Here is a 57671-nt window from a genome sequence, read left to right as displayed (position 1 = left end):
GACCGGGACCGGTTGTGTTCGCAGCGTGACCGCCGGGACAATGGAGGCGATGAACGCCGACCTCGCGTCCCTGAACGCTCGCATCGATCGCACCAACGAGCTGCTGCTGCGCATGCTCGCCGAGGTGGCCAAGACACCCTCGACCCACGCGATCTTCGTCGACGCCGGGTACCTGTACGCGGCCGCGGGGCGGCTGGTGACCGGCACCGAGGACCGCCGGGCCTTCGACCTGGATGCCGAGGGGCTGATCGAGGCGCTCATCGACAAGGCGCGCACGATCTTCGCCGACAGCCGCCTGCTCCGCGTCTACTGGTACGACGGTGCCCGCCGCCGCATCCACACCGCCGAGCAGCAGTCGATCGCCGAGCTGCCGGACGTCAAGGTGCGCCTGGGCAACCTCAACGCCAACAACCAGCAGAAGGGCGTCGACTCACTCATCCGCTCCGACCTGGAGTCCCTCGCCCGGTACCGCGCCATCAGCGACGCGGCGCTGCTCGGCGGCGACGAGGACCTGGTCTCCGCGGTCGAGGCCGCCCAGGGGTACGGGGCCCGCGTCCACCTGTGGGGCATCGAGGCCCCCGAGGGCCGCAACCAGGCCGATCCGCTGCTCTGGGAGGTCGACAGCGAGCGCACCTTCGACCTGGACTTCTTCAAGCCGTACGTCTCGCGGCGCGCGGCGCAGGCCTTCGACGCGGCGGGTACCCGACCGGCCCGCGAGGACGTCCGCTTCGTGGGCGCGCAGATCGCGGCGAAGTGGCTGGCGGCCCGCGGCCGCGACGCCCTGCTGGAACTCCTCCCCGGCCACCCCTACCTCCCCGGCTCGGTCGACCAGGACCTGCTGGTGGAGGCGGAGGGCCTGCTCCAGTACTCACTGCGCGGCCAGGCCGACCTGAGACGGGCCCTGCGGGACGGCTTCTGGGAGCATCTGCGGGCGCAGTACTAGAACCCGGGCAGCCGGAGCCTCAGCGGAGGCCGTCCCAGAAGTCCGCGAGGGCGCGCGCGGTCGGCAGCGGCCGGTCGGTGTTAGGCGAGTGCTCGGCGCCCTCGATCACGGTCCGGCGCGCGCCGAGGCGCTCGGCCATCTCGTCCAGCAGGGGTACGGGCCAGGTGTCGTCGTAGGCGCCGGACAGCACGTGGTACGGCAGCGCCAGTGCGGCCAGCTCGGCGACCCGGTCCGGTTCGGTGCACAACTGGCGTCCCGTCGCGAGCAGTTGGGCCGGCCGGGTGCCCAGCCAGCGTTCGCGCAGCCGCTCCGGTTCCTCCCGGCCGTGGGCGGGGGCCGGCGCACCCGCCTCCTCGGGCGGTCCCATGGCCTGCATCACCTGCCAGACCTCCGCCATCGTCATCGTGTCGAGCGCGTCCCGCAGCAGCTTCACGCGCAGCCGCTGGGACTCGGAGATCCGCGCGGGCCCCGAGGAGACCAGCGTGAGGGAGACGAAGGGGGAGTGGTCCAGGAGTACCGCGGCCCGGGCGATCTGGCCACCCAGGGAGTGCCCGACGAGATGCACGCGCGTGCCGAGCGCGGCGACCTGCGCGAGCACGTCCCGGGCCAGCTCGGGCCGCGCGTAACCGGCCTCGTCGTGCTCGGGTCCGTCCGACTCGTACTGCCCCCGCCCGTCCACCGCGACCGTGCGGTAGCCACGCGCTCCCAGCGGGGCGTGCAGCAGCGTGAAGTCCTCCTTGCTCCCGGTGAACCCGGGCAGCATCAGCGCCGTCCCGCGTCGCGCCACCCCGTCGGCCACGGGTGAGTCGACGACGGCGAACTCACCGCGCGCGGTGGACAACCGGTACGCGAGGGCGTCCGGCGGTGGACTGAAGGCGGCGTTCCTGCTCACGGGCAGAGGCTATCGGGCGGTGGCGCGCGGGAACGCCGTCGGCCCGGCCCCGCCTGAGTGGCGGGACCGGGCCGACGTCCGGTGCGCGGTGCGGATCAGCTCTCGCCGGACTCCGCGGGCTGCGTGGCGGCCGCTGCCTTGCGGGTGCGGCGGGCCTTCGGCTTCGCCTCCTCCGGGGCGTCGACGGCGGCCGCGGCCTTGCGGGTCCGGCGCCGCGGGGCGGCCTCCGGCTCCTGCGAGGCCTGTGCCGGGATGCCGGCGGCGGTGTCGGTGGCCTCAGCGGTCAGGGCCTCGGGCTCCGCGGTCTTGCGGGTGCGACGCGCCTTCGGCTTGGCCTCTGTGCCTTCGGCGGTGTCGGTGGCGGCTTCCGCCTTGGCGGCGGCGGTCTTCCGGGTGCGCCGGGGCTTGGCCTCGGTGGTCTCCGGGGCCGGGGTGGCCTCGGCGGTCACGGTGGGCTCGGCGGCCTTCCGCGTGCGGCGGGTCTTCGGCTTGGCTTCCGTGCCTTCGACGGTGTCGGCAGCGGCCTCCGCCTTGGCGGCGGCGGTCTTCCGGGTGCGGCGCGGCTTGGCCTCGGCCGCCTCCGGAGCCGACTGCGCCGGGATGCCGGCGGCGGTGTCGGTGGCCTCCGCGGTCACGGTGGGCTCGGCGGCCTTCCGCGTGCGGCGCGCCTTCGGCTTGGCCTCGGTGGTCTCCGGGGCCGGGGTGGCCTCGGCGGTCAGGGCCTCGGGCTCCGCGGTCTTGCGGGTCCGACGCGCCTTCGGCTTGGCCTCGGTGCCTTCGGCGGTGTCGGCAGCGGCCTCCGCCTTGGCGGCGGCGGTCTTCCGGGTGCGGCGCGGCTTGGCCTCCGCGGGCGCCTCGGTGACCGGGGCCTCCACGACCGCCGTCGCCTCGGCGACGGGAGCCGCCTCGGCCGGTGCCTCGGCCGACTTGCGGGTGCGGCGGCGGCGCGGCTTGGCCGGCGTCTCCACGATCTCGGCGGCCTGCGTCACGTCGGTGGCCTCGGAGACCTCGACGGCGGTGGCCTCGGCGGCCTGCTCACCCGGCGCGTCGGCCGCGGTGGCCTGCACCGGACGGCGCGTCGGCTCGCCGCCGCGGGTACGCCGGCGGCGGCGCAGCGTGCGGGGGCCGGTGGCCTCGTCCGCGGCGCCGTCGGTCACCGTCTCGGGCGCGGTGCTCGCGGTGGTGTCCGCGTCCACCGGGGTCCCGCCGCGCATCCGGCGGCGGCGACGCGGCGTACGGTCGGCGCGCTCGCGCTCGGCGGGACGGGATTCCTCCCGGCCGCCACGGCCGCCGCGGGTACGGCCACCGCGGCCGCCCGGCTCGCCCAGGTCCTCCAGGACCTCCGCGTCGAGCCCGGCGCGGGTGCGCTCCGAGCGCGGCAGCACACCCTTGGTGCCCTCGGGGATGCCGAGGTCCGTGTACAGGTGCGGGGAGGTGGAGTACGTCTCCGGCGGGTCGTTGAAGCCCAGCTCCAGGGCCTTGTTGATCAGCTGCCAGCGGGGGATGTCGTCCCAGTCGACCAGCGTGATCGCCGTACCCTTGGCGCCCGCGCGGCCGGTGCGGCCGATGCGGTGCAGGTACGTCTTCTCCTCTTCCGGCGACTGGTAGTTGACGACGTGGGTCACGCCCTCGACGTCGATGCCGCGGGCGGCGACGTCGGTGCAGACGAGCACGTCCACCTTGCCGTTGCGGAAGGCGCGCAGGGCCTGCTCGCGGGCGCCCTGGCCGAGGTCGCCGTGGACCGCGCCGGAGGCGAAGCCGCGCTGCTTGAGCTGGTCGGCCAGGTCGGCGGCGGTGCGCTTGGTGCGGCAGAAGACCATGGCCAGTCCCCGGCCGTCGGCCTGCAGTATGCGCGCCACCATCTCGGGCTTGTCCATGTTGTGCGCGCGGTAGATGAACTGCTTCGTGTTCGCGACCGTCGCGCCCGCGTCGTCCGGCGAGGTGGCGCGGATGTGCGTGGGCTGCGACATGTAGCGGCGGGCGAGCCCGATGACCGCGCCCGGCATGGTCGCCGAGAACAGCATGGTCTGGCGCCGCGCCGGCAGCATGTTGATGATCTTCTCGACGTCGGGCAGGAAGCCCAGGTCGAGCATCTCGTCGGCCTCGTCGAGGACCAGGCACTTGACGTGCTTGAGGCTGAGCTTCTTCTGGCCCGCGAGGTCCAGCAGGCGGCCCGGGGTGCCGACGATGACGTCGACGCCCTTCTTCAGGGCCTCGACCTGCGGCTCGTAGGCGCGGCCGCCGTAGATCGCGGTGACGCGCACGTTGCGGACCTTGCCGGCGGTCAGGAGGTCGTTGGTGACCTGCTGGCACAGCTCGCGCGTCGGGACGACGACGAGGGCCTGCGGGGCGTCGGTCAGGGACTCGGGCGCGGCACGGCCGGCCTCGACGTCCGCGGGGACGGTGACGCGCTCCAGGAGCGGGAGGCCGAAGCCCAGCGTCTTGCCGGTGCCGGTCTTGGCCTGGCCGATCACGTCCGTGCCCGAGAGGGCCACGGGGAGCGTCAGCTCCTGGATGGGGAAGGGGTTGACGATGCCGACGGCTTCGAGGGCTTCGGCGGTCTCGGGGAGGATCCCGAGGGATCGGAACGTCGTAGTCAGGGTGCTGCCTCTTCTGTGTACGTGGTGCGAGGCGAGCGCGCGGGTCGTGCCGGATCGTGTCGGGGACGTCGGCTGCCCGTACGGGTGAGCCGTAGGACACGGGACCTCTGTCGACGCTCCAGCGCTCGTACCACTGAGGGTCCCCCTCCGGGTTGCCTACGCAGTGTGGCGTACGGCAGGGAGGGCTGTCGGGTCGGAGCCGATCGGGCCACCGACCGGGCATCCTCATGCGTGCGGCCCGACGACGATGTCACGTACCCGTACGTCACATACTCGGCAGGCGCATTACCACCATACCCCGGATTCCCGCACATGCGATGGCCGAATTGGTCACGTAGTCGTCGTCACACTCACTGACCAGGGCCTTCCCGCTGTCGAAGAGCGGGCTATTGTGCGCTGCATGACGAGCTCTGACAAGCCTGGCCACGCCGCAGACGCCCCCGCCGAAACCACCGGAGCAGCCGAGACCGGCGGAGCCACCGCGGTGGCCTCCCGGGACTGGGCGTCGGCCGCCGCCGACCCGCAGTACCGCGCCGCCGTCGTGGACCTGCTCGGCGCGCTCGCCTACGGGGAGCTGGCGGCGTTCGAGCGGCTGGCGGAGGACGCCAAGCTGGCGCCCACGCTGGCGGACAAGGCGGAGCTGGCGAAGATGGCGTCGGCGGAGTTCCACCACTTCGAGCGGCTGCGCGACCGCCTCGCGGAGATCGGTGAGGAACCGACCGGGGCGATGGAGCCGTTCGTGGCCGCCTACGACGCCTTCCACAAGCAGACCGCCCCCTCGGACTGGCTGGAGGGGCTCGTCAAGGCCTACGTCGGCGACTCCATCGCCAGTGACTTCTACCGCGAGGTCGCCGCCCGCCTCGACAAGGACACCCGTGAGCTGGTGCTCGCCGTCCTCGACGACACCGGGCACGCCGGCTTCGCCGTGGAGAAGGTCCGCGCGGCGATCGACGCCGACCCGCGGGTGGGCGGACGGCTCGCGCTGTGGGCGCGGCGGCTGATGGGGGAGGCCCTGTCGCAGTCCCAGCGGGTGGTGGCCGACCGGGACGCGCTGTCGACCATGCTGGTGGGCGGGGTCGCGGACGGCTTCGACCTGGCCGAGGTGGGCCGGATGTTCTCCCGGATCACCGAGGCGCACACCAAGCGGATGGCGGCGCTGGGCCTGGCGGCCTGACCGCCGGCCCGGCGTCCGGTCAGGCGGTCGCCGAGCTGCGGCGCAGCCGTCCGGCGGGGCGCAGCAGCAGCGAAAGCGAGGCGGCGGAGAGCGCGGCCGAGCCCAGGAGCACCAGCAGCAGACCGCCGGCGCCCAGCGCGGTGTGGGTGACGAAGGCTCCGAACAGCGCCCCGGCGACTCCCGTCGGGAGGACCAGGACCCGGGCGGGGAGGCGGTGCGGCAGACGATGAACGGCGGCCCACGCCAGGGCCAGTCCGAGGATGGCGGCGCTGAGCGCTTCCAAGAGCATGTCGGGGTCCCTCCCACATCGCCGGCCTGCCCGAAAAGGTCACAGCCTGCATACCCCTGACCTGCGGAATGCAACCCTCCCCCTGTGGGTGAACTGTGCTCCACCCGTGTGCGCGACGATGCCGCCCGGCGCCGCGGAGCCGGGCGGAAACGGGGGCGGGGAGCGGATACGGAAGGGGCCCGGCGGTGGCAGTCACCGCCGGGCCCCTTCCCGTGACGTCGTCCGTTGTCCCGCTTCCGGGCTAGAGCGCGCCGAAACCCACCTTGCGCGGGGACGGCTCGCCGATCTCGACGTACGCGAGCCGGTCGGCCGGCACCAGGACCTTGCGGCCGTGTTCGTCCACGAGGCTCAGCAGCCGCGACTTGCCGGCCAGTGCCTCGGCCACCACGCTCTCGACTTCCTCGGCACTCTGACCGCTCTCCAGAACGATCTCGCGGGGCGCGTGCTGCACGCCGATCTTGACCTCCACGGCTATGTCCCTCCGACGGTCAGTGAAGTGCGCGATCTTCCGCGCCGTACCCAGCACACATTAGCCCGGTGAGGGGACGTACACGGTGCGTCGGAGAACGCCAGGAGCGAACAGCGGGCGGGAACAGCCCCGCCGCGCGCCCCTCACGCGGTGCCGGTCAGTGCTGGTCGGTGCCGTGCAGCGGGAAGCCGGCGATGCCCCGCCAGGCCAGCGAGGTCAGCAGCTGCACCGCCTGGTCGCGCGGCACGCTGCGGTCGCTGTGCAGCCAGGAGCGCGCCACCACCTGGGCGAGGCCGCCCAGACCGGAGGCCAGCAGCATCGACTCGGCACGCGACAGTCCGGTGTCCTCGGCGATGACGTCGCAGATCGCCTCGGCGCACTCGTTGGTCACCTTGTCGACGCGCTCGCGCACGGCCGGCTCGTTGGTCAGGTCGGACTCGAAGACCAGCCGGAAGGCGCCGCCGTCGTCCTCGACGTACGCGAAGTAGGCGTCCATGGTCGCCCGCACGCGCTGCTTGTTGTCCGTGGTCGAGGCGAGCGCGCTGCGCACGGACTGGATCAGCGCCTCGCAGTGCTGGTCCAGCAGGGCCAGGTAGAGGTCGAGCTTGCCCGGGAAGTGCTGGTAGAGCACCGGCTTGCTGACGCCGGCCCGCTCGGCGATGTCGTCCATCGCGGCCGCGTGGTAGCCCTGGGCGACGAACACTTCCTGTGCGGCGCCCAGCAGCTGATTGCGTCGGGCTCGGCGGGGAAGGCGTGTGCCCCGCGGGCGTACCGCCTCTGTCTGCTCGATGGCTGTCACGCCGCCTCCCATAGTCGTCCTCGTGCGGTGTGCGCCGCGTCGTCATCGTACTTTTCGGTAACCGTGGTGTGTGTGCTGCGAGCGCAGAATTTCACGGACCGGACGGTGCCGAAAGCCGCACAACAGGTTTCAAAAGGGTCCAGGCCGGGCAGAGATTGGCTTCCCTCCGGGTCGAGGCTCAGCGGTAGTCGTCCTCGCCGTGCGAGACGACCCGGGCCTGCTCGGCCAGGTCCGCCTCGTTGGCGCGGTCGGTGTCGGCGCCGGTGAGCGCGTCGTCGTGCTCCGGCGCGAGGTCCGCCTGCTGCTCGGCCGCGTCGGCGTCGGGCGCCTCCACACCGATCTCCTCGGAGTCCGGTGCCTCGGCGTCGAAGGTCTCGGGGTCGGTCGGGTCGACGGTCATGATGGGCTCCCTTCGTACGAACGTCCCCCGCGGACGCGGGGGCCACAAGCGGGTGCCCACTCCACGAGCCTAGGAGACACCCGTTTCGGACGCCATGCGTCGCGCGGGTCCGGCAGCGGCCGTGGAGCGCGTCCGCCACGGCTTGTGATGGCCGACACACGGGGCTGGGCGTGATCGTCTCGTAACATTGCGGGCATGTCTTCGACCGAGCCGCCCACCGTGCCGCCCGCCACCGTGCTGCCGAAGGTCGCGGCCGTCAAGGTCGCCGACGGCGAGCGGCTCAGGTCCGTGCATCTGCCCGGCACGACCCTGACGGTGCGTTCCAGGCGGCCGCTGCGCGACGGCCTGCCGCCCGCCCTGTACGTCCACGGCCTCGGCGGCTCCTCCCAGAACTGGTCCGCCCTGATGCCGCTGCTGGACGGGGTGGTGGAGAGCGAGGCCCTCGACCTGCCCGGCTTCGGCGACTCGCCGCCCCCGGACGACGGTGACTACTCCATCACCGGCCACGCGCGCGCGGTCGTCCGGCACCTCGACGCGTCCGGGCGCGGTCCCGTGCACCTCTTCGGCAACTCGCTCGGCGGCGCCGTCGCCACCCGGGTCGCCGCCGCACGCCCCGACCTGGTGCGCACCCTGACCCTGGTCTCGCCCGCGCTGCCCGAGATCCGCGTGCAGCGCAGCGCCGTACCCACGGGGCTCCTCGCCCTGCCGGGGGTGGTGACGCTGTTCTCGCGGCTCACCCGGGAGTGGACGGCCGAGCAGCGCGTCCGCGGTGTAACGGCGCTCTGCTATGGGGATCCGGAGCTGGTCTCGCCGGAGGGTTTCAGCAACGCCGTCGAGGAGATGGAGCGGCGGCTGCGGCTGCCGTACTTCTGGGACGCGATGGCGCGTTCCGCGCGCGGGATCGTGAACGCCTACACGCTGGGTGGCCAGTACGGTCTGTGGCGACAGGCCGAACGGGTTCTCGCACCGACCCTGCTGGTCTACGGTGGACGCGACCAACTCGTCGGCTACCGCATGGCCCGGCGGGCGGTCCGCGCCTTCCGCGACTCCCGGCTGCTGACCCTGCCGGACGCGGGACACGTGGCGATGATGGAATACCCGCAGACCGTGGCCACGGCCTTCCGCGAGCTTCTCGCGGACACCGAGCGGCCCGCGGCCGGCGAGCGCACCGACGGGATCGTGGACGACGAACCCGCCAACCAGAGCACAGGAGGCTGAGGCGCGACGTGGGACGCCACAGCCGCCGTGGACCCGCCCCCAAGCCCGACGCCGCGGCGCGGGAGGGCCGATCCGGCCGTATGCCCGGCGGGGTGGCCCGTCCTGCCGAGGGCGGGCAGCGCAGTGCACCCCAGGGACCTCAGGGGCCCCAGGGGTACGCCGGTCCGCGGCGCGGTCTTGATCCGCGGTTCCCGGACGGCACACCCGCGCACGGATTTCCGACGCTGCCGGGCGGTGGGCCCGGATGCGCGGGCCCGCGCATTCCCGACGGCACGCCGGCGCACGGTTTCCCCGGGCTTCCCGACGGCACTCCCGCGCGCGGTGTCCCCGGGTTCTCCGACGGCACGCCCGCGCAGGGCGTGCCGCGCGTGCGGGGCGGTCACCCCGAGCAGCGTGAACCCGGGGGCGGCTGGGGCGAGTTGAACCGCGGGGCACCGGCTCCCGACCGGTTCGCCCGGCCGGGCGCGCCGTTCCCGCGGCAGCGCCGGGCGCCTCAGGGCGGCCCGCGCCAAGGCCCTCAGGGTGGGCCGCGCCAGGTGCCCCAGGGCGGCCCGCGCCAGGACTACCTCGACGCCTTCGCCGAGGACGACGACGTCTTCGCCGCCCGTCCGGGGCGTACGCCCGCCTCCGAGCGGCCCGCCGACCCGTACGCCTCCGTCACCGACTGGAGCGCGGGCGACGGCGGCCGCCCCGGCGCGCCCGTCGGCACGAACCTCGACGGCGGTGACGACGGCCCGCCCACGGGCGAGCCCGCGCCGGCCAAGGGTGGCAAGGGCAGGACCTTCACCGGCATCGCGGCGGCCGCCGTCACCACCGTGCTCGCGGTGGTCGTGGCCGGACAGGTCGCCGACGGGGCGGACACGGACGGCGGCGTCGCCTCGCGGTCGGCCTCCGGCCAGGCCCGCGACGCCCACGACTCCGCGTCCCGCGCGGACGGACGGCCGACGCCCACCGTGCCCGAGGCCGCCGCCCCGCTGACGTACGAGCAGAAGCTCGGCAAGCGGTACCCGCTCAGTCCCGAACTCAAGGCGTCCGGGAAGTTCGACGCGGTCCCCGGCATCGCCAAGGCCCCCGGCAAGGGCCAGAAGTACACCTATCGCGTGGACGTCGAGCAGGGGCTCGGCCTCGACGGCTCCCTCTTCGCCGAGGCCGTGCAGAAGACCCTGAACGACCGGCGGAGCTGGGCCCACGACGGCGCCCGCACCTTCGAGCGCATCCACTCCGGGCAGCCCGACTTCGTGATCACCCTGGCCAGTCCCGGCACCACGGCCGACTGGTGCGCCAAGTCCGGCCTGGACACGACCGAGGACAACGTCTCCTGCGACTCCGCCGCCACCGAGCGCGTGATGATCAACGCCTACCGGTGGGCGCAGGGCGCGGAGCCCTACGGTGACGCGATGCTCGCCTACCGGCAGATGCTGATCAACCACGAGGTCGGCCACCGCCTCGGCTTCAACCACGTCACCTGCGACAAGGACGGCGAACTCGCCCCGGTCATGCAGCAGCAGACCAAGTTCGTCGACCACGACGGCATCGACTGCCGCCCCAACGCCTGGGCCTTCCCGAACGGTTGAGCGGGCCGCTCCGCCCGGCCGATCGCATCACACATGGTGACCCCGTGATCTCTTAGCGCGACGGAACGCGCCCCGCACGGGAAAGTTACGACCGTTCACCCCTTCCGGTGGCGCGACGGACAACCGTCCATCGCGCCACCGCCTCGTCCGCATACGTTCGTCCCGCTGCGAGCCGCCGGGCCAACGGCGGCTCCCCAGACGGGAGATCGGGGGTGCGCGCGTGCGCATCGGACTGCTTACGGAGGGTGGCTATCCGTATGTGAGCGGTGAGGCCGGGCTCTGGTGCGACCGGCTCGTACGCGGGCTGGCCCGGCACGAGTTCGACGTCTACGCGCTCAGCCGCTGCGAACAGCAGGAGACCGACGGGTGGGTGCCGCTGCCGCCGCAGGTCAGCCGCGTGCGCACCGCCTCGCCGTGGGAGCCCGAGGACGACGGGATCGTGCTCGGACGGCGCGCGCGCCGGCGCTTCGCCGAGTACTACGGCGAGCTCGCGACGGCCCTGTGCACGGCCGCGCCCGGAGATCCGGCCGGGGCCTCGCAGGAGGCGTCGGCCCTAGAGGCGGACCGTTTCGCCAACGCGCTGTACGGGCTCGCAGAGCTGGCCCGCGACGAGGGCGGGCTGTCCGCCGCGCTCCGCTCGGACACCGCCGTGCGCGCCCTGGAACGCGCCTGTCGCGCGCCCGGCGCCCACCGCTCCGCGCGCCAGGCGCGCGTCCCCGAGCTGCTCACCGTCGCCGCGCGCCTCGAACGCGCCCTGCGCCCCCTGTCGCTGGACTGGTACGAGGACGACGCCCTCGGTGCCGTGGACCTGTGCCACGCGGCCTCCGGCGGCCCCGCCGCCCTCCCCGGGCTGCTCGCCCGCCACTTCTGCGACGTGCCCCTTCTGGTGACCGAGTACGGGGTGCGGCTGCGGGCGCACTACCTCACGGAACCCGACGCCCCGCCGTCGATACGGTCCCTGCTGGCCGCGTTCCACGGCCGGCTCGCCGCCGAGACCTACCGGCGTGCCGCGGTGATCACCCCCGGCAACACGCACGCCCGCCGCTGGCAGGAGCGCTGCGGCGCCGACCGTGCCAAGCTCCGCACGGTCCACCCGGGCATGGACGCCGCGCCCTTCGCCGAGGCGGGGGAGTCGCCGGAGTGCGCCGATCCGCGGACCCTCGTCTGGGTCGGCCGGATCGAGCCGGCGAAGGACCTGGTCTCGCTGCTGCACGCGTTCGCGGAGATCCGCCGGGCCGAACCCGGAGCGCGCCTGCGGATCGTCGGCACTCCGTCCGGCCCCGAGGGTGCCGCCTACCTCGCCCACTGCCGGGGCCTGGCCGCCCAGCTCTTCCCCGACGAGGCCGACGGGCCGCACGACGTGGGCCGCAACCCGGTGTCCTTCGAGGAGACCGGCGGACCCGAACTCCCCTCGCGCGCCGACGCGTACGCCTCCGCCGCCCTGGTGGTGCTCTCCAGCGTCGTCGAAGGATTCCCGGCGGGGCTGGTCGAGGCCATGTTCTGCGGTCGCGCGACCGTGTCCACGGACGTCGGCGCGGTGGTGGAGGCCATCGGCGGCACCGGACTCGTCGTGCCCCCGCGCAATCCGCGGGCGCTCGCCGAGGCGTGCGTCGCCCTGCTGCGCGACCCCGAGCGCCGTGAGCGTCTCGGAGCGGCCGCGCGCGCCCGCGCACTGGAACTGTTCACCGTCGAGCAGAACATCACGGCATTTCACGGCATTTACCTGGAGATCCTGTCGCGCACGCCGGCCCGACGGGTCGTCCTCGACGACATGGGCGAACCCCTCCCGTTCGGCGCGCCCGCCGAGGCGCACGTCCCGGGCCGGTGGGCCGACCCCGCGGCCCGGATCGCCGTCCGCGGCGGCCCCGGCTGGGCGACCGACACGCCCGTCGCGGCCACCACCCCCGTCTCCGCGACCGAGGGAGCGTCCCGATGAGCGGCCTCGGCGAACTCGACCGGCCCGAGACCCCCCGCAGCCCCGGGGCCTGGGACGAACGCTCACGGCGTTCCTTGACCGGCCGGCCCCTCGCGGACCGGCCCTCGGCGGTCGACGCGGGGGCGCGGGAGCCGAGTGCGGGGGAGCGGGAGCCGGGCCGTGGGGAGCGGGAGACGGGTGCCGTCGGGCGTCCGGTGGACGCCCGGGAACGTGAGGCGAGTGCCGTCGGGCGTCCGGTGGACGCCGGGGAGCGTGAGGCGAGTGCCGTCGGGCGTCCGGTGGACGCCGGGGAGCGTGAGGCGAGCGCCTGGGCCTCGCCGGGGGGCCGACAGGCATCCGCCCCACCGGGGGACCGGCAGGCTTCCGCCCGTACCCGGCGCGGCGCCGTCGACCCCGTGAAGGCCCTGATGCACCGCCACCGCGACCTGTGCGAACGCGCCGTGGACCCGCTGGAGATCGCGGCCGGCCTGGAGGCGCACGGCGTCACCGACCGGACCGCCGCACGCTTCCGGCACCGGGACGTCTTCTCCCTCGCGGAGGAGATGTACGCCCGGGTCTCGCGCGACACTGAGCCGGCGCCACGACCGGCCGAACCGTCCCCGCCCGGGGCGGGCGCCACCTGGGTCGTGTACGCCCTGCTGCCCGGCGTCCTGTGCGCCGCCGCCGTCGCGGGCCTGCGCCTCACCGAGGGCCGGCCACGCCTGATCACGGCCGCCGTGGGCGCGCTCGCCCTGGCGCTGGCGCTGCGCGCGGCACTGCGCCGGGGGCCGCTGAGCGCCCCGGTCCGCACCAGCGGCACCTGGACCTGCTGGCTGATCGGCTACGCCCTCCTCGGCGACGGGCTGCTGCGTACCGCCCTCGCCGGCGGACCCGACGCCCTGCCGGACGGCACCGCCGACGGAGCGTGGCCCGTCACCGCCGCGCCCGTCCTGGCGCTCGCGCTGTCCTGCGCGCCCGCGGCCGGCTGCGCCCACCTCTTCGCCGTGCGCGCCCGGCGCCGACTGACCGCCAGCCGCGGCCTCGCCGACTTCTCCGCCTCCGTACGCCCCCTGCTGCTCGGCGCGTTCGCCCTGTACACGGGCGTCCTGATCGCCCTGCTCACGATCACCGGCGCGGTCCTGGACGAGCCCGCGGCCCACCCCCAGGCACTCACCCTGGGCGCGCTGCTGCTGCTCGCCCGGCTGCTGACCGTGCACGGCCACGCCCACGCGGCGACGCTCGTCCTCACGGTCACGGCCGCCGCCGAGGGCGCCGCCCTGGCCACGCTCTTCGCCGGCCGCCTCCCCGGCTGCGGCTTCCTGGCCGTCCCGGTCGAGACCCTGGTCGCCGTCTGCGGCCCGGCCGGCGTTCCCGCGGTCGCCTGCGGCATCGGCGCGCTGACCCTGCTGGTGCACGCGTCCCGCCGTCTGACCAGGGCGTCCGCGCACGCCGGCACACCGTCCTCGGAGGGACTGCGATGAGCGAAGCCCGGAGAGCCCACCACACCTCCGCAACACCCCCAGAAGGAGCCCGCAGATGACCACCTCCCGACCCGACGCCTCGGCACCGGGAGCCGCCCGATGAGAGTCCTGCTGATCGGAGCCAACGGCTACATCGGACGCTTCGTCGCCGACCGCCTCCTCGCCGACCCGGCGGTCCAGCTCACCGCGCTCGGCCGCGGCGACGACGCCGACGTCCGCTTCGACCTCGCCACGGGCAGCCCCGGCGCCCTCACCCGCTTCCTGGACGCCGTCCACCCCGGCGTCGTCGTCAACTGCGCGGGCGCCACCCGCGGAGGCGCCCGCGAACTCACCCGGCACAACACCGTCGCCGTCGCCACCGTCTGCGAGGCCCTGCGCCGCAGCGGGTGCGGAGCCCGGCTGGTGCAGGTCGGATGCAGCGCCGAGTACGGTCCCAGCCAGCCCGGCTCCTCCACCGCCGAGGACGCCGTGCCCCGCCCCGGCGGGCCCTACGGCGTCAGCAAGCTCGCCGCGACCGAACTCGTCCTCGGCTCCGGCCTGGACGCCGTCGTCCTCCGCGTCTTCTCGCCCGCCGGACCCGGCACCCCCGCCGGCTCCCCGCTGGGCCGCCTCGCCGAGGCCATGCGCCGCGCGATGCAGTCCGGCGACGGCGAGCTGCGCCTCGGCGGCCTCGGCGCCCAGCGCGACTTCATCGACGTCCGCGACGTCGCCCGCGCCGTCCACGCCGCCTCGCTCTCCGCCGCCCAGGGCGTCATCAACATCGGCTCCGGACGCGCGGTCCGCCTGCGCGACGCCGCCGCCACCCTCGCCCGCGTGGCCGGCTACGGCGGCGCCCTGCACGAACTCGACGCACCGCCCGGCGCCCTGCGACCCACCATCGGCCACCCCCGCACCGAATCCGCCGGCCACCGCGCCGACGCCTTGGCCCACCACCGCAGCGACGGCCTCGGCCACCACCGTCCCGACCTCGGGCACCGCGGCGAGCGCTCCGACACCGAGCACGCCGCGCCGGTCGCCTATCCGTACCCGGACGGCTGCGGCAGCTGGCAGCAGGCCGACGTGCGCACCGCGCGCGACCGGCTCGGCTGGCGGCCCCGGATCGGTCTCGAAGAGTCCCTCGCCGACATCTGGATGGAGGCGGCATGTCGTATCTGACCAGCACGAGGGCCGGTGTCGCCGGCACCGTGACAGGCACCGGCATCGGTGTCCCCGGGCTGGCCCACCCCCTCGTCGCCCCCGACGAATGGGCGGGCCTCACCTGCCCGGGCACGCCCCTGCACTGGGTCGTCCTCAACATCTCCGACGGCCCCGGCGCGCACCCCGACCCGCGCTGCCTGGAGGCGGCCGGCCGTCTGCGCAACGCGGGTGTCCGCGTCCTCGGCCACCTCGACGCCGCGTACGGCGCGCGGAGCCTCGCCGAACAGGTCGCCGAGGCCCACCGGTACATCGACTGGTACCAGGTCGACGGCTTCCTCCTCGACCACTGCCCCTCCGAACGCGCCGCCCTCCCCGAGATCCGCCGCACCGTCGGCACGCTCCGCGTGATCCGTGACGATGCCCACATCGTCCTCGGCCACGGCACCCACCCCTACCCCGGCTACGCCGAGAACGCCGACCAACTCGTCACCTTCTCCGGCAGCTGGGCCGACTACCGCTGGTCCCAGGCGTCCGAGTGGAGCGCCGACTACCCGCCCGAGCGCTTCTGCCACTTCGTCCACGGGGTGCCGCGCGGGCATCTGGAGGAGGCGCTGCGCATCGCCCGTTGGCAGGGTGCCGCGACGATCTACATCACCGACCGCACCACCCAGGGCGGCCGCGTCGACCCCTGGGAGACGATGCCCGGCTACTGGGACGAAATCGTCTCGCGGGTCGGGACGGGTGTCTCGGAATGAAAAAGGCCGTGGCAGTGTTACTGGCAGAGCAACCGTAATCACTGACCGACCAACGGAGTCCCCGTGTCGCTGCCACCCCTGGTCGAGCCGGCCGCCGAGCTCACCGTAGACGAGGTCCGCAGGTACTCCCGCCACCTGATCATCCCCGACGTGGGGATGGACGGGCAGAAGCGGCTGAAGAACGCCAAGGTGCTCGCCGTGGGCGCGGGCGGCCTCGGCTCGCCGACCCTGATGTACCTGGCGGCAGCCGGTGTCGGAACGCTGGGCATCGTCGAGTTCGACGAGGTCGACGAGTCCAACCTGCAGCGGCAGGTCATCCACAGCCAGGCCGACATCGGCCGCTCGAAGGCCGAGTCCGCCCGCGACACCATCAAGGGCATCAACCCCTACGTGGACGTGGTCCTTCACGAGGAGCGGCTCGAGGCCGACAACGTGATGGACATCTTCCGCGAGTACGACCTGATCGTCGACGGTACGGACAACTTCGCGACCCGCTACCTGGTCAACGACGCCTGCGTGCTGCTGAACAAGCCCTATGTATGGGGCTCGATCTACCGCTTCGACGGCCAGGCGTCCGTCTTCTGGTCCGAGCACGGTCCCTGCTACCGCTGCCTCTACCCGGAGCCCCCGCCCCCCGGCATGGTCCCCTCCTGCGCCGAGGGCGGCGTCCTGGGCGTGCTGTGCGCGTCCATCGGCTCCATCCAGACCAACGAGGCCATCAAGCTCCTCGCGGGCATCGGCGAGCCGCTGGTCGGCCGCCTGATGATCTACGACGCCCTGGAGATGCAGTACCGCCAGGTCAAGGTCCGCAAGGACCCCGACTGCGCGGTCTGCGGCGAGAACCCGACCGTCACCGAACTCATCGACTACGAGGCCTTCTGCGGTGTCGTGTCCGAGGAGGCCCAGGCGGCGGCCGCCGACTCCACGATCACTCCGAAGCAGCTCAAGGAGTGGATGGACGACGGCGAGAACATCGAACTCATCGACGTCCGCGAGCCGAACGAGTTCGAGATCGTCTCCATCCCCGGCGCCAGGCTGATCCCGAAGAACGAGTTCCTCATGGGCTCCGCCCTGGAGAGCCTGCCGCAGGACAAGAAGATCGTCTTGAACTGCAAGACGGGTGTCCGCAGTGCGGAAGTCCTGGCGGTCCTGAAGTCCGCCGGCTTCTCGGACGCCGTGCACGTCGGCGGCGGCGTGATCGGCTGGGTGAACCAGATCGAGCCGGCGAAGCCGGTCTACTGACCGAGGCTCGTCCTCGCGGCGGCGGGGGTTTCGCGCACCACGGGTGCCCGGAACCCCCGCCGTCGTCATGAGCAGACCCTGCCGTCCTCGGGCACCGTCCCCTTCAGCAGGTAGGCGTCCACCGCGGAGTCCACACAGTCGCTCCCGCTCCCGTAGGCCCCGTGGCCCTCGCCCTTCCAGGTGAGCATCACCCCGACGTCCGCGCCCAGCTCGTCCGCCATCCGGCGCGCACCCTCGTAGGGCGTCGCCGGGTCGCCGGTGTTGCCGACCACCAGGATCGGCGCCGCGCCGGACGCGCCCACCTCGGGGGTCTCGTGCTGCCCGGGCACCGGCCAGTCGTGGCACCAGCCGGCCGTGTCCCAGCCGAGGAAGGCTCCGAAGACGGGCGAGACCTTCTCGAACCTCGGCAGTCGCGCCTTCGTCTCCTCGACGGTCGGCCGCTGCCTGTCGTCCAGGCACGATATGACCCGCTGGGAGTGGGTCGTCGTGCCGTAGCGCCCCGACTCGTCCCGCTCGTTGTAACCGTCGGCGAGGGCGAGCAGCTCCGAGCCGTCGCCCTCCTCGGCGGCCGCCAGAGCACTGGTGAGCGACGGCCAACCGGTCTTGCTGTAAAGGGGGAGCACGATGCCGGTGAGGGCGAGCGTCTGCGTCAGCTTCCGTCCCGACGAGGACGTCGGCAGCGGTTCCGCGTCCAGCCGCTCCAGGAGCGCGGAGATCTTCCGGGACCCCGCACCCGGCTCCTGGCCGGTCGACTTCAGATAATCGTCCAGAGCCCGTTGGAAACCTCTGGCCTGGTTCTCGGCGTGGCCCATGGTGTCGGCGTCCGGGGCGACGACGGCGTCGAGGACCACGCGGCCCACCCGCCCGGGAAACAGGTGGGCGTAGACGCCGCCGAGTTCGGTGCCGTAGGAGATGCCGAAGTAGTGCATCTTCTCGTCACCCAGCACGTGTCGCATGAGGTCCATGTCCCGAGCCGTGTCCCTGGTCGAGACGTGCGCCATCAGCTTGCCGGCCGCCTTCTGGCAGCCCTTGCCGAAGTCGGCCGCGTCCTCGAGGTACGCCTCCTCCTCGGCCGGGGTGTCGGGGGTGGAGTCCACCGTCTCGGCGGCGTCGATCGCCTCGTCGGCGCGGCAGCGGACCCCCTCGCTGGCGGCCACCCCGCGCGGGTCCCAGCTCACCAGGTCGTACCGCTCGTGCAGCGAGCCGACGCTCTCGGCGTAGGCCGGCATCGTGGAGACGCCCGAGGCGCCCGGGCCGCCGAAGTTGAACAGCAGGGAGCCGACGCGCTTCTCTCCCTTGGCCTTCGACCTGATCAGCGCGAGGTCGATGGTCTCCCCGCCGGGCTCGGACCAGTCCAGCGGTGCCTTGAGCGAGGCGCACCGCCAGTCGCCGCCCGGCGCGGGGGAGTCGGCCGTGTCCTCGCAGCGGCCCCAGTCCAGGGACTGCGAGGCCAGTGCGTCGGGCACCCCCGACGGTGCAGCCGCCGAGGGCCCCGCGCTGCTCCGGCCCCCGTCGTCCCCGTCCCCGTCGGACGAGCCGCTGCAGCCCGCCGTCAGCAGTGCGGCGGCGGCCGTGAGGGCCGTCCACCGAACGAGACGCGCCATGTCCTCTCCCCCCGGGCAAAGCCGTCCGCGCCGTGCGGCGGATGGCGTTCATGCCATGGTAGGCGGACCGCGCAGCGCCCGATGAAGCCTGTGGATAACGCTTTGACCTGCTGTTTCGTCTGCTCTTGCGTCGATCCCGCGGGGCGAGGCGGTCAGGGGCAGACCGTGCCGGCCGCCGGTACTCGGCCGTCCAGGAGGTAGCCGTCGACCGCGTCGCGGACGCACTTGTCCTTGCTGTCGTAGGCGCCGTGACCCTGGCCCTTGTAGGTCAGTTCCACACCGACGCCCTTGCCCAGCGCCTCGGCCATCCGCCCGGCCCCCTCGTAGGGCGTCGCCGGATCGCCGGTGTTGCCGATCACGAGGACGGGCGGGGCGCCGGGAGCGCTGACGTCCGGGTGGTCGGCGGCGCCGGCCACCGCCCAGTCGGTGCAGCTGAGCATCGACCAGGCCAGGAAGTCGCCGAACAGCGGCGACGCCTTCCGGAACTGCGGCAGCTTGCCCTCCACGTAGGCGGTGTCGTACCGGGGTTTGTCGTCGGCGCAGTTGATCGCGACGTTGGCCGCGGTGATGTTGCTGTACGTCCCGTTCTCGTTGCGGCCGTTCAGCGAGTCCGACAGTGCCATGAGGACCCGGCCGTCACCGTCGTACGCCTGCTCCAGACCCTCGGTGAGGTACTCCCAGAAGTCCTTCGAGTACAGCGCCTGCGCGATGCCGCCGGTCGCCGCGGTCTCGGTCAGCTGCCGGGGGAAGATGCCGGGAATCGGTTTGCGGTCCAGGTCCTTCAGCAGCCGGGCGATGCGGGACTTGACGTCGTCCGCGGTGTCCCCGACCGGACAGTCCTCGACCTTGGACACGCAGTCCTCGGCGAAGTTGTCGAGCGCGAGCTGGAAGCCCTCGGCCTGGCCCAGCGAGCCCTGCTCCGCGGTCTGCGTGGGGTCGACGACCGCGTCGAAGACGGCCCGGCCCACCTTCTTGGGGAACAGGTGGGCGTAGACGCCGCCGAGTTCGGTGCCGTAGGAGATGCCGAAGTAGTACAGCTTGTCGTCGCCGAGGACCTGGCGCATCAGGTCCATGTCGCGGGCCGCGTCGGTGGTGGGCACGTGCGGCAGCACCTTCTTGGAGTTCTTCTCGCACGCCGCGTTGAACTTCTCCGTGTTGTCGACCAGTTCGGTGCGTTCGGCGGCGTCGTCGGGGGTCGCGTCCTGCTGGAAGTAGGCGTCCAGCTGCTTGTTGTCCAGGCACTCCACGGGGGCGCTGCGGCCGACGCCGCGCGGGTCGAAGCTGACCAGGTCGTAGCGGGTGTTCAGCTTCGCGTAGTCCTGGCCGAAGGCGGGCAGCGTGGTCACGCCCGAGCCGCCGGGGCCTCCGAAGTTGAAGATCAGCGAGCCGATCCGTTCGTCGGCCGCGCCGCTCGACTCGGCCCGGATCAGCGCGAGGTCGATGGTGTCGCCCTCGGGGTCGTCGTAGTCGAGGGGCGCCTTCATCGTGGCGCACTGCCACTCCTGGCCGTCCGGCAGCGGGGAGGGGGCGGCGCCGCCTCCCTCCGCCTCGGACGGTGCCGGGCAGTCCTTCCAGCTGAGCTTCTGTTCCGGAAGGTTCTCGTCGCTGTCCTGCGTACCGCCGCCGCACCCTGCCAGGAGGGCGGACAGCGTGACGGCGGACGCGGTCAGGGCGGCGGCACGCAGCCGGGCGGGATTCGGCATGCGTCCATCGTGCGGTCGCGCCAGACGGTGCGCTCGGGGCAGCGGCCGTACGGGGGACGGGCGGGCCGGTCCGCCGGCCCGGCCGCGCGCCTGCGGCGGCCGGGCTACAGGGCCTCTTTCCGCGTCAGGTGGTTGAAGACCAGCCAGCCGGGCAGCACCGGCAGCCACAGGGTGAGCAGCCGGTAGAGCAGCACCGCGGGCGCGGCGACCTCCTTGGGCAGGCCGACGGCGATCAGACCGACCGTCAGCGTCGCCTCGACGGCGCCCACGCCACCCGGTGTCGGCGCGGCTGACCCCAGGGCGTTGCCCGCGAGGAAGACGACCGCGACGCTCGCCAGGCTGATCGACGTCGACTCGTCGCCGAAGGCGCGGATCGAGGCGTCCAGGCACATCACGAAGCAGGCGGTGAGGAGCAGCATGCCGCCGATGCCGGTGATCAGCTTCTGCGGCCGCTGGAGCACGTCCAGCATGCGCGGCACGACGCCGGCGAAGAGCGAGCGCACGCGCGTGACGACGAATTTGCGCAGGAACGGCACCGAGGTCACCACGAGCACGAGCACCGCCACGGTCAGCAGACCCGCGATGACCGTCCGGGAGGGCGAGAGCGACGGCGTCTTCTCGGTGCCGGTGAGATAGCCGAAGGCCAGCAGCATCAGGATGTGGCAGCCGAGTCCGAACAGCTGGGAGGCGCCGACGCTCGCCACCGCGAGCCCGGGGCGCACGCCCGCGCGCTGGAGGAAGCGGGTGTTCAGCGCCACGCCGCCGACCGCCGCCGGGGCGACGATCTTCACGAACGAACCGGCGACCTGCGCGGCCACGGTCCGCAGGAACGGCACGCGCTCGGGGACGAAGCCCAGCAGGGACATGGCCGCCGCGACGTAACTCGCCGCCGAGAACAGCACGGCCGCGGCCACCCAGCCCCACTCGGCGTTCGAGATCAGCGGGCCGAACTCGATGTGGGTGAGCTGCGTGAGCAGGAAGTAGGCGCCGATCGCTCCGGCGATGAAACTGATCAGGGTGCGCGGCCGCACCCGCTCCAGCCGGGCGGGCTCGACGGGGGCCTGCGGCCTGATGCGCAGCACCGCGTGCCGGATCAGGGTGAGCAGGTCCTCCTCGCGAGCCTCCTCCAGCGCCTCCTCGGCGGCCCGCTTCTCGGCCCGCTGCTCCGCGCGTACGGCCTTCTTGTCGGCCTTGTCCTTCTTCTCGCCCTTGCCCGTCTCCTCGGTCCTGGCCGGCTCGGCGTGCCGCTCGGGCGTGTCGCTCGCGTCTCCGGCGGCGGACGCCTCGGCGCGGGCCAGTTTCGCCTGCCGGGACGACTCCAGGACCGCCTCGCGTTCGCGCTGGGCCCGCTCCCGGGCGAGCTTGCGCAGCGTCGCGCGCGTGGAGCGGCTGAGCGCGATGGGCTGGAGCATCGGCAGGCAGTCCGCCACGGCGTCGGGACCGAGCACGTCCACCGCCGAGGCGACCGCGCGCTCGGCACCCACCCGCAGGCCCAGCGTCACCAGGAGCTGGGAGATGTCCATGCGCAGCAGCAGGTCTCCGGCGGCGATCTCGCCGATGCGCAGGTCGGTGAGGATCACCGCGCCGGAACGATCCACCAGGATCGCGTCGCCCACCAGCCTGCGATGCGCGATGCGACGGGACTGCAGGGCCTGGACCTGCTCCCACGTGCCGCGCAGCAGCTCGTCGGTGATCTCCTCGTCCGGCAGCGAGTCGAGAGTGCGTCCGCCGGTGTGCTCGTAGACGAGCATGACCGCGTCGGGACCCAGCTCGGAGGTCGCGATCAGCTTGGGGGCGTTGGCGCCGGCGCCGATCGCCGCGTAGGCGAGCAGCGCCTCCTGCTCCAGGGCCTGCCGCAGGGAGGGAAGACTGCTGCGGGTGGCGAAGCCGCGCAGCGTCAGATTGCGCCAGGCGCGGTAGAAGAAGCCCTGCGCCTGCTGCTCCCGGTCCACCACCGTCACGTCGAGCGGATGCCCGTCCTCCAGGGTGACGAAGTAGCGGCGGCCGCGGTCGCCGGTCTCGGCGGTGTCCGCCGGCGCCTCCTCACGGGCCGCGGTGACCGGGCGGAATCCCACGTGCCGCAGGCCGGCCATCAGCGTCCGGCCGGTCGGCCGGACGTTGGGGGAGCCGACCGCGTACAGCGTGCCGTAGGCCACGGTCCAGCCGATGAGGACGGTGAGGATGATCGAGAACGGCGTGGTGTAGCCGGTGACCAGCATGGAGAACGCGTCGAGGAGCAGCACGATCCACAGCACCGCGCGCCAGCGGGGTCTGCGGGACATGCCGACCGCGGTCATGTACGCGATGACCGGGGCCAGGTAGCCGTGCACCGGGTCGGTCAGCGCGTGGATGTCGCCCGGGGACGGCTGGGTGAGGGCCTCCTGGATGGATCCCGGGGCCGCCTTGGCGACCCACAGGTCCGTGGCCAGGGTCACCCCGTGGGCGAGGACCGCCGCCAGCACGCCGTCGGCGATCCGCAGCCCGTCCCGTTTGATCAGCCGCTCGATCGCGAAGGCGACCGGCACCAGGAGGATCGCGATGCTGGACGCCAGTCCGGCGATCTTGATCAGCAGGTCAGGGGCCTGTCCGGTGCCCTTGTTGATGTCCTGTTCGAGCCCTGAGGTGGTGCCGTGCGCGAAGGCCGCCACGGCGAGGAGCACGGCGACGGCGAGCACTCCCACCAGCAACCGCATCAGGTCGGACGGACGGTGCACGCGCGCGGGGAGGAGCGGTTCGTCGCCCTCCACCTCGTCGATGTGGGCCACGTCGTCGGGATCGGCGGCCGTGGCCGACCGGCCCGCCGCCGGCCGCCGGCCGGTCTTCTCGCCGCCGTCTTCCGCGGTGTCCGGGCGCGACGAAGCGTCAGAGGTGCCCTCGGCGTCCTCGGGGTGCACACCCTGCTGCTTCATCGCCTCTTCTTGCTCTCGTATCACTGGTCACCGCCCGCACGATGGTGGCATGCCGCGTCGGTCTCGGCAGGCATCAGGGTGCCCGTGCGGGCGGCACAGTCTGCCCGAAGCGCCGCGTCCGGGCGAGGGATCCGCACCGCCGGGAGCGCGTCGCGTCGTCGCGGGCGTGCGGCAGGATGGGGCGGATGAGCGAGCAGAGCCTTCCGGAGGACGCCCGCGCGGAGCACGCGGACGCGCTGCCCGAGTACGCCGAGCGAGTCCTCGACGTGACCGAGCTGATCCCGCCGGGCCGCGTCATGACGTACGGGGACGTGGCCGAGTACCTGGAGGAGGGGGGACCCCGTCAGGTGGGCCGCGTGATGTCCCTCTACGGGGGAGGCGTCCCCTGGTGGCGGGTCGTCCGCGCGGACGGCGCCCTGCTCGCCGGGCACGAACTGGAGGCACTCGACCGCTACCGGGACGAGGGCACGCCCCTCAAGGAGGCCAGCAGGGCCGCGGAGGGCCACCTGCCGCGCCTCGACCTCAAGCGGGCGCGGTGGGACGGCGGCGGACGTGCGCAGGGTCACACCTGACAGCTTCCGCCATGCGGCCGGCCGGTGTGTGGCCCGTGATCCGGATGAGGGAAGCGGGACGGACCGGCCATGTCTGTGGCATGACGTACGTTCGAGGGGCGAGGGGCACGCGCTTCGCACGTGACCCGAGGGACCCGAGGCACCCGAGGGAGGGGAGGGAAGAAGAGGAAGCTCTGCTTCAGCCTTGTGCGTCGGCGTAGCGTCGGCCGCGCGCGTCCCCCTCATCCCGCGCTCACCGCCGTGCGCGCGACGCGGACGGCCCACCAGCACACCCACCAGGACCGGCGAACCACGTGAGCACCTCTTCCTCCACCGGACACCCCGCGCACCCCCAGGCGCGCAGGGGGAGCCGCGGTGCTTACCGACTGGTGCGTACCCCGCCGGCGCGCGTGGACCCCCCTCGTCTGGACGCCGCACAGCGCGCCGTGGTTGACCACCGCTCCGGGCCGCTGCTCGTCCTCGCGGGCCCGGGGACCGGCAAGACGACCACCCTCGTGGAGTCGGTGGCGGAGCGGATCGCCAGGGGCGGCGACCCCGAGCGCATCCTGGTCCTGACCTTCAGCCGCAAGGCGGCCGTCGAACTGCGCGACCGCATGGCCCTGCGCATGGGCGCCGCCCGCGCCCCGAGGGCGACCACCTTTCACTCCTTCGGTTACGCCCTGGTCCGCTCACACCAGGACACCGACCTCTTCGTGGAGCCCCCGCGCCTCCTGTCCGGACCGGAGCAGGACGTCACGGTGCGCGAGCTGCTCGCTGGTCAGGTCGACCTGGAGCGGCTCGGCCTCGCCCATGTGCGCTGGCCCGACGAACTGCGCGCCTGCCTCACCACCCGCGGCTTCGCCGACGAGGTCCGCGCGGTGCTCGCCCGCAGCCGGGAACTCGGTCTCGGCCCGGAAGCGCTCGGAGACTTCGCCCGGCGCATCGGCCGCCCCGACTGGCGCGCCGCCGCCGTCTTCCTCGCCGAGTACCTGGACGTGCTCGACCTCCAGGGCGTGCTCGACTACGCGGAACTGGTGCACCGCGCGGTGCTCCTCGCCCGCCGCCCCGAGGTCGCCGCGCGCCTGGCGGCCCAGTACGACGCGGTCTACGTCGACGAGTACCAGGACACCGACCCGTCCCAGGTACGGCTGCTGCACGCCCTGGCGGGCGGCGGGCGCACCCTCGTCGCATTCGGCGACCCCGACCAGTCGATCTACGCCTTCCGGGGCGCGGACGTGAACGGCATCCTGGACTTCCCGGCCGCCTTCCCGCGCGCGGACGGCCGGCCGGCGCCGGTCGAGGTGCTGCGGACCTCACGCCGCTCCGGGGCCGCCCTGCTGGCCGCCACCCGCCTGGTGAACCAGCGCATGCCCCTGACCCGCCTCCCCGCCGCCAAGGTGCGGGCCCACCGGGAGCTGACCCCGGTGCGGGACGGGGGGCGCGTCGAGGTGTACACGTACCCGACCTCCGGCACCGAGCTGGACAACATCGCCGACATCCTGCGGCGGGCCCACCTCGAGGACGGCGTCCGGTGGAGCGACATGGCCGTCCTGGTGCGCGCCGGCTCCCGCACCATCCCGACGATGCGCCGCGCCCTGACCGCGGCCGGCGTCCCCCTGGACATCGACGGCGACGACGTGCCGCTGCGCCACGAGCCCGCGGTGGCGCCCCTGCTGACGGCACTGCGCGCGGTGGCGGAGGCCGAGGCGGGGACGGGTGAGCGCCGACCTGGGGACGCCGGCGGTGACCGGGCGGGGGCAGTGGACCCGGAGAGTGCCGGTGACATGCCGGGGGCGGGTGCCGAGCGGGTGGAGGGTGTCGTCGGCGCTCCGGGCGGTGCCGGTGACGCCCCACAAACGCCGGACGACGTGGAGGGCACGGAAGACGCCGGGGACACGCTGGCCGACGCCGACGCCGACGCCGACGCCGACGCCGACGCCGACGCCGACGCCGACGACGCGCCGGACGACGCGCCGGACGACGCCGACGACGCGCCCGGAGACGGGCCGCACTACGCCGAAGCCCCGCCCGACGGCACCGCCCCGGCCCCCTGCTGGCTCTCCACCGAGACCGCCCTCACCCTCCTCACCTCGCCCCTCGCCGCCATGGACGCGGCCGACCTGCGCCGCCTGGGCCGCGCCCTGCGCGACGAGGAGCGGGCCGCGGGCAACGCGTTGCCGCCGCCCTCGGACGAACTGCTCGCACGTGCGCTCGCCGAGCCGGAGCGGCTGGCGGTGCACGACCCGGCCTACGCGCGCGGAGCCCAGCGTCTCGGCGCGTTGCTCCGCAAGGCCCGCGCGCGCCTGGCGGACGGCGGAAGCGCCGAGGAGGCGCTGTGGGACCTGTGGAACGGCACCCCGTGGCCGGCCCGCCTGGAACGCTCCGCCCGCCGCGGCGGCGCCGCCGGACGCAACGCGGACCGCGACCTCGACGCCGTGTGCGCGCTGTTCGCGACGGCCGCCCGCGCGGAGGAACGCACCGGTGGCCGGGGTGCCCTGAACTTCCTGGAGGAGATCGACGCCGAGGACATCGCGGCCGACACCCTCACGCGGCGTGCCGTACGCCCCGACGCCGTGCGCCTGATGACCGCGCACCGTTCGAAAGGGCTGGAGTGGCGGCTGGTCGTCGTCGCCGGCGTCCAGGAGGGGCTCTGGCCGGACCTGCGACGCCGTGGCTCCCTGCTGGAGGCCGACCGGATCGGCCGCGACGGCCTCGCCGAACCGCTGACCCCCGGAGCGCTGCTCGCGGAGGAGCGGCGCCTGTTCTACGTGGCTGCCACGCGCGCGCGTGAACGCCTCGTGGTGACCGCGGTGAAGGCTCCGGCCGACGACGGCGACCAGCCCTCCCGCTTTCTCACCGAACTCGGCGTCGAACCCGTCGACGTCACCGGCCGTCCGCGCCGCCCCCTCGCCGTGGCCGCCCTCGTCGCCGAACTGCGGGCCACCACCGTCGACCCCCGCGTCTCCGAGCCCCTCAGGGAGGCCGCGGCGCACCGTCTGGCCCGGCTGGCCGCACTCGCCGACGACGACGGCCGCCCCCTGGTGCCGTCCGCCCACCCCTACCGGTGGTGGGGCATGTGGGACCCGACCGAGAGCAAGGTGCCGCTGCGCGACCGCGACCAGCCCGTCACGCTCTCCGGCAGCGCCCTGGACCAGCTGGCCAACACGTGCGCCCTGCAGTGGTTCCTGGGCCGCGAGGTGAAGGCCGACACGCCGGCGACGGCGGCCCAGGGCTTCGGCAACGTGGTGCACGTCCTCGCCGACGAGGTGGCGTCGGGGCGCACCCCGGCCGACCTCGCCGTCCTCATGGAACGCCTCGACTCCGTGTGGAACGCGCTCGCCTTCGACGCGCCGTGGAAGTCCGCGCAGGAGAAGGCCAACGCGCGCGTGGCGCTCGAACGCTTCCTGAAGTGGCACGTCATGGACCGCGCCGGGCGCACGCCGGTGGCCAGCGAGCACGACTTCGACGTGACCCTGGGGGCCGGCGAGTACGAGGTACGCATCCGCGGCCAGATGGACCGCGTCGAGAGCGACGGCGACGGCCGCGCCTACGTCGTCGACTTCAAGACCGGCAAGCAGGCGCCCACCGCCGCCGAGGTGGCCCACCACCCGCAGCTCGCCGTCTACCAGCTGGCGGTGCGCGAGGGCGCCGTCGACGAGGCCTTCGACGGCGTACGACCCGAAAGCGGCGGCGCCGAACTCGTCCAGCTGCGCCAGGGTGCGGCCCGGCGGGACGGCGGCGAGACCCTGCCCAAGGTGCAGGCGCAGGACGCGCCCGAGGGGGCGGAGGGCGAGTGGATCGGCGACCTGCTGGCCACGGCCGCCGGCAAGGTCCTCGACGAGCGCTTCACCCCGACCGCCGGCCAGCACTGCACGCACTGCGCCTTCCGCGCGTCGTGCAGCGCACGACCCGAGGGGCGGCACGTCGTGGAATAGGCGGGGCGGCGTGGCGCGGCCGGTGTGATGATCCGCACCACAGGGGCTGACCAGCGCATCCGTCATCTCCGCTAGGCCATTCGGCACCGGCTGTCGGTGGCCGCCGCTAGCCTCTCTGACGTGCCCGCCCACCTCACCGATCCCGATCAGCTCAAGGAGCTCCTCGGGATCCCCTTCACCCCGGAGCAGACGGCCTGCATCGTCGCGCCGCCCGCCCCGCAGGTGATCGTGGCCGGAGCCGGTTCGGGGAAGACCACGGTCATGGCGGCGCGCGTGGTGTGGCTGGTCGGCACCGGCCAGGTCGCCCCGGAGCAGGTCCTGGGGCTCACCTTCACCAACAAGGCGGCCGGCGAACTCGCCGAGCGCGTGCGCAAGGCGCTGATCCGCGCGGGCGTCACCGACCCGGACGTGATCGACCCGGACCACCCGCCGGGCGAACCGGTGATCTCGACGTACCACGCCTTCGCGGGCCGCCTCCTGACCGACCACGGCCTGCGGCTCGGCCTGGAGCCCACCTCCCGGCTGCTGGCCGACGCCACCCGCTACCAGCTCGCCGCGCGGGTGCTGCGTGAGGCACCCGGCCCCTACCCGGCCCTCACCCGCTCCTTCCCCGACCTGGTCGGCGACCTCCTCGCCCTGGACGCCGAACTCGCCGAGCACCTGGTGAGCCCCGAGGACCTGCGCGCGTGGGACGCCGGGCTCCTGGACTCCCTCCAGGGCGTCCGGCTGGGCAACGCCGATCTGCGCAAGGTCCCCGAGGCCGCCGCCGCACGGCGCGAGTTGGCCGGCCTGGTGATCCGCTACCGCGAGGCGAAGCGCGCACGGGACCTGCTCGACTTCGGCGACCAGATCGCCCTCTCCGCCCGCCTGGCCGGCCTCCCGGAGGTGGGCCGCGTCCTGCGCGACGAGTTCCGGGTCGTCCTGCTCGACGAGTACCAGGACACCTCGGTCGCCCAGCGCATCCTCCTGGCGGGCCTGTTCGGCGGCGGCACCGGCCATCCCGTGACCGCCGTCGGCGACCCCTGCCAGGCGATCTACGGCTGGCGCGGCGCCTCCGTGGCCAACCTGGACGACTTCCCCGCCCACTTCGCCCAACCCGACGGCCGCCCCGCCACCCGGCAGGCGCTCAGCGAGAACCGCCGTAGCGGCGGCCGCCTCCTCGACCTCGCCAACGGCCTCGCCGAACCCCTGCGCGCCATGCACGCGGGCGTGGAGGCCCTGCGCCCCGCACCCGGCGCCGAACGCGACGGCGTCGTCCGCTGCGCCCTGCTGCGTACCCACGCCGAGGAGATCGACTGGATCGCCGACTCCGTCGCCCACCTCGTGCGCACCGGCAAGGCGCCCGGCGAGATCGCCGTCCTGTGCCGCGCCGCGACCGACTTCGCCCGGATCCAGGGCGCGCTGGTCGCCCGGGACGTCCCCGTCGAGGTCGTGGGCCTGTCCGGGCTGCTGCACCTGCCCGAGGTGGCCGACCTGGTCGCCGTCTGCGAAGTGCTCCAGGACCCGGGCGCCAACGCCTCCCTGGTGCGGCTGCTCAGCGGCCCCCGCTGGCGTGTCGGCCCGCGCGACCTCGCCCTCCTCGGCCGCCGCGCCCGGCGCCTGGTGAGCCACGCGCGCGTGGACGGCGACGACGATCCCGACCGCAGGCTGGCCGAAGCCGTCGAGGGAGTCGACCCGTCCGAGGTGATATCGCTCGCCGACGCCCTCGACACGTTCCTGGAGACGCCCCTGGACGGCACCGGGGACGACGACGGGCTGCCCTTCTCACCGGACGCGCGCGTGCGGTTCGCCCGCCTGGCCACCGAGCTGCGGGAGCTGCGCCGCGCCCTGTCCGACCCCCTCATGGACGTCCTGCACCGGGTCCTCGCCGTCACCGGCCTGGAGGTCGAGCTGTCGGCGTCGCCGCACGCCCTGGCCGCCCGCCGCCGCGAGACCCTGTCGAACTTCCTGGACGTCGCCGCGTCCTTCGCCGCCGGCGACGGCGAGGCCACCCTCCTCGCCTTCCTCGGCTTCCTGCGCACCGCCGCCCAGTACGAGAAGGGCCTCGACAACGCGCTGCCCGGCGGCGAGAACACCGTCAAGGTGCTCACCGCCCACCGGTCCAAGGGCCTGGAGTGGGACGTCGTGGCCGTACCCGGCCTGGTCACCGGCACCTTCCCCAGCGGCCAGGGCCGCGAGAAGTGGACCGCCCAGGGCAAGGTGCTGCCGCACGAACTGCGCGGCGACCGCGACACGCTGCCCGACGTCGGCTCCTGGGACTCCCGCGGCCTGAAGGCCTTCCACGAGGAGATGAAGGAGCACCAGCACACCGAGGAACTCCGCCTCGGCTACGTCGCCTTCACCCGCCCCCGCTCGCTGCTGCTCGGCTCCGGCCACTGGTGGGGGCCCAGCCAGAAGAGGCCACGGGGGCCGTCCGCGTTCCTCACGGCCCTGTACGAGCACTGCGCGGCCGGTCACGGCGAGATCGAGGCCTGGGCGGACGAACCCGCCGAGGACGAGGAGAACCCGGCCCTGCGGCAGGGCACCGACGACCAGGTCTGGCCGCTGCCCCTGGACGACGAGGCGCTCGCCCGCCGCCGGGCCGCCGCGGAGACCGTCCTCACCCACCTGGACCGCCTCGCCGCCCAGGCGGGCACCGGCCCGCCCGCCCCGGCCGCGCACGCCGAGCCCGGCATGTACGACGACCCGGACTGGCCGCCGCCCCCCGAGGACGAGGAGCCACCCCTGGCGGACGAGCGGTTCCCCTACGACGAGGCACCCCCGGAGGACGCTTCCCCCAAGGCCCCCATGACCCCCGAGGCCCCCGGCGGCCCGGCCGCCCCCGAGCCCCCTGGCAGCCCGGCCGACGACTGGGACTCCTGGACCACGGACCGCCCGAGCACCCCCGCGACCCCCACCGTTCCGCACCAGCAGACCGCACCCGCCCGCCTCACCCCGGAGGAGTCCCGCACCGTCGCCTCCTGGGACCGCGACCTCGACGCCCTCACGGGCGAGCTGCTGCGCGCGCGGGAGAGCGTCACCGAGGTGCCCCTCCCGGCGTCGCTGACCGCCTCCCAGCTGCTGGACCTCGCGGCCGACCCGGACGGCTTCGCACAGGAGCTGGCCCGCCCCATGCCCCGCCCGCCCCGGCCCGCGGCGCGCAGGGGCACCCGCTTCCACGCCTGGGTCGAGGCCCGGTTCGAGCCGCTGAAGCTCCCCCTGCTGGAACCCGGCGAGCTGCCCGGCGACGACGCCGAGATCGCGGACGAGCAGGACCTGGAGTTCCTCAAGGACGCCTTCGAGCGGACCGAGTACGCACGCCGCACCCCGCACCGCGTCGAGGCGCCGTTCCAGCTCACGCTCGCCGGACGGGTCGTGCGCGGCCGCATCGACGCCGTCTACAAGGAGGGCGACGGGACGAACGCGACGTACGAGATCGTCGACTGGAAGACGAACCGGGCGCCCACCGCGGACCCGCTCCAGCTGGCGCTCTACCGGCTCGCCTGGGCCGAGCAGCAGAACGTGCCCCTGGAGTCGGTGACGGCCGCCTTCCTCTACGTGCGCACCGGCGAGGTCGTACGGCCCGGCGGCCTGCCGGACCGCGCCGCGCTCGAGGAACTGCTGCGGGCCGAACCGGTCGGTGACGAACCGCACGATCGGGGTGTCCGTGCGGGCCGATAGGCTCGTGAGTATGAGCCACCCCGTTGACAATGCTGTCAGCGCTGTCCGTACGTACATCGAGCAGCACCGTGCCGCCTTCCTCGACGACCTCGTCGCCTGGCTGCGCATCCCTTCGGTGTCCGCGCAGCCCGACCACGCGCAAGACGTACGCCGCAGCGCCGAATGGCTCGCCTCCAAGCTGGAGGAGACCGGCTTCGGGACCGCCGAGGTGTGGCCCACCGCGGGCGCTCCGGCCGTGTTCGCCGAGTGGCTCTCCGAAGACCCCGAGGCCCCGACGGTCCTCGTCTACGGCCACCACGACGTGCAGCCCGCCGCCCGCGAGGACGGCTGGAGCAGCGACCCCTTCGAGCCGGTCGTCCGCGACAACCGGCTCTACGCGCGCGGCGCCGCCGACGACAAGGGGCAGGTGTTCTTCCACACACTCGGCGTCCGTGCCCACCTTGCCGCCACCGGCCGCACCACGCCCGCCGTGAACCTCAAACTGCTGATCGAGGGCGAGGAGGAGTCCGGCTCCCCGCACTTCCGCGCCCTGGTCGAGGAGCGCGCCGACCGGCTCGGCGCGGACGCGGTGATCGTCTCCGACACCGGCATGTGGTCCGAGGACACCCCCACGGTGTGCACCGGCATGCGGGGTCTCGCGGAGTGCGAGATCCGGTTCCACGGCCCCGACCAGGACATCCACTCGGGCTCCTTCGGCGGCGCGGTGCCCAACCCGGCCACCGCGATCGCCCGCCTGGTGGCCGCCCTGCACGACGAACACGCGCGCGTGACGGTCCCCGGCTTCTACGACGGCGTGGTGGAGCTGACCGACGAGGAGCGCGCCCTCTTCGCCGAGCTGCCGTTCGACGAGCGGCGGTGGCTGGACACGGCCAAGTCCCGGGCCGCCCACGGCGAGGCCGGCCACACCACCCTGGAGCGCGTCTGGGCGCGCCCCACCGCCGAGGTCAACGGCATCGGCGGCGGCTACCAGGGCCCGGGCAGCAAGACGATCATCCCGTCGTCGGCCATGGTGAAGCTCTCCTTCCGCCTGGTCGCGGGCCAGGACCCGGACCACGTCGAGAAGGCCGTCCGCGCGTGGGCCGCCGGACAAGTGCCCGAGGGGATCCGCTGCGAGATCGACTTCGCCCCGGCCACCCGCCCGTGCCTGACGCCGCTGGACCACCCGGCGCTGCGGTCGGTGGCCCGCGCGATGGGCCTGGCCTTCGGGAAACCCGTCCGCTACACGCGGGAGGGCGGCTCCGGACCCGCCGCCGACCTCCAGGAGGTCCTCGGCACCCCGGTGCTGTTCCTCGGCATCTCCGTCCCGTCCGACGGCTGGCACGCCCCGGACGAGAAGGTGGAGCTGGACCTGCTGCTCAAGGGCGTGGAGACCGCCGCCCACCTGTGGGGCGACCTGGGGGAGCACTGGCGCCACGCACCCTGAGACGCCGCCGACGGCCCGGAACCGGACCGGTGACACTCGCGGCACACTGAAAAGGCCGCCGCGCGGCACCGAGTCTCCCGGACCGGCTCCCGCCCGCCGTACGACCCGCCGCACCCGCCCGCCGAACACGAACCGCTCACCGGGGGAGTTGGAAGCACCCGTGACCACCTGGACCGACCACACCGCCGACCGTCCCATCTCGCTCACCGCGCCCAGCGGTCTCGACCGCGCCGCCCACCACCGCCTCGACGAGGCATGGCTCGCGGCGGCGTGGAGTCACCCCTCCACGCGCTGCTTCGTGGTCTCCGGCGGCCAGGCCCTCATCGACGAGACGCCCGACGGGCGCACCGAACTCGTGATGACCCCCTCCTTCGAGGCCCCGCTCACCGAGGCGCACCGCTACTTCCTGGGCACCGACGAGGACGGGGTCAGCTACTTCGCCCTCCAGAAGGACTCCCTGCCCGGCCGCATGGACCAGTCCGCGCGCCCCGCGGGCCTGCGGGAGGCGGGGCTGCTCCTGGAGCCCCGCGACGCGGGCCTGATGGTCCACGCGGTCGCCCTGGAGAACTGGCAGCGGCTGCACCGATTCTGCTCCCGCTGCGGCGAGCGCACCGTCATCGCCGCGGCCGGCCACATCCGCCGCTGCCCCGCCTGCGGCGCCGAGCACTACCCGCGCACCGACCCGGCCGTGATCATGGCCGTCACGGATGCCGAGGACCGCATCCTGCTCGGCCGCCAGGTGCACTGGCCCGAGGGCCGCTTCTCCACGCTCGCCGGTTTCGTGGAGCCCGGCGAGTCCATCGAGCAGTCGGTGCGCCGCGAGGTCCAGGAGGAGGCCGGGATCACCGTCGGCCCCGTCGAGTACGTCGCCAGCCAGCCCTGGCCCTTCCCGTCCAGCCTGATGCTCGGCTTCATGGCCCGCGCCACCTCCACCGACATCGAGGTCGACGGCGACGAGATCCAGGAGGCGCGCTGGTTCTCCCGCGACGAACTGGGCGCCGCCTTCGAGTCGGGAGAGGTGCTCCCGCCGTACGGCATCTCGATCGCCGCACGCCTCATCGAGCTCTGGTACGGGAAGCCGCTGCCTACGCGGGCGGCGTTCTGAGGGGGCGGTCACGCGCCGGACGACCTCTGCCGCACGGCCGTGGTGGCCGTCGAGACCCCCGGAGCACGCAACACCACAGCCCCCGTACCGGAGCGAATCCGGTACGGGGGCTGCGTGTCGAGGCCGGTCGACGGCTCAGGCGCCGAGCGCCTGCTTCACCTGGGCGAGGCTCGGGTTCGTCATGACGACCTCGGTGCCACCGCCCGCGGGGACCACCTGAACCGTGGGGACCGTCTGGTTCCCGCCGTTCGCCTTCTCCACGAACGCCGCGGAGTCCGGGTCGTGCTCGATGTTGATCTCGGTGTACGGGATGCCCTCGCGGTCCATCTGGCTCTTCAGCCGGCGGCAGTAGCCGCACCACGTGGTGCTGTACATCGTCACAGTGCCCGGCATGTCTCTCGCGCTCCTTCGGCGACTCGGGGTCCGGCGGCTCGGGATGAGGTCGCAGGAGGGGAACGTCCACGGCGGCGCCACCATTCCCGCCCCACCGGTGACCTCACACCCGTATCGGTACGACAATCAGAGCGTGCCTGTGGACAACCGACTCGGCCGTCTCGCGAGACCTGGCAGCATGGCGGTGTGACAGCAGCAACGCACTCCACCCTCTTCCCGCAGGTACCGGACTCGGCCGACGCGGTGCTCGACGGGCTCGACCCCGAGCAGCGCGAGGTGGCGACCGCCCTGCGCGGACCGGTGTGCGTGCTGGCGGGTGCCGGCACGGGCAAGACCCGGGCCATCACCCACCGCATCGCCTACGGGGTGCGCGCCGGGATCCTCCAGCCCACCAGCGTCCTCGCCGTCACCTTCACCAACCGTGCCGCGGGGGAGATGCGGGGCAGGCTGCGCCAGCTCGGGGCGTCCGGCGTCCAGGCCCGCACCTTCCACTCGGCGGCGCTGCGCCAGCTCCAGTACTTCTGGCCGAAGGCGATCGGCGGCTCCCTGCCCAGGCTGGTCGACCGCAAGGTCCAGCTCGTCGCCGACGCGGCCGCCGCCTGCCGCATCCGCCTGGACCGGGGCGAGCTGCGGGACACCACCGCGGAGATCGAGTGGTCCAAGGTGACCCAGACCGTCCCCGCCGACTACGCCCTCGCCGCGGCCAGGGCCGGCCGTGAGGCACCCCGCGACCCCGCGGAGATCGCCCAGCTCTACGCCGCGTACGAGGACCTCAAGCGCTCCCGCGGTGTGATCGACTTCGAGGACGTGCTGCTGCTGACGGTGGCCGTCCTCCAGGACCGCCAGGACGTCGCCGAACAGGTCCGCGCCCAGTACCAGCACTTCGTGGTCGACGAGTACCAGGACGTCAGCCCGCTCCAGCAGCGCCTGCTGGAGCTGTGGCTCGGCGACCGCGACGACCTGTGCGTGGTCGGCGACGCCAGCCAGACGATCTATTCGTTCACGGGAGCAACGCCCGACCATCTCCTTGACTTCCGCGGCCGCCACCCGGGCGCCACCGTCGTCAAACTCGTCCGCGACTACCGCTCCACCCCCCAGGTCGTCCACCTGGCCAACGGACTGCTCGCCCAGGCCCGCGGCCGCGCCGCCGACCACCGGCTGGAACTCGTCTCCCAGCGCCCCGCGGGCCCCGACCCCGCCTACGCCGAGTACACGGACGAACCGGCCGAGGCCGAGGGCGCCGCGCGCCGCATCCGCGAACTCCTGGACGCGGGCGTCCCCGCCTCCGAGATCGCGATCCTGTTCCGCACCAACTCCCAGTCGGAGACCTACGAGCAGGCCCTCGCCGACGCCGGCGTCCCGTACCAGCTGCGGGGCGCGGAGCGCTTCTTCGACCGTCCCGAGGTGCGCAAGGCCAACAGCGCCCTGCGGGCCGCGGCCCGCTTCGGCGGCAACGACTCCCTCCTCGACGACGCCGTCGACCTGCCCTCGCAGGTGCGCGCCGTGCTCTCCGGGGAGGGCTGGACCCCCGCGCCCCCGGCCGGGTCGGGTGCCGTCCGCGAGCGCTGGGAGTCGCTGGCCGCCCTCGTCGCACTGGCCCAGGACTTCTCCGCCGCCCGGGCGGGCGTCACGCTGAGCGACCTCGTGGCCGAGCTGGACGAGCGGGCGGGCGCCCAGCACGCCCCCACGGTCCAGGGCGTCACCCTCGCCTCCCTGCACTCGGCCAAGGGCCTGGAGTGGGACGTCGTCTTCCTGGTGGGCGTCGCCGAGGGCATGATGCCGATCACCTACGCAAAGACCGACGAGCAGATCGAGGAGGAGCGCCGCCTCCTCTACGTCGGCGTCACCCGCGCCCGGGAGCGTCTGCACCTCTCCTGGGCGCTCTCCCGCTCACCCGGCGGCAGGCCCAGCCGAAGGCCCAGCCGCTTCCTCAAGGGGCTCCGGCCCGGCTCGGGCACCGCGGGCGGCCAGGCGGCGGCCGGCGGCGGCGCAGGCGGCGTCGAGCGCGGGCGGGGAAGCGGCGCCGTGGCGTCCGCCGTCCCGAGGCGCACCCCGCGCACACCGGCGCGCTGCCGGGTCTGCGGACGCACCCTCACCGGTGCCGGCGAGATGAAGCTGATGCGCTGCGAGGACTGCCCGTCCGACATGGACGAGGGCGTCTACGAGCGGCTGCGTGAGTGGCGGGAGGTCCAGGCGGGCCGCAGCGGCCAGCCCGCCTTCTGCGTCTTCACCGACAAGACACTGATGGCGATCGCCGAGTCCGTACCGGAGGACGAGCGTGAGCTGGCGAGGATCCCCGGGGTCGGAGCGCGCAAGCTCAACCGCTACGGAGTCGACGTCCTGGCCATCTGCGCAGGTCAAGAGGGAGTGGGGCTGGAGGACGACGACTGACGCAAACTCGTCGAGAAAATAGTTTGCGCATGCCCCGGGAATCCCCATAGGTTCTTGGTCACGGGAACAGTGGCCTTCCCGAAGGCCCTGACTCCGTGTTGTACTTGCATATCCACGGACTGGTTCATCCCAGTCCCCCTAGACGCCGAGAGGAGGCGAGTCCAGTGATCAGCATCAACACCAGCTTCAACGCCGGCTTCACCGCCAAAATGACCGATCGCTCGGCCGTCTCCCTGTGCATCCTCGGCGCCTCCGACTCGGGCACCGGTCTGTCCGGCATTCGTGCCGCCCGTCCGGCCGCCCTCTCCGTTGCCCCCGCGGGCCTTCCCGTCCGCGAGCGCAATGAGCGACCGACCAAGGCACTGGAAGCAGCTGTAACGGCACAGGCGCAGGCCTATGCCTTTACCGCGACCGGTGCCGGATTCCGGAAGCAGACGACGCAGCACCACCTGATGTGGGCCTTCCGTGGGCCAGAACCCTGGAGTGATCCAGCCTGATCGTCGATCAGGCCGGCGCCTTCAGGGCCGCGGAACCCCACCCGGGATCCGCGGCCCTTCTGTTTGTCCTCGAACGGGGACGACAGCAAGAAGGAGCCTCGGGACAAGAAAAGAACCCGGTACCAAGCCGCCACCCGGCCAACCGGCCGGAACGACCAGACGAGGAAGACCACCCCGTGCAACTCGAAGCGCACGCCCCGTCCGTACCGCCTTCCGACACGATCCCCAAGCCCTGTTCCACGGAGGACTCCACCTTGACCCCGCTCACCGCGCTCACCGCGCTCGACGACGCCATCGAGAACCTCGGCGTACCCGTCCCCTGCCGCTCCTACGACCCCGAGGTCTTCTTCGCCGAGTCGCCGGCGGACGTCGAGTACGCCAAGTCCCTCTGCCGCACCTGCCCGCTGGTCGAGGCCTGCCTCGCCGGAGCCAAGGAGCGGCGTGAGCCCTGGGGCGTCTGGGGCGGCGAGCTGTTCGTCCAGGGTGTCGTCGTCGCCCGGAAGCGGCCGCGCGGCCGCCCGCGCAAGAACCCGGTTTCGGCATGAACATCACCGGAACGATCGACCGCCCCCTCACGTACGACCCCCAGAAGCAGGCCCCGATGAAGCCGTCCCCCCACGACCTCGCAGGCTCCGCGCCTGAAGACTTCACCACCACCGGCGCGAAGGACTCGCGCCAGAACAGGACCCGCGAAATGCAACTCATCCCAGAAGCCCTGGCACGTGCGCATATGCACGACCGCCTGATCGAGGCAGAGCAGGAGCGCCGGGCGATGCGCCTGGCGACCGCTCGCCGGATGCAGCGCAGGGCGGAGCGCGCCTCGATGCGCGCCCGGCGTGCGCTGGCCATGGCGGTCATGCAGTAGCAGACACACCTGAAGCGGTGCTCTCCCCCTCGGGGGAGAGGAAGCTCTGCCCGTGGGGGCCGGTCCGTCCGAACGGGCCGGCCCCCACGGGCCGTTCGGCGCCGGGGGCGTCAAGCCTCCGCCGCTTCGTCCTCCTCGTACGCGTCCTCGCCGGCCGCGGCTACCCCTTCGTCCGTCTCCTCCTCGGCCGCGAAGCCCACCAGCCAGTCGGCCAGCTCGTCACGCAGCCGGACGGTGGCTCCCAGCTGACACAGCACGCCGATCGTGCTCAAGGTCACACGGTGGATCAGGAGGTAGGACGGCGGCAGATTCAGCTGCTTGGCCAGCTGGTAGGCGGGGGAGCGGGGGTCGCCGATGCGGGCCGCCTGGCTCCGCATCCAGCTTCGGGTGAAGGTGAACTCGTCGGCCCGGGCCGGCTCGATGATCGGCAGCAGGTAGTCGAGAACGGCGTCGGGGTCCAGCTCTATCGACTCCCTGACGAAGCCCTCCGTGCGGAGCATCTCGTAGACGGCGTCCGCCTCACCGTCGAGCGTCATCCGCAGCGCCTCGCCGATGGGCTCGGGCAGACCGCCCGGCAGCCGGTCGACGGTGCCGAAGTCCAGGACGCCCAGACGCCAGTCGTCCTCGCCCTCCGGGCCGCCCGGCAGCAGCCGGAAGTTGCCCGGGTGCGGGTCGGCGTGCAGGAGCCCGGTGCGCGCCGGGCCGGAGAAGAGGAAGTGGGCCAGCAGCTGGCCGGCGCGGTCCCGCTGCTCCTGCGTGCCGTCCGAGATGATCTCCGAGAGCGGGATGCCGTCGATCCACTCGGTGATCAGCACCTGGTCGCACTGGTGGACGACGTCCGGCACCAGGATGTCCGGGTCCTCCGCGAACTCCTCGGCGTGGATCCGCTGGGCCTGCGCCTCCAGGTCGTAGTCCAGCTCCTCCGAGACGCGGTCCTTCAGCTCCGCGATCAGCGGCTTGACGTCCATGCCGGGGACCAGCGGGCCGAGCAGCCGGGCGAAGCGGCTGAGCTGGTTGAGGTCCGACAGCAGGGCCTCGCCGGCACCCGGGTACTGCACCTTGACGGCCACCTCGCGGCCGTCGTGCCACACGCCCCGGTGCACCTGGCCGATCGAGGCGGCCGCGGCGGGCTTGTCCTCGAATTCCAGGAACAGGTCCTTCCAGTCCTCCCCGAGCCGCTCCGCGAGCACCCCGTGCACGGTGCGCGTCGGCATCGGCGGGGCGGCCTCCTGGAGCTTGGTCAGCGCGGCCCGGTACGGTCCGGCGACCTCCTCGGGCAGCGCCGACTCGAAGACGGACAGTGCCTGCCCGAACTTCATCGCGCCGCCCTTGAGCTCGCCCAGCACCTTGAACAGCTGCTCCGCGGTCCGCTGCTGCAACTGCTGGCCGACGAGCTCCGCCGACTCGCCCACGATCCGCTTGCCGAGCCCCCAGGTCGCCCGCCCGGCGAAGCCGAGCGGGAGCGCGGCGAGCTTGGCGGTCCGGGTGACCGCCTTGCGGGGAAGATCAGACATGAGCCCTCCAAGTCCCTGCCGGCCGAGCGGGTTCCGCCTCACGGCGTTCTCCTGCTGACGGCCCTTGCCCCGCCATTGTCGCGCGCCACTCCCCGTCCTCGGCGATGTGTTCCTCCTTACCCTTCCCCGCGGCCCCGCACGGGCACTCGGGATGGGCCACAACCGGACGGGACCGCCAGGCCAGACCCGGCAGCGACACCTCCCAGCGGGCGCCCGTACTCGTCGGGCCTGCGCCGTCCAGGAAGGAGAGGGCGTGGGCCGCCGCCAGACCGGCGACGGTCGCCGCGAGAGTGAGGTCGCAGGGCCGCACCTCCTGCCGGCGGCCCGAGCGCCACTGGGCCACCAGGCGGGGCCAGGCCGGATCCCGGTCGGCGCGCTCCGCGTGCAGACAGCCCGCGCACCCCGTCTCGCCGGGCAGGACCAGGGGGCCGACGACGCCCGTCCCCTCCACCACCCCGGCATACAGGTGGGGCGTGCCGGAGGCCATCAACGGCTCGGCCGCCGCGGGATCGGGGGCGTGCACCGCGACGTCGTCGCGGGAGGTGACGATCACCAGGGAGAAGCCGGGGCCGTCTCCCTCGGCCCGCGCCGACGCGCCACGCCGTGGCCGGCGGCCGGGAGCGGCCCGGCGCACCAGCCGGCGGGCGGACTCGTCCCGCCGGTCGCCGACGGACTCCGCGGGCAGCCCGCCGGGGGCGACGTCCCACGGCTCGACGTGTCCCCCGTCGCGGACGTCGACGTCGCCGACACCCGCCCCCGACAACAGCCCGGCGACCGCCGCGCCCACCCGCCCCGCACCCCGCACACTCACCCGCAGGGCGCCGCGGGCGGCCAGGTGTCTGATCGCGTCCCCCGGTTCGGAGGTGGTCAGGGAGAGCGAGGCCAGGTCGGGGCGGAGCCGGTCGAGGACCTCCTTCCGCTGCCGCAGGGCGTCGGCGGCGGGTCCGCCGCCTCGGGAGTCGTCGAGCAGCCCGGCCCGCGCCAGCCGCTCCACCACCCGGTCGACATGCCCCTCGGGCAGATCCATGCGGTGCCCCTCCTCACGCAGGAGCGCGGCTCCCCTGGTGCCGTTGAGCAGTTCGAGGAAGCTGCCCGTCGCCGTGTCCACCGGGGCCAGCGTCAGTGCGTGGGCGGGTGTCATCCCGAACTGCACCGTGTTCAGATCGCGCCAGCCGCGACGGAGCGCGGGCTTCACCATCGGATGCATTCCTGATCCCCCGTGATCTTCGAGTGCGGCACGTCCCCGGCGGTCCGGCGGTGGTCGGTCGCCGGCAGCGGGGCCCGTGGCCGGCCGTGGACCCGCCGACGAGTGCCAGAATGCCCGGCCGTGCGACGAGGCGTCGAAAGTTGTCCACAGGCGGTGGGTATTCGTCGTACGAATCTGCCGTCCATCTCTGCGTACAAGTCAGCCGTCCAACGCAGTCCCCTCGAAGCAGCGGCGGCGGATCGGCACGGAACCGTCCCGGAGCCGGGACTTCCCCGTGTGCAGCGGGTAACGTCGTGGCGTGTCCGCCGACCCACTGAACCGCGCCGGGGCGTCCACGCGCACGCCCGCGAATCCGCCGCCGAACGGCCCGGGGGCGAGCGCGATCGAGGTCCGCAGGAGTGCCCGGCGCCGCCGGACGGTCTCCGCGTACCGCGAGGGCGATCGCACCGTGGTGCTGATCCCCGCCCGGATGTCGGAGGCGGAGGAGCAACGCTGGGTGAGCGTGATGCTGGACAAGCTGGCGGCGCAGGAGAGCAAGCGGGTCCTGGGCGACGCCGAGCTGGCCGAGCGCGCGCGGCGGCTGTCGGGCCAGTACTTCGAGGGGCGGGCCCGGCCGGCCACCGTCCGCTGGGTGACCAACCAGAACACCCGCTGGGGCTCCTGCACCCCGTCCGAGGGAAGCATCCGGCTGTCGCACCGCCTCCAGGGCATGCCGGAGTACGTCGTCGACTACGTCCTGCTCCACGAACTGGCCCATCTGCTCGTCCCCGGGCACGGGCCCCGCTTCTGGCGGCTGCTCGACGCCTATCCGCGGACCGAGCGGGCGCGGGGCTACCTGGAGGGCGTGGTCGCCGCGGAGCGACTGCCGCACGTACCCGGCGCCCGCGACGAGTAGCCGACCCCCTCGCACCCGTCCGGGGCGTCCGGCACGGGCGCGCACGCGTTTCGTACCGGGTCTGTACCGACATCCTCCGCCGTCGGCCTTTGCCGTTAGCCTGTCGCGACGCACTCGCATTCGGATGGGGGACGGTCGAAACGCATGGCCAGGGAATTCCAACGCGGCCACAAGGCCAGGATCAGTGACCTCACCGCGGGCACGGATCTGTACGTAGGCGTGCAGATCTCCGGCCCCGGTCTGAGCTTCGACATCAGCTGCTTCGGCCTCGACGCCGAGGAGCGGTTGTCGGACGACCGGTACTTCGTGTTCTTCAACCAGCCGAAGACCCCCGAGGAGTCCATCCAGCTCCTGGGTGCGCAGGCGGGAGACACGGAGTCCTTCCGGGTCACCCTCGACAGGATCCCGCAGGGGATCCAGAAGCTGTCCTTCACCGCGACGATCGACGGCGCGGGACAGATGTCCCAGGTGGGTCCCGGTTACCTCCGGATCGTGGCGGGCGGCGAGGAGGTGGCCCGGTACCCGTTCAGCGGCTCAGAGTTCTCCACCGAGCGCGCGGTGATGCTGGGCGACTTCTACCTGAAGGACGTGTGGCGGTTCGCGGCCGTCGGTCAGGGCTTCGACGGCGGGCTCGACGCGCTGCTGCGCAACTTCGGCGGCGAGGTCGCCGAGGAGGAGGCCCCCGAACCGCAGCAGCAGCCGCAGGCAGGTGCCGCCCCCGGGTTCGCGCCGCCCGCGCAGGCCGCGGCCCCGCCGGCCTTCGGCGTCCCCGCCGCGCCGGCGCCCGCCCCGGCGCAGCCGGCGCCGCAGGGCTTCGCGCCGCCCGCCGCCACCCCGCCGCAGGCTCCCGCCCCCGACGTGCACGCCGCGCAGACCATCGTCGCGCCCGTGCACACGCCGCCCGGCGGCTCGCCGGTGCCGCCACCGGCCCCGGCGCCCGCGCCCTACGGCCGGCCCGACCAGCAGCAGCCGCCGCACGGCCAGGCCCCCGGTCAGACGGCCCCTCTGCCCCCCGGCTACGGCCAGCCCCAGGCACCCCACGTACCACCCCAGACGCCGCCCCCGCCGCCCGGCTACGGCCAGCCCACCCCGCCCCCTGGGTACGGCCAGCCCACCCCGCCCCCTGGCTACGGTCAGACCCCCCAGGGCGCACCCCAGGCCATGCCCGCCGGCGTACCCCAGGGCGCCGGCCTGACCGCGGCGCTCCAGCAGTTCCGCGAGACCGCGACCGGACCGCGCTGGACGCAGCAGAACAAGAAGCTGGTCCGCGTCGACCTCGGCGCCGAGGGCCAGCCGGTGCTGGCGCGGCAGGGCAGCATGGTGCTCTACCAGGGCAAGGTCGACTTCAGCTACAAGGGCGCCGGATTCGCCGGGCGGGTGGTCGGCAACGCGACCGGCCAGGAGATGCAGCTCATGCGCTGCACCGGCAAGGGTCAGGTGTTCCTCGCGGACAACTCCGCGATGCTCCACCCCATCGAGCTCCAGGGCGACGCCGTGTGCGTCTCCGCGGAGAACGTCCTCGCCTTCGACGAGAGCCTCCAGTACGAGGTCCGCCGCATCGAGGGTCACGGCATCCCGGGCGGCGCCCTGTTCACGATGCAGTTCCAGGGCACCGGCACGATCGTCGTCAAGACGCGCGGCGTGCCCGTGGTGCTGCCGGTCACGCCCACGACGTTCGCCGACTGCAACGCCGTGGTCGCCTGGTCGGCCGCCGCCCAGGTCGTCGTCTCCAGCCAGGTGCGGATGCGCCGCAATTCTTACGCGGGCGACACCGGCGAGAGCGTCAATCTGCAGTTCCGGGCCGCGCCCGGCAGCTTCGTCGTCGTCCAGCCGTACGAGATCTGAGGGAGAGCCCGAGATGAACCAGCCGCTCGCGGGCTACGCCCCCGCACCCGTCACCGCCCGCATGGAGAACCACGGCAACCACATGCTGAAGGTCGCCATGCAGACCGGAAACGACCTCCTCGCGCGCGTGGGCTCGATGGTGGCCTACGAAGGCTTCGTCCAGTACGAGCCCAATCCGCCGGCCGTCCGCCAGATCGCCAAGGACTGGATGACCGGCGAGGGCGCGCCCCTCATGAAGTGCTCCGGCGACGGACTCCTCTACCTCGCCGACTACGGCGCCAACGTCGTCGTGATCAACCTCAACGGCGACGGGATCTCCGTCAACGCCACCAACCTCCTCGCCTTCGACGCCCACCTGACGTGGGGCGTGGAGCGGGTGAAGGGCCTGGCGAAGTTCGCCGGGCAGGGCCTGTGGAACACCAGGATCTCCGGGCAGGGCTGGGTCGCGCTCACCTCGCGGGGCAAGCCGATCGTCGTCGACTGCGGCGGTGGCGAGGACGAGACGTACGTCGACCCGGACGCACTGGTCGCCTGGTCCCCGAACCTCAAGGTGAAGGGCAAGCGCAGCTTCAAGGCGCAGTCGCTGATCGGCCGGGGGAGCGGCGAGGCCTTCCAGATGGCCTTCTCCGGTCAGGGCATCGTCGTCGTCCAGCCCAGCGAGGACAGCACCGACCGCCTCCGGGCGCGGGGCTGAGGGGGAGCCACCATCATGCAGAGTCCGATTTTCGCCTACAACGACCAGCAGTCGCAGGAGGCCTGGAGCCTTCAGAACAAGCACATGCTGCGTGTCGCCCTCACGGGCCACGACGACGTGCTGGCCCGCAAGGGCACGATGGTCGCCTACCAGGGCCTCGTCGAGTTCGACGCCGAGTACCAGAGCAACAACCAGTCACGCGCGCGTGCGCACACCGGCGAGGGCCTTGACCTGATGCGCTGCCACGGGCAGGGGACGGTCTTCTTCGCCAACCTCGCCCAGTGCGTCCACGTCGTCGACGTGGACCAGGACGGACTCACCGTCGACAGCAGCTACGTGCTGGCGATGGACTCGTCCCTGCACCACGAGGTCATCGCCGTGGACAGCCTCTACGGCATCTCCGGCTCCGGGAAGTACCAGCTCAACATCACGGGCCGCGGCAAGGTCGCCCTGATGACCTCGGGCGTGCCGCTGTTCATGCAGGTCACTCCCGACAAGTACGTCAACTGCGACGCCGACGCGATCGTCGCCTGGTCCACCGGTCTGCGGGTGCAGATGCAGGCCCAGACGCACTCCTCCGGGGTGTGGCGGCGGCGCGGCAACACCGGCGAGGGCTGGGAGCTGAGCTTCATGGGCAGCGGCTTCGCGCTCGTCCAGCCCAGCGAGCTGCTGCCGCCGCAGAACGCCCAGCTCGGCTCGGGCCTAGCCGCCCAGTACGGCATGGGCCAGCAGGGTGCGCGCGGACAGAACCAGGGCAACGTCTGGAGCTGAGCGCATACCACGCGGGTAAGGGGTGATCGCCAGGCGGTCACCCCTTACGGCTGCTCCGAAGGGGGGCGCCCCCGGCGGTCACTTCCCGAACGCTCCGCAGGCTCAGACCCGGGCGAGCGTCGCCTCCAGCAGGCGCACCACCGACTCGTCGGCGACGTCCGCGACCTCCGCGTACGGGAACCAGCGCAGGTCGAGGGACTCGTCGCTGATCGCCTCCACGGCCCCGGACGGGGCCACCGCCGCGTACTGGACATCGAGGTGCCAGGCGCAGGGCGTGTGGTGCCGGTCCAGCCGCACCGGCCCCCCGGGCGCCAGGGTCAGGCCGTCGATGCCGGACTCCTCGGTGGCCTCGCGCAGGGCCGCCCGCGCCAGCGTCCGGTCACCGGGCTCGCAGTGGCCGCCCATCTGGAGCCACATCCGCAGCTTCTTGTGGAGGGTCAGCAGCGCCCGCCCGCGCGAGGGGTCGACGACCAGGGCGCTCGCCGTGACGTGCCCGGCGCCGCAGGCCTTCCACAGGCCGTCCGGGTGGGCGGCCAGATGGTCCAGGTAGACCTGACGCAGCTCGTCCTGGCCCTGGTGCTCCTTCAGGACCAGGACCGCGTCGTCGTGGAGGCTCACTCGGTGCCGTCGCCCTTGTCCCCGGGCTTTCCTCCGGGCTCGCCGTCGGTGCCGTCCGGGTCCTGCTCCGCCCGGCCGCTCTCGTCCTGGCCGGGCGTGTCCTTCTTCCTGAGGTCGGGCTTGCCGGCCGCCTCGCCCAGCATCTTGTCCAGCTCGGAGAAGTCGAGCTGCTCGCGGTGGACGAAGCCGTCCGGGTCGTTCAGGTCGTCGGCGGTCGGCAGCATGTCCGGGTGGGCCCACAGGCCGTCCCGGCCGTCGACGCCGCGCGCGTCGGTCAGGGAGGCCCACAGGCGGGAGGCGTCCCGCAGCCGGCGCGGCCGCAGCTCCAGACCGATCAGCGTGGCGAAGGTCTGCTCCGCCGGCCCGCCCGAGGCGCGACGGCGCCGCAGGGTCTCGCGCAGCGCGTCGGCCGAGGACAGCCGGGGCTTGGCGGCGGCGTGCACGACCGCGTCCACCCAGCCCTCGACCAGCGCAAGGGCCGTCTCCAGCCGGGCCAGGGCCGCCTTCTGCTCCGGCGTGTCCTCGGGCTGGAACATGCCCTGCTGGAGAGCCTCCTGCAGCTGCTCCGGGTTCTGCGGGTCGAACTGGCCGACCACGTCCTCCAGCTTGGCCGTGTCGACCTTGATGCCCCGGGCGTAGCCGTCGACGGCGCCGAACAGGTGCGAGCGCAGCCACGGCACGTGCGCGAAGAGACGCTGGTGGGCGGCCTCGCGCAGGGCGAGGTAGAGCCGCACCTCCTCCTGCGGCACGCCGAGGTCCTGGCCGAAGGCCTCGATGTTCGCCGGCAGCAGCGCGGCCTTGCCCGCCGGACCGAGCGGCAGGCCCACGTCGGTCGAGCCGACGACCTCGCCGGCGAGCACGCCGACGGCCTGTCCGATCTGGGTGCCGAACATGGCGCCGCCCATGGACCGCATCATGCCGATCAGCGGGCCCGCCATGGCCTGCATCTCCTCCGGCAGCACGTCCCCCATGGCGTTGCCGACGCGCTCGGCGACCGGGTCGACCAGCTCGCGCCAGGCCGGCAGGGTCGCCTCGACCCACTCCGCGCGGCTCCAGGCCACCGCGGTGCCCGAGCCCGACGGGAGCGCGGTCGCGTCGTCCAGCCACAGGTCGGCCAGGCGCACGGCCTCCTGGACCGCGGTGCGCTCGGCGGGGCCGACGCTGGCGTCCTTGCGGCCGTCCGGCGTGCCCTGCGAGACCGTCTGGCGGGCGATCTGCTTGGCCATGTCCCAGTTCACCGGGCCGCCCTCGTAGGAGAGCATCTGGCCCAGCTGCTGGAACGCGGCGCCCAGGTCGTTGGGGTTCATGGAACCGAACATGGCAGCGAACGGATTGTCCGCACCGGGGCCACCCAGGCCACCGGCTCCGGGCATCCCGAATCCGAACGGGTTGGCCGGTCCCTGACCACCGCCGCTCTGCTGGTCCTTCTTCTTGCCCTCGTCGCCGTCGTCCGGCTCCTCCGGCGGAAGGCCGAATCCGAATGGGGTGTCACTCACGGGGTTCCTCGGCTGGTAGGGCCGCCGGTTCTTTCCGGCGGCACGGCTGCCCGACTTCACCACCCAGCGTAGACACCCGCGGCGGTTCGGGCCTCGGTGCTTCGCCGACTGACGGCCTGCGGCAGGATGGATGCCACCTGGTACGCACGCGTCGCTCGCGCTCGTACTGAAGACAACCGCTGGAGACGCCCGGTGAGTTCCCCAGATCCGCAGGTTCGCGCAGCGCGAAACCAGTCAACCAGTTCCTCCCGCCCCGGCGCGCGCGGACCCGTGGTCGCGGTGACCGGCGCCGCGTCGGGCGTCGGGGCGCTGCTCACCGCGCGGCTGGCCGCGTCCGACGAGGTCAGACAGGTCGTGGCCATCGACGAGCGGCGCGGCGCGTGTGACGAGGCGCGCTGGCAGATCCTGGACGTGAGGGACCCCGCCATCGCGGAGAAACTGCGGGGTGCGGACGTCGTGGTGCACCTGGCGCTCGACCTCGACCTGGAGACCGACGCGGCCGCCCGGACGGCTTACAACGTCCGGGGGACGCAGACCGTCCTGACCGCCGCCGCGGCGGCCGGCGTGCACCGCGTCGTCCTCTGCACCTCCGCGATGGTCTACGGCGCCCTCCCGGACAACGAGCTGCCGCTGTCCGAGGACGCCGAGCTGCGCGCCACCGCCGAGGCCACGGGCGTCGGCGACCTGCTGGAGATCGAACGCCTCGCCCGGCGCGCGCCCCGGGCGCACCCCGGACTGAACGTGACCGTCGTCCGGCCCGCCGTGCTCGTCGGAGGCATGGACACCGCGCTGACCAGGTATTTCGAGTCGCCTCGGCTGCTCGTCGTCGCCGGGTCGCGGCCCGCGTGGCAGTTCTGCCACGTCGACGACCTGTGCAGCGCCCTGGAGTACGCCGTCCTGGAGAAGGCCGACGGCGAGCTGGCCGTCGGGTGCGACGGCTGGCTGGAGCAGGAGGAGGTCGAGGAGCTGAGCGGGATCCGGCGCATGGAGCTGCCGTCCACGGTCGCGCTCGGCGCGGCGGCCCGGCTGCACCGGATCGGACTGACGCCCTCCCCGGCCGGCGACCTGGCGTACACGATGTACCCCTGGGTGGTCAGCGGCAGCCGGCTGCACGACGCCGGGTGGCGGCCGAAGTACACCAATGAGGAGGTCCTCTCCGAGCTGCTGGAGGAGGTCTCCGGACGGCACACGGTCGCGGGCCGGCGCCTCGGCCGCAAGGACGCGACGGCCGCGGGAGCCGCGGGCGCGACGGTGGCGCTGCTGGGCGCGGCGGCGGTGGTGCGGCGGGCCCGCAAGGCCCGGCGCCGCATCTGACTGTAGGACGCTCCAACCGCGTACGCGCGCGTGCCGGGCGATCACGCTATTCCCGCCCGTCCGCGGCGTGCGGCACGATGGGCGCATGGCAACCAACGACCACCCCGGTGAGCGGGCCGCGGCGGACCCCGTCAAGCTGATCGGCGTCCGCGAGACCCCCCTGTCCGTCGACGAGGTCTTCCGGGCCGTCGGCGACGACGCGGCCGGCGGCACCGCGCTGTTCGTGGGCACCGTCCGCAACCACGACGGCGGCACCGACGTCGACCGGCTCGGCTACTCCTGCCACCCCGGCGCCGAGGCGGAGATGCGCCGCGTCGCCGAGAAGGTCGTCGCCGAGTACCCCGTACGGGCCCTCGCGGCCGTCCACCGTGTGGGGGATCTGGAGGTCGGGGACCTCGCCGTCGTCGTCGCCGTCTCCTGCCCGCACCGGGGCGAGGCCTTCGACGCCTGCCGGAAGCTGATCGACGACCTCAAGCACGAGGTGCCGATCTGGAAGCACCAGACGTTCTCCGACGGGACCGAGGAGTGGGTGGGCGCCTGCTGACGAGCGCCCGGCGCCCCCGTCCCGGCACCTCCGGCACCTCTCTTGGCTCAGGTTGCGTAACCCGCCCCCCGGCGTGAGCGTTGTCACTGCGGATGGTTAATCTGCTGATCAGTCAGTTGCGGACGTTCATGGGGCTGGGAGGTCGGGCATGGCAGCGCTTGCCTGGTTGCTGATTCCGCTTTTGGCCGCCGTCGGCGCCGGGCTGTGGGGCAGTTGGGCCAACCGGACCCGGCGGACCCGCGGGGACGGCCCCGAGCTGGACGGGTACGCCCGCTTCCGCGAGGCGATGGAGAAGCCCCGCACCGGCGCCTGACCGGACCGCCCTGACGGTGCTCCGACAGCCTCGTCCCGTACTGTCGTGCCATGCCACGCCGCACCGCGACGATGCTCGCCTCCACCCTGATGCTGATCGCGCTCCTGTGCGCGGGTGTGTTCATCCCCGTGCCCTATTCGGAGATGTCGCCGGGGCCGACGGTGAACACCCTCGGGGACCACGACGGCGAGCCGGTGCTCCAGATCTCCGGGCACAAGACCTACGAGGCGAGCGGTCACCTCAACATGACCACCGTCCGCGTCACCAGCGCCGAGTACAAGATGAACCTCGTGGAGGCGGTCTACGGCTGGCTGGCGCACGACAACAGCGTGGTGCCGCACGACACGATCTACCCGGACGGCAAGACCGAGGAAGAGGCCACCCAGGAGAACGCCGAGGAGTTCAGCCAGTCCCAGGAGAGCGCGAAGGTCGCCGCCCTGAAGGCGCTGGACGTCCCGGTGAAGTCCTGGGTGGTCGTCTCCACGGTGGTCAAGGACTCCCCGGCGCAGGGCAGGCTGCACGCCGGTGACGTGATCAAGGCGGTGGACGGGACGACGGTCAAGAAGCCCTCCGACGTCGCCGACCTGGTGACCAAGCACAAGCCCGGCGAGGACGTCGTCTTCACGATCGTGCCCGCCGACGAGCAGGCCGACGCGGAGAAGGAGCGCCGGACGCCCACCGAGACGGAGAAGGTCACGATCACCACCCGGGCCTCCGACGACCAGGGCGAGCAGCGCGCCATCGTCGGGATCTCGGCCGGAACCGACCACACCTTCCCGTTCTCCATCGACATCAAGCTGGCCGACGTCGGCGGCCCGAGCGCCGGTCTGATGTTCGCCCTCGGCATCTACGACAAGCTCACCCCGGGCGACCTCACCGGCGGCAGCTTCGTCGCCGGCACCGGGACGATCGACGACAGCGGCAAGGTCGGCCCGATCGGCGGCATCAGCATGAAGACGATCGGCGCGCGCGGCAAGGGCGCCCAGTACTTCCTGACGCCCGCCGACAACTGCGCGACCGCCGCCGCGGACGTCCCCGACGGGCTCACCCTCGTGAAGGTGGACACCATCGACGACGCCCTCGGCGCGCTGCGGGACATCCGCTCCGGGAAGACCTCCGACCTCCCCGAGTGCGCGAAGGGTTAGCCGGGGGGCGGTCGCGGGCCGCTACTCCGCGAAGGTCGCCGTCAGCGCCTGGGCCAGGCCCGGCACCAGGTCGGAGCCGGTGAGCACCTCCGTGGAGGTGTCCTTCTCGCGCAGCCGCAGGGCCGAGTCGCGGGCGCCGTCGCGCAGCACCGCGACCGTCATGCGGACCTCCTGGCGGTCCGGGTGCTCCGCCACCCACCGCGCCAGCTTCGCCTCGTTCAGGCCCTCCGGGACCTGCGCCTCGGCGGACGGCGGCAGCATCAGACGCTCCACGGCGAGGGCGCAGCCCACCACCGCGTCGGGCCAGGCGATGGTGCCCAGGAACTCGTCGAGCGGCTGGTCCGTTGGAACCTCGTCCTGCTCGATCGGTGTCAGGCCGGAGGTGTCCGGCTCGTCGGGAAGGCCGAGCCGGTCGGCGAGCGAGGGCTGATCGGTCCTCAGCCGGGCGGTGTCGACAAGTGCAAAGAGGCGTGCGGGCTGGTCCCAGCCGAGCCCGGAGACGTACTCGTCGATCTCGAGTACGGCCCGGGTGAGGGGGCTCGCAGCCATGGGGGTGTTGGACATGGTCACAATCCTGCCTCGTTCCTGGCCCGAATCGGGAACCGAGTAAACGATGAGTAAGTTGCATAAGTGTGGGCCCACGATCACGGGGGCGCACGGGGGGCCCGCGAACCCGAGGGCCTGACGGATCAACAGCGAACTTCGAGGTGCGCACCTTGGCTTTCCAGATGCCGGACCGCGGCGGAGGCCCCCCGACGGGGCCGCGGATCAGAGTGGGCCGCCCGTCCCGGCGTGTCCGAACCCTGCTGCTGACACTTGGTGTCCTCGCAGTGCTCCTCATGGCGTTCACCATGTTCGCCGGGTTCTGGACGGACTGGCTCTGGTACCGGTCGGTCAACTACTCGTCGGTGTTCACGACGACCCTGTGGACCAAGATCGGGCTCTTCTTCGTCTTCGGCCTGCTGATGGCGCTCGCCGTCGGGTTCAACATCTGGCTGGCCCACCGGCTGCGCCCGCCGCTCAGCGCCATGTCGATGGAGCAGCAGAACCTCGACCGGTACCGGATGGGCATCGCCCCGTACAAGAAGTGGCTGCTGCTCGGCATCACCGCGCTGGTCGGCCTGATCGCCGGCGCCTCGGCGTCCGGCCAGTGGCGGACCTGGCTGATGTGGGTCAACGGCGTGCCCTTCGGCCAGAAGGACCCCCAGTTCAAGCTGGACGTCTCCTTCTACGCCTTCGACCTGCCGTGGTACCGGTTCCTGCTCGGCTTCGGCTTCGCGGCAGTGATCATCTCGGTGATCGCCGCCGCGCTCACGCACTATCTGTACGGCGGGCTGCGGGTCACCAGCCCGGGCGCGCGTGCCACGGCCGCCGCCACCGGCCACCTGTCGGTGCTCCTCGGTGTCTTCGTCGCCCTCAAGGCGATCGCCTACTGGCTCGACCGGTACGGGCTCGCGGTGAAGTCCAGCGACTTCAAGGCGACCGACAACTGGACCGGCCTCAGGTACGTCGACGCCAACGCCTACCTGCCGGCCAAGACCATCCTGTTCTGCATCGCGGTGATCTGCGCCCTGCTGTTCTTCGCCACCCTGTGGCGGCGCACCTGGCAGCTGCCCGTGATCGGCTTCGGCCTGATGGTCCTCTCGGCCATCCTGATCGGCGGCCTGTACCCGGCACTGGTCCAGAAGTTCCAGGTCCAGCCGAACGAGCAGGCCAAGGAAGCGCCGTACGTCGAGAAGAACCTGGCGGCCACGCGCGACGCCTACGGGATCGAGGGGACCGAGGTCTCCGAGTACGCGGGCAGGAGCGAGACCAAGGACAAGACCAAGCTCCGGGACGACGCGGACGGTGCCGCGTCCATCCGGATCATGGACCCGAACATCATCTCGCCGACCTTCCAGCAGCTCCAGCAGATGCGTAACTACTACGCGTTCCCGACCAACCTGGACGTCGACCGCTACGCCAAGGACGGCAAGGACCAGGACACGGTCATCGGTCTGCGCGAGCTGAACCTCGCCGGCATCCCGAAGAAGAACTGGATCAACAACCACTTCCGCTACACCCACGGCTACGGCGCGGTCGCGGCCAAGGGGACCCAGGTCGACTCCGAGGGCCGACCGGTCTTCACCGAGTCGGACCTGCCCTCCGAGGGCGACCTCGGGAAGTACGAGCAGCGGATCTACTACGGCGAGAAGACCACCACCTACTCGATTGTCGGCGGTCCCCAGAAGGAGATCGACTACTCCGACGACACCGGGGAGAAGACCTTCAGCTACAAGGGCGACGGCGGGGTCGACCTGTCCAGCCCGATCAACCGGGCGGCGTACGCCGCGGCGTTCAGCGAGCCGCAGATCCTCTACTCCGGTGCGATCGGCGAGGGTTCGAAGATCCTCTACAACCGCACGCCCAAGGAGCGCGTCGAGGCGGTCGCCCCGTGGCTGACCATCGACGGCGACGCCTACCCGGCGGTGGTGGACGGCCGCATCCAGTGGATCGTCGACGCGTACACCACGACGAACGGCTATCCCTACGCCTCCCGCACGACGCTCGGCGACACGACCGCCGACTCGCTGACGGCGAACAACAACTCACGCGCGGTGGTGGCCCAGCAGAACCAGGTCAACTACATCCGCAACTCCGTGAAGGCGACCGTCGACGCGTACACCGGTGACGTCAAGCTCTACCAGTGGGACACCAAGGACCCGGTCCTGAAGACCTGGATGAAGGCGTTCCCCGACACGGTGAAGGCCAAGAGCGAGATCTCCGGCGAGCTGATGGCGCACCTGCGCTATCCCCAGGACCTGTTCAAGGTCCAGCGCGAGCTGCTCACCCGCTACCACGTGAAGGACGCCAACACCTTCCTCAGCGGCAGCGAGGTGTGGCAGGTGCCGGACGACCCGACCAACAAGTCGGGCGACGCGGTACCGCCGTACTACCTGAGCATGAAGATGCCCGACCAGAAGCAGCAGGCGTTCTCGCTGACGACGACGTTCACGCCCAACGGACGTGACAATCTCAGCGCGTTCATGTCCGTCGACGCCGAGGCCGGGACGAGCGACTACGGCAAGATCAGAATCCTGAAACTGCCGACCAGCACCACCGTCGACGGACCCAAACAGGTACAGAGCCAGTTCAACTCCGAACAGGACATCGCCGAGTCCATCAGGCTGCTGAGAGGCGGCGACTCGGAGGTCGAGTACGGCAACCTGCTGACCGTGCCGCTCGACGGCGGACTGCTGTACGTCGAGCCGGTCTACGTCCGCGGTGGCGACCTCAAGTACCCCCTGCTGCGCAAGGTGCTGGTGAGTTACGGCGGCAACACGGCCTTCGAGAACACGCTCGACGAAGCCCTCAACAAGGTCTTCGGCGCGCAGGCGGCCGAGCCCGAACCACCGGCGGACACCGGCGAGGACCCGGGCGGGGACACGACGGAGCCGCCCGCGTCCACCAACCCGACCGTCCGGGAAGCGCTCAATGACGCGCAGGAGGCCTTCGACGCCGGCCAGAAGGCCCTGGAGCAGAAGGACCTGGCCGCGTACGCCGAGGCGCAGAAGGACCTGGAGAAGGCGCTCCAGCGCGCGGAGGACGCTCAGGCCAACGCCGACCAGGGCGCCGGGGACGAGAACGGGGACGACAAGGCGAGTCCCAGCGCGTCACCGAGCGGCTGACCGAGCCGCCACCGACCGGCGTTCGAGCTGGTCAAGGCCCATCCCGCGCCGTGCTAGGGTTGTACACACAACGGCGCGGGGTGGAGCAGCTCGGTAGCTCGCTGGGCTCATAACCCAGAGGTCGCAGGTTCAAATCCTGTCCCCGCTACTGAAATCATGTGCCAAGGGTGCATGACCGCGAAGGCCCGGATTCCGAAAGGGATCCGGGCCTTTCTGGTGTGCGAACGCATGTGCCGGTGAGGCCGACGGCCGCGCCGCCAGGGGGAGTTGGGCCGATCTGTGTTTGACTTGTCGTCCTGTGGGCATGTCGACAAAACGCTGAAGTGACCTCACTGGCTGCGATATACCGGATGTACCAAGGTTGCAGGTGGTGCGACGATGGACGTTATGGGGGACATGGCAAATCTGTTCGGGACAGGGCGTTTTGCGCAGCCGTCCGGTCAGGAGGAGGCCACGGACGAGGCCCAGGAGGCCGCCGACGAGGCCGCGGAGGAAGTACGGCTGAGGCTGGCCGTCGACGGCGGGGACGTCGAGGCGATGAGCGTGCTCGGCGCGATGCTGCTGCGCCGGGGGGACTTCGACGGGGCGGAGTCGCAGCTGCGGGCCGCCACCGCGGCCGGTGACCGCGCGGCCGCCAACAACCTCGGCGTGCTGCTTCACCAGCGCGGCTACGCCGACGAGGCCGCGGGCTGGTGGCGGATCGCGGCGGTCGCCGGATCCGCAGCGGCCGCGCACGCGCTGGGGCGGCACTTCCGCGAGCGAGGTGACGAGCCCGCCGCCGAGTACTGGCTGCGCCAGTCCGCCGAGCAGGGCCATGTCCTGGGCGCCTACGCCCTCGCCGACCTCCTGGAGCACCGCGGCGACGACGCGGGCGCCGGGCGCTGGATGCGGGCCGCCGCCGAGCGCGGGCACCGGGAGGCCGCCTACCGGCTGGCGCGGACGCTGGACCGCGGCGCCGGTCAGGACCGCGACGGCGCCGACGCGACCGGCGCCGCCGGCGAGGAGGTCGAGCAGTGGTACCGCCAGGCCGCGGCACGCGGTCACCGGCGGGCCGCGCTGCACCTCGGGACGATCCTGGAGAAGCGGGGCGAGCTCAAGGAGGCCGGCCGCTGGTACCTCACCTCGGCCAAGGACGGCGAGGCCCGCGCCGCATGCGCGCTGGGCTTCCTGCTGCGGGACGCCGGCGACGTCGAGAGCGCCGCCGTGTGGTGGCTGCGGGCCGCCCAGGACGGCGACGGCAACGCCGCCAACGCCCTGGGCGCGCTGCACGCCGAGCGCGGCGAGACCCAGACCGCCGAGCGCTGGTACCGGGCCGCGATGGACGCCGGGGACGACAACGGCGCCTACAACCTCGGGCTGCTCTGCGCCGAGCAGGGCCGCACCGCGCAGGCCGAGCAGTGGTACCGCCGCGCGGCGTACGCCGGTCACCGGGAGGCCTCCAACGCGCTCGCCATCCTGCTGCTGCGCGGCGGGGACGAGACGGGTGCCGAGCCCTGGTTCTCCAAGGCGGCCGAGGCGGGCAGCGTCGACGCCGCCTTCAACCTCGGCATCCTGCACGCGGGACGGGGCGCCGAGAAGACGGCGCTGCGCTGGTACGAGCGCGCCGCGGCGGCCGGGCACACCGAGGCGGCGCTGCAGGTGGGCATGGCCCGGCTGCGTGCCGGTGACGAGCGCGAGGCGGAGCGCTTCCTGCGCTGCGCGGCGGGCGGCGGCAGCGCGGAGGCCGCGTACCGGCTGGCGACGGTCCTGGACGCCCGCCGGCCGCCGGCGCCCGCCCACGAGCTGGGCGAGCCGGCGCAGGACAGGTCCGAGTGCGAGGAGTGGTACGAGCGGGCGGCCTCCCAGGGGCACCGCCGGGCCCAGGTGCGGGTCGGGATGCTCGCCGCGGCCCGGGGCGACGTGGTGGAGGCGGCGCGCTGGTACCGGCGGGCGGCCGAGGCCGGGTCCCGCAACGGCGCGTTCAACCTGGGGCTGCTGCTGGCCCGCGAGGGGAGCGAGCCGGAGGCCGTCGTGTGGTGGCGCCGCGCCGCCGACGCCGGGCACGGCCGGGCCGCGCTGCGGCTGGCACTGGTCTGCGCCCGGCGGGGCGACCTGGCGGAGGGGCAGCGCTGGGCGGACCGGGCGGTGTCGCTGGGACCGCCCGAGGTCGGCGAGCGGGCGGCCCGGCTGCGGGACGCGCTGCGGCAGGAGCTTTCCGCCTAGGAGGGTCCGGACGGAACCGATTTGCTTCTCGTCGTGGGCGTGCCGTAATGTTCCATTCACCGACGCGGGGTGGAGCAGCTCGGTAGCTCGCTGGGCTCATAACCCAGAGGTCGCAGGTTCAAATCCTGTCCCCGCTACTGAAGGCCGAGGGCCGGAATCCGAAAGGGTTCCGGCCCTCGGTGCGTTCCCGGAGTGTCCTCGCGGCGACCGGGTCTCGTGCGTGCTGTGGAGGCCTACGCCGCCGCGCAGTTCGGGCAGATGCCGCGGTAGGTCACCTCGACGTCCGAGACGCTGAAGCCGAAGCGCTCCGAGTCGGGCAGGTCGGCCATCGGGTTGCCGGTCGGGTGGACGTCGCGGATCGCGCCGCACTGGCCGCAGACCAGGTGGTGGTGCGGCTGGTGCGCGTTCGGGTCGTAGCGCTTGGCGCGCTTGTCCGTCGCCACCTCCAGCACCTCGCCGAGCGAGACCAGCTCGCCCAGGGTGTTGTAGACCGTCGCCCGGGAGATCTCCGGGAGTCTGCCCACGGCCCTGGCATGCACCTCGTCGGCCGTCAGGTGGACGTGTTCGCCGTCCAGGACCTCGGCCACGACGCGACGCTGCGCGGTCATGCGCCATCCGCGACCACGCAGTCGTTCCAGTAGGTCACTCATACAGACCAGCCTAGCAGCTAGGGGGACCAGGTCCCGAACAGGTGTGACTTTGGAGCTGTACTTGACTTAGACAATGTCCATTGTAGGATCGGGACCGGCATTAGCCAAGGGACAGGTTTAGCAGGATTGGCGCAGGAGGCGTACGTGACTCAGGGACCGCTCACTACGGAAGCCGGTGCTCCGGTGGCCGACAACCAGAACAGCGAGACCGCGGGCGTCGGCGGCCCCGTGCTCGTCCAGGACCAGCTCCTGCTGGAGAAGCTGGCCCACTTCAACCGGGAGCGCATCCCGGAGCGCGTGGTGCACGCCCGCGGCGCCGGCGCGTACGGCACCTTCACGGTCACCGCCGACGTCACCCGGTACACCCGCGCGAAGTTCCTCTCCGAGGTGGGCAAGGAGACGGAGACCTTCCTGCGGTTCTCCACCGTGGCCGGCAACCTGGGCGCGCCGGACGCCGTCCGGGACCCGCGCGGCTTCGCGCTGAAGTTCTACACCGAGGAGGGCAACTACGACCTCGTCGGCAACAACACCCCGGTGTTCTTCATCAAGGACGCCGTCAAGTTCCCCGACTTCATCCACACCCAGAAGCGCGACCCGTACACGGGCTCGACGGAGATGGACAACGTCTGGGACTTCTGGAGCCTGTCCCCGGAGTCCACGCACCAGGTGACCTGGCTCTTCGGCGACCGCGGCATCCCGGCGTCCTACCGCCACATGGACGGCTTCGGCTCGCACACCTACCAGTGGAACAACGAGGCCGGCGAGGCCTTCTGGGTGAAGTACCACTTCAAGACGGACCAGGGCATCAAGACCCTCACCCAGGCCGAGGCCGACAGGCTCGCGGGTGCGGACCCCGACTCGCACCAGCGTG

At 72.9% G+C, this 57671-nt stretch carries 45 protein-coding genes and 2 tRNA genes (1 of these 47 only partly in view); 31 read left to right on the top strand and 16 right to left on the bottom strand.

Going from position 1 to position 57671, the window contains the following annotated elements:
• Positions 1-49 precede the first annotated feature (49 nt).
• Positions 50-943: an NYN domain-containing protein gene (locus IE108_RS04230; protein ID WP_064729697.1), complete on the top strand. Its 894-nt coding sequence runs from the start codon at positions 50-52 to the stop codon at positions 941-943.
• A 19-nt stretch (positions 944-962) separates the two neighbouring features.
• Here IE108_RS04230 and IE108_RS04225 read toward each other — a convergent pair whose 3' ends face one another.
• Complete coding sequence (locus IE108_RS04225) at positions 963-1835, bottom strand: alpha/beta fold hydrolase (RefSeq protein WP_064729698.1); 873 nt, start codon at positions 1833-1835, stop codon at positions 963-965.
• 95 nt (positions 1836-1930) lie between these two features.
• Positions 1931-4330, bottom strand: coding sequence for a DEAD/DEAH box helicase (locus tag IE108_RS04220; RefSeq protein ID WP_373296909.1), 2400 nt, complete (start codon positions 4328-4330; stop codon positions 1931-1933).
• Between the two features lie 505 nt (positions 4331-4835).
• On the opposite strand from IE108_RS04220, the gene IE108_RS04215 reads away from it, so the two are divergent.
• Complete coding sequence (locus IE108_RS04215; protein WP_064729700.1) at positions 4836-5609, top strand: ferritin-like fold-containing protein; 774 nt, start codon at positions 4836-4838, stop codon at positions 5607-5609.
• Between the two features lie 19 nt (positions 5610-5628).
• On the opposite strand, the gene IE108_RS04210 is transcribed toward IE108_RS04215, so the two are convergent.
• The 4 genes from IE108_RS04210 to IE108_RS04195 all read right to left on the bottom strand — a co-directional run bounded on the left by IE108_RS04210 (position 5629) and on the right by IE108_RS04195 (position 7566).
• A complete protein-coding gene (locus IE108_RS04210) occupies positions 5629-5898 on the bottom strand; it encodes a hypothetical protein (protein ID WP_064729701.1) in 270 nt (89 codons plus the stop codon).
• A 241-nt stretch (positions 5899-6139) separates the two neighbouring features.
• Positions 6140-6367 carry a DUF3107 domain-containing protein gene (locus IE108_RS04205; protein WP_064729702.1) on the bottom strand — a complete coding sequence of 76 codons (228 nt, stop codon included), beginning with the start codon at positions 6365-6367 and terminating at the stop codon, positions 6140-6142.
• Positions 6368-6524: 157 nt separating this feature from the next.
• Complete coding sequence (locus IE108_RS04200; protein ID WP_064731956.1) at positions 6525-7166, bottom strand: TetR/AcrR family transcriptional regulator; 642 nt, start codon at positions 7164-7166, stop codon at positions 6525-6527.
• Between the two features lie 178 nt (positions 7167-7344).
• The gene (locus IE108_RS04195; RefSeq protein WP_064729703.1) at positions 7345-7566 is read right to left on the bottom strand and encodes an Rv3202a family protein; all 222 of its coding nucleotides are present in this window, start codon (positions 7564-7566) and stop codon (positions 7345-7347) included.
• A gap of 195 nt (positions 7567-7761) precedes the next feature.
• Here IE108_RS04195 and IE108_RS04190 point away from each other — a divergent pair, with 195 nt between their 5' ends.
• The 7 genes from IE108_RS04190 to moeZ all read left to right on the top strand — a co-directional run bounded on the left by IE108_RS04190 (position 7762) and on the right by moeZ (position 16888).
• Entirely contained in the window at positions 7762-8784 is a 1023-nt protein-coding gene (locus tag IE108_RS04190; RefSeq protein WP_064729705.1) for an alpha/beta fold hydrolase, read from the top strand.
• An 8-nt stretch (positions 8785-8792) separates the two neighbouring features.
• Positions 8793-10358, top strand: coding sequence for a DUF3152 domain-containing protein (locus IE108_RS04185; protein WP_064729706.1), 1566 nt, complete (start codon positions 8793-8795; stop codon positions 10356-10358).
• A 220-nt stretch (positions 10359-10578) separates the two neighbouring features.
• Positions 10579-12294 carry a DUF3492 domain-containing protein gene (locus IE108_RS04180; protein WP_064729707.1) on the top strand — a complete coding sequence of 572 codons (1716 nt, stop codon included), beginning with the start codon at positions 10579-10581 and terminating at the stop codon, positions 12292-12294.
• Positions 12291-13754, top strand: a complete 1464-nt coding sequence (locus IE108_RS04175; RefSeq protein ID WP_064729708.1) for a hypothetical protein — start codon at positions 12291-12293, stop codon at positions 13752-13754. Before IE108_RS04180 ends, IE108_RS04175 begins: the two co-directional genes overlap by 4 nt.
• A 99-nt stretch (positions 13755-13853) precedes the next feature.
• Positions 13854-14909 (top strand): SDR family oxidoreductase, encoded by a 1056-nt coding sequence (locus IE108_RS04170; protein WP_064729710.1) that lies wholly within the window; start codon positions 13854-13856, stop codon positions 14907-14909.
• Positions 14897-15646, top strand: a complete 750-nt coding sequence (locus IE108_RS04165) for a spherulation-specific family 4 protein (RefSeq protein ID WP_064729711.1) — start codon at positions 14897-14899, stop codon at positions 15644-15646. Before IE108_RS04170 ends, IE108_RS04165 begins: the two co-directional genes overlap by 13 nt.
• Positions 15647-15709: 63 nt before the next feature.
• Positions 15710-16888, top strand: a complete 1179-nt coding sequence (gene moeZ / locus IE108_RS04160; RefSeq protein WP_064729712.1) for an adenylyltransferase/sulfurtransferase MoeZ — start codon at positions 15710-15712, stop codon at positions 16886-16888.
• Between the two features lie 65 nt (positions 16889-16953).
• Here the strand turns inward: moeZ and IE108_RS04155 are convergent, their stop codons facing one another.
• From IE108_RS04155 to IE108_RS04145, 3 genes are all read right to left on the bottom strand, one after another.
• Positions 16954-18492 carry an alpha/beta hydrolase gene (locus IE108_RS04155; protein WP_064729713.1) on the bottom strand — a complete coding sequence of 513 codons (1539 nt, stop codon included), beginning with the start codon at positions 18490-18492 and terminating at the stop codon, positions 16954-16956.
• Between the two features lie 152 nt (positions 18493-18644).
• Positions 18645-20195, bottom strand: a complete 1551-nt coding sequence (locus tag IE108_RS04150) for an alpha/beta hydrolase (RefSeq protein WP_064729714.1) — start codon at positions 20193-20195, stop codon at positions 18645-18647.
• A 104-nt stretch (positions 20196-20299) separates the two neighbouring features.
• Positions 20300-23104 (bottom strand): lysylphosphatidylglycerol synthase transmembrane domain-containing protein, encoded by a 2805-nt coding sequence (locus tag IE108_RS04145; protein ID WP_064729715.1) that lies wholly within the window; start codon positions 23102-23104, stop codon positions 20300-20302.
• A 185-nt stretch (positions 23105-23289) separates the two neighbouring features.
• Here IE108_RS04145 and IE108_RS04140 point away from each other — a divergent pair, with 185 nt between their 5' ends.
• The 5 genes from IE108_RS04140 (at position 23290) to nudC (ending at position 33778) form a co-directional block, all read left to right on the top strand.
• Complete coding sequence (locus IE108_RS04140) at positions 23290-23676, top strand: MGMT family protein (RefSeq protein ID WP_064729716.1); 387 nt, start codon at positions 23290-23292, stop codon at positions 23674-23676.
• Between the two features lie 293 nt (positions 23677-23969).
• Positions 23970-27590, top strand: a complete 3621-nt coding sequence (locus IE108_RS04135; protein ID WP_079163658.1) for an ATP-dependent helicase — start codon at positions 23970-23972, stop codon at positions 27588-27590.
• Positions 27591-27710: 120 nt separating this feature from the next.
• Positions 27711-31250: an ATP-dependent helicase gene (locus tag IE108_RS04130; protein WP_064729718.1), complete on the top strand. Its 3540-nt coding sequence runs from the start codon at positions 27711-27713 to the stop codon at positions 31248-31250.
• Positions 31251-31260: 10 nt separating this feature from the next.
• Complete coding sequence (locus IE108_RS04125; protein WP_064729719.1) at positions 31261-32673, top strand: dipeptidase; 1413 nt, start codon at positions 31261-31263, stop codon at positions 32671-32673.
• A 160-nt stretch (positions 32674-32833) separates the two neighbouring features.
• Positions 32834-33778: an NAD(+) diphosphatase gene (gene nudC / locus IE108_RS04120; protein ID WP_064729720.1), complete on the top strand. Its 945-nt coding sequence runs from the start codon at positions 32834-32836 to the stop codon at positions 33776-33778.
• A 135-nt stretch (positions 33779-33913) separates the two neighbouring features.
• Here the strand turns inward: nudC and IE108_RS04115 are convergent, their stop codons facing one another.
• Positions 33914-34171: a mycoredoxin gene (locus tag IE108_RS04115; protein ID WP_064729721.1), complete on the bottom strand. Its 258-nt coding sequence runs from the start codon at positions 34169-34171 to the stop codon at positions 33914-33916.
• A gap of 186 nt (positions 34172-34357) precedes the next feature.
• Between IE108_RS04115 and IE108_RS04110 the strand changes: the two genes are divergently transcribed.
• The 4 genes from IE108_RS04110 to IE108_RS04095 all read left to right on the top strand — a co-directional run bounded on the left by IE108_RS04110 (position 34358) and on the right by IE108_RS04095 (position 37924).
• Positions 34358-36562, top strand: coding sequence for an ATP-dependent DNA helicase UvrD2 (locus IE108_RS04110; protein WP_189397575.1), 2205 nt, complete (start codon positions 34358-34360; stop codon positions 36560-36562).
• A 164-nt stretch (positions 36563-36726) separates the two neighbouring features.
• Positions 36727-37059 (top strand): hypothetical protein, encoded by a 333-nt coding sequence (locus IE108_RS04105; protein ID WP_064729723.1) that lies wholly within the window; start codon positions 36727-36729, stop codon positions 37057-37059.
• A 176-nt stretch (positions 37060-37235) separates the two neighbouring features.
• Entirely contained in the window at positions 37236-37604 is a 369-nt protein-coding gene (locus IE108_RS04100; protein WP_064729724.1) for a WhiB family transcriptional regulator, read from the top strand.
• On the top strand, positions 37601-37924 hold the full coding sequence (locus IE108_RS04095) for a putative WhiB-interacting protein (RefSeq protein ID WP_064729725.1): 324 nt from the start codon (positions 37601-37603) through the stop codon (positions 37922-37924). Before IE108_RS04100 ends, IE108_RS04095 begins: the two co-directional genes overlap by 4 nt.
• 110 nt (positions 37925-38034) lie before the next feature.
• On the opposite strand, the gene IE108_RS04090 is transcribed toward IE108_RS04095, so the two are convergent.
• Positions 38035-39438, bottom strand: a complete 1404-nt coding sequence (locus IE108_RS04090) for an ABC1 kinase family protein (RefSeq protein ID WP_064731957.1) — start codon at positions 39436-39438, stop codon at positions 38035-38037.
• Positions 39431-40645: a TOMM precursor leader peptide-binding protein gene (locus tag IE108_RS04085; protein ID WP_189397574.1), complete on the bottom strand. Its 1215-nt coding sequence runs from the start codon at positions 40643-40645 to the stop codon at positions 39431-39433. Before IE108_RS04085 ends, IE108_RS04090 begins: the two co-directional genes overlap by 8 nt.
• Positions 40646-40943: 298 nt before the next feature.
• Here IE108_RS04085 and IE108_RS04080 point away from each other — a divergent pair, with 298 nt between their 5' ends.
• The 4 genes from IE108_RS04080 to IE108_RS04065 all read left to right on the top strand — a co-directional run bounded on the left by IE108_RS04080 (position 40944) and on the right by IE108_RS04065 (position 44850).
• A complete protein-coding gene (locus tag IE108_RS04080; RefSeq protein ID WP_064729726.1) occupies positions 40944-41540 on the top strand; it encodes a M48 metallopeptidase family protein in 597 nt (198 codons plus the stop codon).
• 144 nt (positions 41541-41684) lie between these two features.
• Entirely contained in the window at positions 41685-43385 is a 1701-nt protein-coding gene (locus IE108_RS04075) for a TerD family protein (protein WP_064729727.1), read from the top strand.
• Between the two features lie 13 nt (positions 43386-43398).
• Positions 43399-44079, top strand: a complete 681-nt coding sequence (locus IE108_RS04070; protein WP_064729728.1) for an AIM24 family protein — start codon at positions 43399-43401, stop codon at positions 44077-44079.
• Between the two features lie 15 nt (positions 44080-44094).
• Positions 44095-44850, top strand: coding sequence for an AIM24 family protein (locus IE108_RS04065; protein ID WP_064729729.1), 756 nt, complete (start codon positions 44095-44097; stop codon positions 44848-44850).
• A gap of 102 nt (positions 44851-44952) precedes the next feature.
• On the opposite strand, the gene IE108_RS04060 is transcribed toward IE108_RS04065, so the two are convergent.
• Together IE108_RS04060 and IE108_RS04055 are read right to left on the bottom strand one after the other, a co-directional pair.
• Entirely contained in the window at positions 44953-45468 is a 516-nt protein-coding gene (locus tag IE108_RS04060) for an NUDIX hydrolase (RefSeq protein WP_064729730.1), read from the bottom strand.
• A complete protein-coding gene (locus IE108_RS04055; RefSeq protein ID WP_064729731.1) occupies positions 45465-46964 on the bottom strand; it encodes a zinc-dependent metalloprotease in 1500 nt (499 codons plus the stop codon). Before IE108_RS04055 ends, IE108_RS04060 begins: the two co-directional genes overlap by 4 nt.
• 192 nt (positions 46965-47156) lie before the next feature.
• Here IE108_RS04055 and IE108_RS04050 point away from each other — a divergent pair, with 192 nt between their 5' ends.
• The 4 genes from IE108_RS04050 to IE108_RS04035 all read left to right on the top strand — a co-directional run bounded on the left by IE108_RS04050 (position 47157) and on the right by IE108_RS04035 (position 50280).
• Positions 47157-48278 carry an SDR family oxidoreductase gene (locus tag IE108_RS04050; RefSeq protein ID WP_064729732.1) on the top strand — a complete coding sequence of 374 codons (1122 nt, stop codon included), beginning with the start codon at positions 47157-47159 and terminating at the stop codon, positions 48276-48278.
• An 85-nt stretch (positions 48279-48363) separates the two neighbouring features.
• Positions 48364-48822: a molybdenum cofactor biosynthesis protein MoaE gene (locus IE108_RS04045; RefSeq protein WP_064729733.1), complete on the top strand. Its 459-nt coding sequence runs from the start codon at positions 48364-48366 to the stop codon at positions 48820-48822.
• Positions 48823-48970: 148 nt separating this feature from the next.
• A complete protein-coding gene (locus tag IE108_RS04040; RefSeq protein WP_181849283.1) occupies positions 48971-49135 on the top strand; it encodes a hypothetical protein in 165 nt (54 codons plus the stop codon).
• A 50-nt stretch (positions 49136-49185) separates the two neighbouring features.
• Positions 49186-50280, top strand: a complete 1095-nt coding sequence (locus IE108_RS04035; RefSeq protein ID WP_064729734.1) for a YlbL family protein — start codon at positions 49186-49188, stop codon at positions 50278-50280.
• Between the two features lie 21 nt (positions 50281-50301).
• Here the strand turns inward: IE108_RS04035 and IE108_RS04030 are convergent, their stop codons facing one another.
• Positions 50302-50844 (bottom strand): PPA1309 family protein, encoded by a 543-nt coding sequence (locus IE108_RS04030; RefSeq protein ID WP_064731958.1) that lies wholly within the window; start codon positions 50842-50844, stop codon positions 50302-50304.
• Positions 50845-51008: 164 nt separating this feature from the next.
• Here IE108_RS04030 and IE108_RS04025 point away from each other — a divergent pair, with 164 nt between their 5' ends.
• The 4 genes from IE108_RS04025 (at position 51009) to IE108_RS04010 (ending at position 56287) form a co-directional block, all read left to right on the top strand.
• A complete protein-coding gene (locus IE108_RS04025) occupies positions 51009-53948 on the top strand; it encodes a UPF0182 family membrane protein (RefSeq protein WP_229851632.1) in 2940 nt (979 codons plus the stop codon).
• 74 nt (positions 53949-54022) lie between these two features.
• Positions 54023-54096: transfer RNA gene (locus IE108_RS04020), tRNA-Met, on the top strand.
• A 239-nt stretch (positions 54097-54335) separates the two neighbouring features.
• The gene (locus IE108_RS04015) at positions 54336-56150 is read left to right on the top strand and encodes a tetratricopeptide repeat protein (RefSeq protein WP_064729736.1); all 1815 of its coding nucleotides are present in this window, start codon (positions 54336-54338) and stop codon (positions 56148-56150) included.
• A gap of 63 nt (positions 56151-56213) precedes the next feature.
• Positions 56214-56287: transfer RNA gene (locus tag IE108_RS04010), tRNA-Met, on the top strand.
• A gap of 96 nt (positions 56288-56383) precedes the next feature.
• Here IE108_RS04010 and IE108_RS04005 read toward each other — a convergent pair.
• On the bottom strand, positions 56384-56800 hold the full coding sequence (locus IE108_RS04005) for a Fur family transcriptional regulator (protein WP_064729737.1): 417 nt from the start codon (positions 56798-56800) through the stop codon (positions 56384-56386).
• Between the two features lie 144 nt (positions 56801-56944).
• On the opposite strand from IE108_RS04005, the gene IE108_RS04000 reads away from it, so the two are divergent.
• Positions 56945-57671, top strand: the 5' portion of a protein-coding gene (locus tag IE108_RS04000; RefSeq protein WP_064731959.1) for a catalase. It continues 725 nt past the right edge of the window; the window shows 727 of its 1452 coding nt (coding positions 1-727); the start codon lies at positions 56945-56947; its stop codon lies beyond the right edge, outside the window.

This window comes from Streptomyces parvulus, assembly GCF_014648855.1.
GTDB lineage: Bacteria > Actinomycetota > Actinomycetes > Streptomycetales > Streptomycetaceae > Streptomyces > Streptomyces parvulus.
Note: the sequence above shows the minus strand (reverse complement) of the source record. Positions and strands in the feature narration are given on the sequence as shown.

Excerpts from the sequence above, each read along its gene's own strand:
- IE108_RS04140 (WP_064729716.1), top strand. The coding sequence starts at position 23,290 with ATGAGCGAGCAGAGCCTTCCGGAGGACGCCCGCGCGGAGCACGCGGAC.
- IE108_RS04125 (WP_064729719.1), top strand. The coding sequence starts at position 31,261 with ATGAGCCACCCCGTTGACAATGCTGTCAGCGCTGTCCGTACGTACATC.
- IE108_RS04195 (WP_064729703.1), bottom strand. The coding sequence starts at position 7,566 with ATGACCGTCGACCCGACCGACCCCGAGACCTTCGACGCCGAGGCACCG.
- IE108_RS04215 (WP_064729700.1), top strand. The coding sequence starts at position 4,836 with ATGACGAGCTCTGACAAGCCTGGCCACGCCGCAGACGCCCCCGCCGAA.
- IE108_RS04025 (WP_229851632.1), top strand. The coding sequence starts at position 51,009 with ATGCCGGACCGCGGCGGAGGCCCCCCGACGGGGCCGCGGATCAGAGTG.
- IE108_RS04085 (WP_189397574.1), bottom strand. The coding sequence starts at position 40,645 with ATGCATCCGATGGTGAAGCCCGCGCTCCGTCGCGGCTGGCGCGATCTG.
- IE108_RS04095 (WP_064729725.1), top strand. The coding sequence starts at position 37,601 with ATGAACATCACCGGAACGATCGACCGCCCCCTCACGTACGACCCCCAG.
- IE108_RS04155 (WP_064729713.1), bottom strand. The coding sequence starts at position 18,492 with ATGGCGCGTCTCGTTCGGTGGACGGCCCTCACGGCCGCCGCCGCACTG.
- IE108_RS04145 (WP_064729715.1), bottom strand. The coding sequence starts at position 23,104 with ATGAAGCAGCAGGGTGTGCACCCCGAGGACGCCGAGGGCACCTCTGAC.
- IE108_RS04115 (WP_064729721.1), bottom strand. The coding sequence starts at position 34,171 with ATGCCGGGCACTGTGACGATGTACAGCACCACGTGGTGCGGCTACTGC.
- IE108_RS04030 (WP_064731958.1), bottom strand. The coding sequence starts at position 50,844 with ATGTCCAACACCCCCATGGCTGCGAGCCCCCTCACCCGGGCCGTACTC.
- IE108_RS04035 (WP_064729734.1), top strand. The coding sequence starts at position 49,186 with ATGCCACGCCGCACCGCGACGATGCTCGCCTCCACCCTGATGCTGATC.
- IE108_RS04015 (WP_064729736.1), top strand. The coding sequence starts at position 54,336 with ATGGGGGACATGGCAAATCTGTTCGGGACAGGGCGTTTTGCGCAGCCG.
- IE108_RS04070 (WP_064729728.1), top strand. The coding sequence starts at position 43,399 with ATGAACCAGCCGCTCGCGGGCTACGCCCCCGCACCCGTCACCGCCCGC.
- IE108_RS04210 (WP_064729701.1), bottom strand. The coding sequence starts at position 5,898 with ATGCTCTTGGAAGCGCTCAGCGCCGCCATCCTCGGACTGGCCCTGGCG.
- IE108_RS04045 (WP_064729733.1), top strand. The coding sequence starts at position 48,364 with ATGGCAACCAACGACCACCCCGGTGAGCGGGCCGCGGCGGACCCCGTC.
- IE108_RS04190 (WP_064729705.1), top strand. The coding sequence starts at position 7,762 with ATGTCTTCGACCGAGCCGCCCACCGTGCCGCCCGCCACCGTGCTGCCG.
- IE108_RS04230 (WP_064729697.1), top strand. The coding sequence starts at position 50 with ATGAACGCCGACCTCGCGTCCCTGAACGCTCGCATCGATCGCACCAAC.
- IE108_RS04175 (WP_064729708.1), top strand. The coding sequence starts at position 12,291 with ATGAGCGGCCTCGGCGAACTCGACCGGCCCGAGACCCCCCGCAGCCCC.
- IE108_RS04165 (WP_064729711.1), top strand. The coding sequence starts at position 14,897 with ATGTCGTATCTGACCAGCACGAGGGCCGGTGTCGCCGGCACCGTGACA.
- IE108_RS04040 (WP_181849283.1), top strand. The coding sequence starts at position 48,971 with ATGGCAGCGCTTGCCTGGTTGCTGATTCCGCTTTTGGCCGCCGTCGGC.
- IE108_RS04090 (WP_064731957.1), bottom strand. The coding sequence starts at position 39,438 with ATGTCTGATCTTCCCCGCAAGGCGGTCACCCGGACCGCCAAGCTCGCC.
- IE108_RS04150 (WP_064729714.1), bottom strand. The coding sequence starts at position 20,195 with ATGCCGAATCCCGCCCGGCTGCGTGCCGCCGCCCTGACCGCGTCCGCC.
- IE108_RS04170 (WP_064729710.1), top strand. The coding sequence starts at position 13,854 with ATGAGAGTCCTGCTGATCGGAGCCAACGGCTACATCGGACGCTTCGTC.
- IE108_RS04075 (WP_064729727.1), top strand. The coding sequence starts at position 41,685 with ATGGCCAGGGAATTCCAACGCGGCCACAAGGCCAGGATCAGTGACCTC.
- IE108_RS04005 (WP_064729737.1), bottom strand. The coding sequence starts at position 56,800 with ATGAGTGACCTACTGGAACGACTGCGTGGTCGCGGATGGCGCATGACC.
- IE108_RS04065 (WP_064729729.1), top strand. The coding sequence starts at position 44,095 with ATGCAGAGTCCGATTTTCGCCTACAACGACCAGCAGTCGCAGGAGGCC.